The 56,232-nt window shown below is 60.3% G+C and carries 53 protein-coding genes, 3 tRNA genes and 1 pseudogene (2 of these 57 only partly in view); 34 read left to right on the top strand and 23 right to left on the bottom strand.

The genetic code is table 11. The features are described 5' to 3' along the window. Together ilvD and ABZS45_RS04985 are read right to left on the bottom strand one after the other, a co-directional pair. On the bottom strand, window positions 1-1,243 hold the 5' portion of the coding sequence (ilvD, locus tag ABZS45_RS04990) for a dihydroxy-acid dehydratase (RefSeq protein ID WP_412100895.1). Its footprint begins 611 nt before the window's first position; only the first 1,243 of its 1,854 coding nucleotides appear in the window; its start codon is at window positions 1,241-1,243; its stop codon lies off the left edge, out of view. Window positions 1,244-1,245: 2 nt separating this feature from the next. Further along, entirely contained in the window at window positions 1,246-1,779 is a 534-nt protein-coding gene (locus tag ABZS45_RS04985; protein ID WP_412100894.1) for a PH domain-containing protein, read from the bottom strand. Between the two features lie 315 nt (window positions 1,780-2,094). Here ABZS45_RS04985 and ABZS45_RS04980 point away from each other — a divergent pair, with 315 nt between their 5' ends. The 10 genes from ABZS45_RS04980 (at window position 2,095) to ABZS45_RS04935 (ending at window position 14,602) form a co-directional block, all read left to right on the top strand. Continuing rightward, window positions 2,095-3,915 carry an acetolactate synthase large subunit gene (locus ABZS45_RS04980; RefSeq protein ID WP_412100893.1) on the top strand — a complete coding sequence of 607 codons (1,821 nt, stop codon included), beginning with the start codon at window positions 2,095-2,097 and terminating at the stop codon, window positions 3,913-3,915. Window positions 3,916-3,920: 5 nt separating this feature from the next. After that, complete coding sequence (ilvN, locus tag ABZS45_RS04975) at window positions 3,921-4,436, top strand: acetolactate synthase small subunit (protein WP_010186907.1); 516 nt, start codon at window positions 3,921-3,923, stop codon at window positions 4,434-4,436. Window positions 4,437-4,556: 120 nt separating this feature from the next. Beyond that, window positions 4,557-5,570 carry a ketol-acid reductoisomerase gene (gene ilvC / locus ABZS45_RS04970; RefSeq protein WP_412100892.1) on the top strand — a complete coding sequence of 338 codons (1,014 nt, stop codon included), beginning with the start codon at window positions 4,557-4,559 and terminating at the stop codon, window positions 5,568-5,570. A 119-nt stretch (window positions 5,571-5,689) separates the two neighbouring features. Then, window positions 5,690-7,483 carry a DUF262 domain-containing protein gene (locus tag ABZS45_RS04965; protein WP_412100891.1) on the top strand — a complete coding sequence of 598 codons (1,794 nt, stop codon included), beginning with the start codon at window positions 5,690-5,692 and terminating at the stop codon, window positions 7,481-7,483. After that, window positions 7,473-8,384, top strand: coding sequence for a hypothetical protein (locus tag ABZS45_RS04960; RefSeq protein ID WP_412100890.1), 912 nt, complete (start codon window positions 7,473-7,475; stop codon window positions 8,382-8,384). The genes ABZS45_RS04965 and ABZS45_RS04960 overlap by 11 nt, the downstream gene beginning before the upstream one ends. Window positions 8,385-8,428: 44 nt before the next feature. Next, window positions 8,429-10,015: a phosphoglycerate dehydrogenase gene (gene serA, locus ABZS45_RS04955; RefSeq protein WP_412100889.1), complete on the top strand. Its 1,587-nt coding sequence runs from the start codon at window positions 8,429-8,431 to the stop codon at window positions 10,013-10,015. Between the two features lie 135 nt (window positions 10,016-10,150). Then, on the top strand, window positions 10,151-11,170 hold the full coding sequence (locus ABZS45_RS04950) for a 3-isopropylmalate dehydrogenase (RefSeq protein ID WP_412100888.1): 1,020 nt from the start codon (window positions 10,151-10,153) through the stop codon (window positions 11,168-11,170). A 17-nt stretch (window positions 11,171-11,187) separates the two neighbouring features. Further along, entirely contained in the window at window positions 11,188-13,056 is a 1,869-nt protein-coding gene (locus ABZS45_RS04945; RefSeq protein ID WP_412100887.1) for a DUF294 nucleotidyltransferase-like domain-containing protein, read from the top strand. Then, window positions 13,057-13,674 carry an exonuclease domain-containing protein gene (locus ABZS45_RS04940; RefSeq protein WP_412100886.1) on the top strand — a complete coding sequence of 206 codons (618 nt, stop codon included), beginning with the start codon at window positions 13,057-13,059 and terminating at the stop codon, window positions 13,672-13,674. Window positions 13,675-13,792: 118 nt separating this feature from the next. Then, a complete protein-coding gene (locus ABZS45_RS04935) occupies window positions 13,793-14,602 on the top strand; it encodes a fumarylacetoacetate hydrolase family protein (protein WP_412100885.1) in 810 nt (269 codons plus the stop codon). Here ABZS45_RS04935 and ABZS45_RS04930 read toward each other — a convergent pair. The 8 genes from ABZS45_RS04930 to ABZS45_RS04895 form a co-directional block, all read right to left on the bottom strand. Then, entirely contained in the window at window positions 14,599-15,714 is a 1,116-nt protein-coding gene (locus ABZS45_RS04930; protein WP_412100884.1) for an isochorismate synthase MenF, read from the bottom strand. The two genes, ABZS45_RS04935 and ABZS45_RS04930, sit on opposite strands and share 4 nt — an antisense overlap. Window positions 15,715-15,793: 79 nt before the next feature. Further along, on the bottom strand, window positions 15,794-17,143 hold the full coding sequence (locus ABZS45_RS04925) for a choice-of-anchor M domain-containing protein (RefSeq protein WP_412100883.1): 1,350 nt from the start codon (window positions 17,141-17,143) through the stop codon (window positions 15,794-15,796). Then, complete coding sequence (locus tag ABZS45_RS04920) at window positions 17,140-18,036, bottom strand: anchored repeat-type ABC transporter permease subunit (RefSeq protein ID WP_412100882.1); 897 nt, start codon at window positions 18,034-18,036, stop codon at window positions 17,140-17,142. The genes ABZS45_RS04925 and ABZS45_RS04920 overlap by 4 nt, the downstream gene beginning before the upstream one ends. Further along, complete coding sequence (locus tag ABZS45_RS04915; RefSeq protein ID WP_412100881.1) at window positions 18,033-18,761, bottom strand: anchored repeat-type ABC transporter ATP-binding subunit; 729 nt, start codon at window positions 18,759-18,761, stop codon at window positions 18,033-18,035. The genes ABZS45_RS04920 and ABZS45_RS04915 overlap by 4 nt, the downstream gene beginning before the upstream one ends. Next, entirely contained in the window at window positions 18,754-19,653 is a 900-nt protein-coding gene (locus ABZS45_RS04910) for a choice-of-anchor M domain-containing protein (RefSeq protein ID WP_412100880.1), read from the bottom strand. The genes ABZS45_RS04915 and ABZS45_RS04910 overlap by 8 nt, the downstream gene beginning before the upstream one ends. Beyond that, entirely contained in the window at window positions 19,646-21,145 is a 1,500-nt protein-coding gene (locus ABZS45_RS04905; RefSeq protein ID WP_412100879.1) for an anchored repeat ABC transporter, substrate-binding protein, read from the bottom strand. Before ABZS45_RS04905 ends, ABZS45_RS04910 begins: the two co-directional genes overlap by 8 nt. After that, window positions 21,145-22,263 carry a choice-of-anchor M domain-containing protein gene (locus ABZS45_RS04900; RefSeq protein ID WP_412100878.1) on the bottom strand — a complete coding sequence of 373 codons (1,119 nt, stop codon included), beginning with the start codon at window positions 22,261-22,263 and terminating at the stop codon, window positions 21,145-21,147. The genes ABZS45_RS04905 and ABZS45_RS04900 overlap by 1 nt, the downstream gene beginning before the upstream one ends. Window positions 22,264-22,278: 15 nt before the next feature. After that, window positions 22,279-24,621, bottom strand: a complete 2,343-nt coding sequence (locus ABZS45_RS04895) for a choice-of-anchor M domain-containing protein (RefSeq protein ID WP_412100877.1) — start codon at window positions 24,619-24,621, stop codon at window positions 22,279-22,281. 162 nt (window positions 24,622-24,783) lie between these two features. On the opposite strand from ABZS45_RS04895, the gene gltX reads away from it, so the two are divergent. From gltX to ABZS45_RS04875, 4 genes are all read left to right on the top strand, one after another. After that, a complete protein-coding gene (gene gltX / locus ABZS45_RS04890; protein ID WP_412100876.1) occupies window positions 24,784-26,283 on the top strand; it encodes a glutamate--tRNA ligase in 1,500 nt (499 codons plus the stop codon). Window positions 26,284-26,457: 174 nt separating this feature from the next. After that, window positions 26,458-26,529, top strand: a tRNA-Gln gene (locus ABZS45_RS04885). 56 nt (window positions 26,530-26,585) lie between these two features. Next, a tRNA-Glu gene (locus ABZS45_RS04880) sits at window positions 26,586-26,661 on the top strand. 54 nt (window positions 26,662-26,715) lie between these two features. Next, the gene (locus ABZS45_RS04875) at window positions 26,716-27,279 is read left to right on the top strand and encodes an RBBP9/YdeN family alpha/beta hydrolase (RefSeq protein WP_412100875.1); all 564 of its coding nucleotides are present in this window, start codon (window positions 26,716-26,718) and stop codon (window positions 27,277-27,279) included. On the opposite strand, the gene ABZS45_RS04870 is transcribed toward ABZS45_RS04875, so the two are convergent. Continuing rightward, entirely contained in the window at window positions 27,274-27,603 is a 330-nt protein-coding gene (locus ABZS45_RS04870) for a transcriptional regulator (protein ID WP_412100874.1), read from the bottom strand. The genes ABZS45_RS04875 and ABZS45_RS04870 overlap by 6 nt on opposite strands. Beyond that, a complete protein-coding gene (locus ABZS45_RS04865; protein ID WP_412100873.1) occupies window positions 27,596-28,000 on the bottom strand; it encodes a hypothetical protein in 405 nt (134 codons plus the stop codon). The genes ABZS45_RS04870 and ABZS45_RS04865 overlap by 8 nt, the downstream gene beginning before the upstream one ends. Window positions 28,001-28,636: 636 nt before the next feature. On the opposite strand from ABZS45_RS04865, the gene ABZS45_RS04860 reads away from it, so the two are divergent. Continuing rightward, window positions 28,637-28,709, top strand: a tRNA-Glu gene (locus ABZS45_RS04860). 94 nt (window positions 28,710-28,803) lie between these two features. Here the strand turns inward: ABZS45_RS04860 and ABZS45_RS04855 are convergent. Then, on the bottom strand, window positions 28,804-29,511 hold the full coding sequence (locus ABZS45_RS04855; protein ID WP_412100872.1) for a hypothetical protein: 708 nt from the start codon (window positions 29,509-29,511) through the stop codon (window positions 28,804-28,806). Window positions 29,512-29,627: 116 nt separating this feature from the next. Further along, complete coding sequence (locus ABZS45_RS04850) at window positions 29,628-29,918, bottom strand: hypothetical protein (protein WP_083299015.1); 291 nt, start codon at window positions 29,916-29,918, stop codon at window positions 29,628-29,630. 167 nt (window positions 29,919-30,085) lie between these two features. Between ABZS45_RS04850 and ABZS45_RS04845 the strand changes: the two genes are divergently transcribed. Further along, window positions 30,086-30,889, top strand: coding sequence for a hypothetical protein (locus tag ABZS45_RS04845; RefSeq protein WP_412100871.1), 804 nt, complete (start codon window positions 30,086-30,088; stop codon window positions 30,887-30,889). A 64-nt stretch (window positions 30,890-30,953) separates the two neighbouring features. Here ABZS45_RS04845 and ABZS45_RS04840 read toward each other — a convergent pair whose 3' ends face one another. Continuing rightward, on the bottom strand, window positions 30,954-31,667 hold the full coding sequence (locus tag ABZS45_RS04840) for an IclR family transcriptional regulator (RefSeq protein ID WP_412100870.1): 714 nt from the start codon (window positions 31,665-31,667) through the stop codon (window positions 30,954-30,956). Window positions 31,668-31,715: 48 nt separating this feature from the next. Between ABZS45_RS04840 and leuC the strand changes: the two genes are divergently transcribed. From leuC to ABZS45_RS04825, 3 genes are all read left to right on the top strand, one after another. Next, window positions 31,716-33,158: a 3-isopropylmalate dehydratase large subunit gene (gene leuC, locus ABZS45_RS04835; protein ID WP_412100869.1), complete on the top strand. Its 1,443-nt coding sequence runs from the start codon at window positions 31,716-31,718 to the stop codon at window positions 33,156-33,158. Window positions 33,159-33,174: 16 nt separating this feature from the next. Continuing rightward, a complete protein-coding gene (leuD, locus tag ABZS45_RS04830) occupies window positions 33,175-33,765 on the top strand; it encodes a 3-isopropylmalate dehydratase small subunit (RefSeq protein WP_412100868.1) in 591 nt (196 codons plus the stop codon). A gap of 75 nt (window positions 33,766-33,840) precedes the next feature. Further along, the gene (locus ABZS45_RS04825; RefSeq protein ID WP_412100867.1) at window positions 33,841-34,725 is read left to right on the top strand and encodes a hypothetical protein; all 885 of its coding nucleotides are present in this window, start codon (window positions 33,841-33,843) and stop codon (window positions 34,723-34,725) included. Window positions 34,726-34,774: 49 nt separating this feature from the next. Here the strand turns inward: ABZS45_RS04825 and ABZS45_RS04820 are convergent. Next, window positions 34,775-35,479, bottom strand: a pseudogene (locus tag ABZS45_RS04820) (histidine phosphatase family protein); the annotation flags it as partial. A 177-nt stretch (window positions 35,480-35,656) separates the two neighbouring features. Here ABZS45_RS04820 and ABZS45_RS04815 point away from each other — a divergent pair. Then, entirely contained in the window at window positions 35,657-37,138 is a 1,482-nt protein-coding gene (locus ABZS45_RS04815; protein ID WP_412101116.1) for an IS1634 family transposase, read from the top strand. Between the two features lie 111 nt (window positions 37,139-37,249). On the opposite strand, the gene ABZS45_RS04810 is transcribed toward ABZS45_RS04815, so the two are convergent. Further along, window positions 37,250-38,248, bottom strand: a complete 999-nt coding sequence (locus tag ABZS45_RS04810) for an NUDIX hydrolase (RefSeq protein WP_412100866.1) — start codon at window positions 38,246-38,248, stop codon at window positions 37,250-37,252. Window positions 38,249-38,396: 148 nt separating this feature from the next. Between ABZS45_RS04810 and ABZS45_RS04805 the strand changes: the two genes are divergently transcribed. Both ABZS45_RS04805 and ABZS45_RS04800 read left to right on the top strand, forming a co-directional pair. Next, on the top strand, window positions 38,397-39,395 hold the full coding sequence (locus ABZS45_RS04805; RefSeq protein WP_412100865.1) for an NAD(P)H-dependent glycerol-3-phosphate dehydrogenase: 999 nt from the start codon (window positions 38,397-38,399) through the stop codon (window positions 39,393-39,395). Window positions 39,396-39,416: 21 nt separating this feature from the next. Beyond that, window positions 39,417-40,487, top strand: coding sequence for a D-alanine--D-alanine ligase family protein (locus ABZS45_RS04800; RefSeq protein WP_070718575.1), 1,071 nt, complete (start codon window positions 39,417-39,419; stop codon window positions 40,485-40,487). Window positions 40,488-40,516: 29 nt separating this feature from the next. Here ABZS45_RS04800 and ABZS45_RS04795 read toward each other — a convergent pair whose 3' ends face one another. Then, a complete protein-coding gene (locus ABZS45_RS04795; protein ID WP_412100864.1) occupies window positions 40,517-41,431 on the bottom strand; it encodes a DUF3515 domain-containing protein in 915 nt (304 codons plus the stop codon). Window positions 41,432-41,488: 57 nt separating this feature from the next. Here ABZS45_RS04795 and ABZS45_RS04790 point away from each other — a divergent pair, with 57 nt between their 5' ends. From ABZS45_RS04790 to ABZS45_RS04755, 8 genes are read left to right on the top strand one after another with little or no spacing between them, the layout of a single operon-like run. Beyond that, window positions 41,489-42,487: a thiamine-phosphate kinase gene (locus ABZS45_RS04790; RefSeq protein WP_412100863.1), complete on the top strand. Its 999-nt coding sequence runs from the start codon at window positions 41,489-41,491 to the stop codon at window positions 42,485-42,487. 35 nt (window positions 42,488-42,522) lie between these two features. Further along, window positions 42,523-43,131, top strand: a complete 609-nt coding sequence (locus ABZS45_RS04785; protein ID WP_412101142.1) for a uracil-DNA glycosylase — start codon at window positions 42,523-42,525, stop codon at window positions 43,129-43,131. 10 nt (window positions 43,132-43,141) lie between these two features. After that, the gene (locus ABZS45_RS04780) at window positions 43,142-44,560 is read left to right on the top strand and encodes a DAK2 domain-containing protein (protein ID WP_412100862.1); all 1,419 of its coding nucleotides are present in this window, start codon (window positions 43,142-43,144) and stop codon (window positions 44,558-44,560) included. Window positions 44,561-44,563: 3 nt separating this feature from the next. Next, window positions 44,564-46,660 carry an ATP-dependent DNA helicase RecG gene (locus ABZS45_RS04775; protein WP_412100861.1) on the top strand — a complete coding sequence of 699 codons (2,097 nt, stop codon included), beginning with the start codon at window positions 44,564-44,566 and terminating at the stop codon, window positions 46,658-46,660. Between the two features lie 42 nt (window positions 46,661-46,702). After that, window positions 46,703-47,305 carry a 16S rRNA (guanine(966)-N(2))-methyltransferase RsmD gene (gene rsmD / locus ABZS45_RS04770; protein ID WP_412100860.1) on the top strand — a complete coding sequence of 201 codons (603 nt, stop codon included), beginning with the start codon at window positions 46,703-46,705 and terminating at the stop codon, window positions 47,303-47,305. Window positions 47,306-47,307: 2 nt separating this feature from the next. Beyond that, complete coding sequence (gene coaD / locus ABZS45_RS04765; protein ID WP_412100859.1) at window positions 47,308-47,784, top strand: pantetheine-phosphate adenylyltransferase; 477 nt, start codon at window positions 47,308-47,310, stop codon at window positions 47,782-47,784. A gap of 6 nt (window positions 47,785-47,790) precedes the next feature. Then, a complete protein-coding gene (locus ABZS45_RS04760; RefSeq protein WP_412100858.1) occupies window positions 47,791-48,546 on the top strand; it encodes a TSUP family transporter in 756 nt (251 codons plus the stop codon). Window positions 48,547-48,571: 25 nt separating this feature from the next. After that, window positions 48,572-49,426 (top strand): PPK2 family polyphosphate kinase, encoded by an 855-nt coding sequence (locus ABZS45_RS04755; RefSeq protein WP_412100857.1) that lies wholly within the window; start codon window positions 48,572-48,574, stop codon window positions 49,424-49,426. Window positions 49,427-49,451: 25 nt separating this feature from the next. Here the strand turns inward: ABZS45_RS04755 and ABZS45_RS04750 are convergent, their stop codons facing one another. The 5 genes from ABZS45_RS04750 to ABZS45_RS04730 are packed head-to-tail and all read right to left on the bottom strand — an operon-like array spanning window position 49,452 to window position 52,955. Beyond that, the gene (locus ABZS45_RS04750) at window positions 49,452-49,982 is read right to left on the bottom strand and encodes a hypothetical protein (protein ID WP_412100856.1); all 531 of its coding nucleotides are present in this window, start codon (window positions 49,980-49,982) and stop codon (window positions 49,452-49,454) included. Next, window positions 49,979-50,503 carry a hypothetical protein gene (locus tag ABZS45_RS04745; RefSeq protein WP_412100855.1) on the bottom strand — a complete coding sequence of 175 codons (525 nt, stop codon included), beginning with the start codon at window positions 50,501-50,503 and terminating at the stop codon, window positions 49,979-49,981. Before ABZS45_RS04745 ends, ABZS45_RS04750 begins: the two co-directional genes overlap by 4 nt. After that, window positions 50,500-51,021 (bottom strand): YbjN domain-containing protein, encoded by a 522-nt coding sequence (locus ABZS45_RS04740; RefSeq protein WP_412100854.1) that lies wholly within the window; start codon window positions 51,019-51,021, stop codon window positions 50,500-50,502. The genes ABZS45_RS04745 and ABZS45_RS04740 overlap by 4 nt, the downstream gene beginning before the upstream one ends. Further along, on the bottom strand, window positions 51,014-51,529 hold the full coding sequence (locus ABZS45_RS04735) for a YbjN domain-containing protein (RefSeq protein ID WP_412100853.1): 516 nt from the start codon (window positions 51,527-51,529) through the stop codon (window positions 51,014-51,016). The genes ABZS45_RS04740 and ABZS45_RS04735 overlap by 8 nt, the downstream gene beginning before the upstream one ends. A gap of 28 nt (window positions 51,530-51,557) precedes the next feature. Then, complete coding sequence (locus tag ABZS45_RS04730) at window positions 51,558-52,955, bottom strand: TIGR01777 family oxidoreductase (RefSeq protein ID WP_412100852.1); 1,398 nt, start codon at window positions 52,953-52,955, stop codon at window positions 51,558-51,560. A gap of 161 nt (window positions 52,956-53,116) precedes the next feature. On the opposite strand from ABZS45_RS04730, the gene pyrR reads away from it, so the two are divergent. From pyrR to carA, 4 genes are all read left to right on the top strand, one after another. Next, the gene (pyrR, locus tag ABZS45_RS04725; RefSeq protein WP_412100851.1) at window positions 53,117-53,707 is read left to right on the top strand and encodes a bifunctional pyr operon transcriptional regulator/uracil phosphoribosyltransferase PyrR; all 591 of its coding nucleotides are present in this window, start codon (window positions 53,117-53,119) and stop codon (window positions 53,705-53,707) included. After that, a complete protein-coding gene (locus ABZS45_RS04720; RefSeq protein WP_412100850.1) occupies window positions 53,708-54,679 on the top strand; it encodes an aspartate carbamoyltransferase catalytic subunit in 972 nt (323 codons plus the stop codon). It begins immediately after the preceding gene. A gap of 42 nt (window positions 54,680-54,721) precedes the next feature. Beyond that, the gene (locus ABZS45_RS04715) at window positions 54,722-56,083 is read left to right on the top strand and encodes a dihydroorotase (protein ID WP_412100849.1); all 1,362 of its coding nucleotides are present in this window, start codon (window positions 54,722-54,724) and stop codon (window positions 56,081-56,083) included. A 102-nt stretch (window positions 56,084-56,185) separates the two neighbouring features. Beyond that, window positions 56,186-56,232 carry the 5' portion of a glutamine-hydrolyzing carbamoyl-phosphate synthase small subunit gene (carA, locus tag ABZS45_RS04710; RefSeq protein ID WP_412100848.1) on the top strand. The gene runs 1,117 nt beyond the window's last position, so 47 of the gene's 1,164 nt are visible here — the first part of the coding sequence; it begins with the start codon at window positions 56,186-56,188; its stop codon lies off the right edge, out of view.

Genomic DNA, 56,232 nt, shown 5'->3' with positions numbered 1-56,232 from the left:
CGGCGTCGTGGATGCAGCCATTGGCAGCGTCGGTGTCGAGCTCATCCCATCGGTTGGATTGGCTGAATGGCTCGGTGGTGCGTACACCGCCGGGTGCGGCGTGAAAAAGTTCGAGAGCGGCCTCCGTGGCCTTGCCGCCGCGGATATCCCAATCATCAAGCCATTCCTCGGCGTTGTCGTAGAGCGCGGTGTGGACCTTGAGGTTCAAGTGGCCCGCGCGGCGCAACTCGCCCAAGATAGCGGGGATGCCCCCGGCGCGGTGCACGTCCTCGATGTGGTAAGTGCCGTTGGGGGCCACCTTGGACAGGCAAGGTACGCGGTAGGAGATCTCGTTGATGTCCTCCAGCGTAAAGTCCACCTCGCCCTCCTGCGCGGCGGCCAGCGTGTGGAGGATGGTGTTGGTGGAACCACCCATAGCCATGTCCAGAGCCATGGCATTGCTGAAGGCTTCCTTGGTTGCAATCGAGCGCGGGAGAACGGCGTCGTCTTCTTCGCCGTAGTAGCGTCGGCACAAGTCCACGATGGCGCGGCCGGCTTGTTTAAAGAGATCACGGCGGGCGCTGTGGGTAGCCAGCGTGGTGCCATTGCCCGGAAGGGCCAAGCCGAGTGCCTCGGTGAGGCAGTTCATGGAGTTGGCGGTAAACATGCCGGAGCAGGAGCCACAGGTGGGGCAGGCGCTTTCCTCCACGCGGGTCAAGCCCTCATCGGAGACGGCATCGCTGGCCGACGCCGTGATGGCTGTAATCAGATCCGTCGGTGCGTGTGCCACGCCGTCAACGACAACAGCCTTGCCGGCTTCCATCGGGCCACCGGAGACGAAGATGGTGGGGATGTTGAGGCGTAGCGCGGCATTCAACATGCCCGGGGTGATCTTGTCGCAGTTCGAGATGCAGACCAGGGCGTCGGCAGTGTGGGCATTGACCATGTACTCGATGGAATCGGAGATGATCTCCCGCGAAGGCAGGGAGTAGAGCATGCCGCTGTGGCCCATGGCGATGCCATCGTCAACAGCAATGGTGTTGAACTCCTTTGGCACACCGCCGGCTTCGCGGACGGCGTCGGCCACGATGTCACCGACGTTTTTGAGGTGGACGTGGCCGGGGACGAACTGGGTAAAGGAATTGGCAATGGCGACGATCGGCTTGCCAAAGTCACTCTCCTTGGAGCCGGTAGCGCGCCACAGTGCGCGGGCACCGGATGCCTGGCGGCCAACGGTGGTGACTTTAGAGCGGAGAGGGTACATGGTTAATCCTTCAGTTCGGGGTGTTTCTTGAGATACTCGGCGTATTCCTCCTTGGTGAGGAGGATCTGCTGGCCATCGCGGTGGACGATGACGACTTTGTCGTCAGCCGCGTCGCGGCCAGCGGTGAGCGCGTCGGGGATGCGCCCATTGGAAGCGGCAGCGAGGCGGGGGAGGGAGTTGAAAGTCACTCCCGGCAGGTTGAAGTTATCGCCCTTCGTGGTGCGGGCATAGGCTTTCGAACGCTGGAAGCCGATTCCTTGGAAGTCGTTCCACGCGATGTGCTTGGGTCCGCGGAAGCCATAGGTGATGTGGATGCCCTTGCTGTCCACGGTGGTGCGGGCCCGCAGGACCCACCAGATGGCCAGCACGGGGAAGATGAGAATCCAGAAGAGGTACTTCGGGGCCCAGCCAATGCTGAGGAAAGCGATGGCGGCGAGGATGCCGATGCCGAGGAGGTGTTCGCGAGTGGGCTTGAACGTTTCGGCCGCGGGGTGTTCGGTGCGAGAAGATGCGTTCTGCGGGTGTGAGGACGTCATAGTGGGTCATCGTAATTGACAATATGGCGCGGTGGCGAACCGCCCCACCTGTGGAATCTCGCTAAATGAGAAATGGATCCCAAAAATGGGGGTAAAGGCCTGCGGTGGCGTTTCTATCAGTGTACAGTTTATCCCATGATCATTATTCGACTTCACCTCGTAGTAGTACCCGGGCGGCGCGAGCCGTAGCGAGTCCGCTAGTGACGTCGACCAGCATGCGCCCCCGTTACCTTCACACCCAGGAAGGAAAGACGGGGGCGTTATTCGTTGGATGATCTCTCCGATATCCATCCCCACTAAAGGAGCACACCAACCGTGACAGCTTCCACACCGCCACAGCGGGCGCCCGAGCGCATCACGGGCGCACACGCCATTGTCCGTACCCTCGAAGATTTGGGCACCGAGCTGGTCTTCGGCATTCCGGGCGGCGCCGTGCTTCCGTTGTACGACGCCCTCTTTGAATCCACGAAGCTGCGCCACGTGCTCACCCGCCACGAGCAGGGAGCTGGCCATGCAGCAGAAGGCTATGCGCAGGCATCCGGAAAGGTCGGCGTCATGATTGCTACCTCCGGCCCGGGTGCCACCAACCTGGTGACCCCGCTGGCGGATGCAAACCTGGACTCCGTGCCCGTGGTGGCTATTACCGGACAGGTCGGCAGTTCGTTGTTGGGCACCGACGCCTTCCAAGAGGCTGATATCCGCGGCGTGACGATGCCGATTACGAAGCATAACTTCATCGTCACCAAGGCAGAGGATATCCCGGGAGCTATTGCTGCCGCCTTCCACTTGGCGTCCACTGGACGGCCGGGCCCGGTCCTCGTGGATATTCCGAAGGACGTGCAGAACGCGTTTATGGAGTACTCGGGTCCGGTCATGCCGGACCTGCCGGGGTATAAGCCCACCACGACCCCGCACCCGCGCCAGATCACCCAGGCTGTTCAGCGCATTGCTCGCGCCGAACGTCCGGTGCTCTACGTTGGCGGCGGTGTCATCAAAGCCGAAGCCTCCCGCGAGCTGCGCGAGTTTGCTGAGCTGACTGGTATCCCTGTGGTGACCACGCTTATGGCTCTCGGTGCTTTCCCGGATAATCACCCGCAGCACATGGGTATGCCCGGCATGCATGGCACAGTGCCGGCGGTGGCCGCGCTGCAGCGCGCAGACCTCATTATTGCGGTGGGCGCACGCTTCGATGATCGCGTGACCGGTGATACCGATACCTTTGCTCCGAACGCCGAGGTCATCCACGCTGACATCGACCCGGCCGAGATCGGCAAGATCCGTGAGGTTGCCGTTCCCATCGTGGGTGATGCGCGCGAGGTGCTCCTTCGCCTGACCAAGGCTTATGCCAATGACGCGGAGATGGATGCCCCGCGCATCGGGCCGTGGATGGAGTACTTGGGGGACCTGCAGAGCCGCTTCCCGCGCGGTTTCGAGCCGACGTCGGACGGGCTGCTTAACCCGCAGGAGGTCATCCAGCAGCTCAGCTCCATTGTTGGCCCGGAGGCTATCTACTGCGCGGGCGTGGGCCAGCACCAGATGTGGTCGGCGCAGTTCCTTGACTTCGAGCACCCGCGCAGCTGGATCAACTCCGGTGGCGCCGGCACAATGGGCTACGCCGTGCCCGCGGCGCTGGGGGCTAAGGCTGCCTGCCCGGAGCGTGAAGTCTGGGCGATTGACGGCGATGGCTGCTTCCAGATGACGAACCAGGAGCTGACCACCGCGGCCGTGGAAGGCTTTCCCATCAAGGTTGCCGTGATTAATAACGGCAACCTGGGCATGGTGCGCCAGTGGCAGACGCTGTTCTATGAGAACAAGTACTCCCATACCAAGCTGCGTGAGCATGATGAGTACGTCCCGGACTTCGTCAAGCTCAGCGAGGCCCTGGGATGCGAGTCCATTCGCGTGACCACGGCAGAGGAGATTGGCCCCGCGATTGAACGCGCACGGGCAATTAATGACCGCCCGGTGGTCATCGACTTCATCGTGGGCCAAGACGCCCAGGTGTGGCCGATGATTGGTGGCGGCGCCTCCAACGAGGAAATCCAGTACGCCCTGGGCCTGCGCCCGCTGTTTGATGAAAATGAGTCCGCGGCCGAGGAACCGGCCGACATCCACGAATCCCTCGAGGAGGCCTAAGAACAATGGCTAAAGACGACATCACCCGACACATCCTGTCCGTGCGCGTCCAGGACATTGAGGGCATCATCTCCCGCGTGACCGGTATGTTTACCCGTCGCGGTTATAACCTCATCTCGCTGGTCTCCGCGCGGACCGAAACCGAAGGGATTAACCGCCTGACCATCGTTGTGGACGCCTCCGAGGTTGTCATCGAACAGGTGACGAAGCAGCTCAACAAGATCGTCCCGGTGCTCAAGGTGGTGGAGCTGGAGGAAGAAAACACCATTGCCCGCGCCATCATGCTGGTCAAGGTGGCTGCGGATAACTCGAACCGCCCCCAGGTGGTCGACGCGGTGAACATCTTCCGCGCCCGCATCGTGGATGTATCGCCGGAGTCCGTGGTGGTGGAGGCCACCGGTACACCGGGCAAGCTGCAGGCGCTTCTCGACGTCCTCGAGCCCTTTGGCATCCGCGAACTGGTGCAGTCCGGAAACGTCGCGCTGGGGCGTGGCCCGAAGGCGATGGCACCGAGCAAATAAATAATCTCACATTGTGGACATTGCGTCCCAAAATGTGATACAAATTCAGTAGACCACGTCACTATTCGCTGAGTAGTGACGACGAACCACAGAGAGACCACAGAGAGAAGGAACAACAACATGGCTATTGAGACTCTGTACGATTCCGATGCCGACCTGTCCATCATCCAGGGCCGTAAGGTCGCCATCATTGGCTATGGCTCCCAGGGCCACGCCCACGCAATGAACCTGCGTGACTCTGGCGTTGAGGTGGCGATCGGCCTGCGCGAGGGTTCCAAGTCCCGAGAGAAGGCGGAAGAGGCCGGCTTTAAGGTCCTGAGCAACGCTGAGGCTTCCAAGTGGGCTGACGTCATCATGCTGCTGGCCCCGGATACTTCCCAGGCGGCCATCTTTACTGAGGATATTGAGCCGAACCTGGAGGACGGCAACGCTCTGTTCTTCGGCCACGGTCTCAACATTCACTTCGAACTGATCAAGCCGGCGGAGAACATCACCATCGGTATGGTCGCTCCGAAGGGGCCGGGCCACTTGGTTCGCCGCCAGTTCGTTGACGGAAAGGGCGTTCCTTGCCTGATTGCCACCGAACAGGATCCGAAGGGCGAGGGGCGCGAACTGACCCTGTCCTACGCCGCAGCCATCGGCGGTGCCCGCGCCGGCGTTATCCCGACCACCTTCAAGGATGAGACTGAGACCGACCTCTTTGGTGAGCAGGCCGTCTTGTGTGGTGGCGTAGAGTACCTGATCATGAACGGCTTCGAGGTCCTTACCGAGGCTGGCTACGAGCCGGAGATGGCCTACTTTGAGGTCTGCCACGAGCTGAAGCTCATTGTTGATCTCATCGTTGAGGGTGGCATCAAGAACATGAACTACTCCTGTTCCGACACCGCGGAGTTCGGCGGCTATCTTTCTGGACCGCGAGTCATCGATGCTTCCGTGAAGGAGCGTATGAAGGATGTCCTGACTGATATTCAGGACGGCACCTTTGTCAAGCGCCTCGTTGCCAACGTTGAGGGTGGCAACAAGGAGCTCGAGGATCTGCGCGCCAAGGTGAACTCTCACCCAATCGAGCAGACTGGTTCCCAGCTGCGCGATCTCATGAGCTGGGTAAAGAATCCGCTGGACGCAACTGCCTAAACCGCGTTTTATCTGAAGATTCCCATTGGCCTGTGTGCAGTGGTCAACGGGAATCTTTTGTTATGTGATGTTCGCGCACAAACGGGCACATTCCCACATCTGAGAGTAGGGTTGAGGCCATGGGTTTCTCTACGCCAAGCTATGACCTTAATGACCTCTTCGCCCGCATCGATCGCGGTGATATTCAGCTTCCCGATTTCCAGCGCTCCTATTCCTGGGACGAGGACCGCATCCGATCGTTGATCGTCACTGTCCTGCGCGGCTACCCGCTCGGCGCATTTATGGCCTTGGATACCCGCAACGAGGCTATGCGCTTTCGGCCGAGGCCGCTCGCAGGTGCGCCCAATACCGGGGTAAACCCCGGCCTGCTTCTGCTCGACGGTCAACAGAGGCTAACTACTCTGTACCACTGCTTCCGTGGCGAGGGTTTTGTCGATACCACCGATTTCCGTTCCAAGAAGGTTTCCCGCAAGTACTTTGTAGACCTGCATAAGGCGACCTCCGAGGACATCATGCCTGATGAGGCCGTCTTCGCTATCAACCAACAGGGCGAGCTGCGCTCCCACTTCGCGCCAGAGCTCGAGTCTTCTTTGAGCAGCCGTGAGGCCGCCGTGGAGGCGTGCTGCATCCCCGTCTCCGCGCTCCTGAGCGAGGAGGGCACTAGCATGCTCTTCGAGCTCGCGGCAGCTAATGACGGCGCCAATCGCGATGTTGTTGCTGCCTTCAACAATCGGATTCTGCGCCCCCTGTCCGGCTACACGGTGCCGATGATCCGTCTTTCTCGTGAGACTGCGAGCGCTGGCATTGGCTCCATCTTCGCGCAGGTGAACTCGGCTGGTTTGCAGATGGATGTCTTCGATCTCCTCACCGCAGTCTTTGCCTCTGAAGACCCGGACTTCCATTTGGCGGAGGATTGGGCGGACGTCGAGAAGCAGCTGCGCGCCTTCCCAGCGCTCGACGGCATTGGTCGTAATGAGTTCTTGTCGGCAGTGTCTTTGCTGGTGTCGGGGGAGAAGGGCAACGCTGGTGGTCAACGTGAAGACATCCTGCAGCTCTCGCTCTCGGAGTACCGCAAGGCTTCGCAAACCCTAGTGATTACTTTCCGCGAGGTGGCTGAATTCTTAGCTGAGCGCTGTATCCTATCTTTGGAGCAGGTGCCCTATTCCGAGCAGATCATTCCGCTAGCGGTCATTTTGGCGCGTCTGGCTGAGCAGAAGGGCGTGCTGTCGAGCCAGGAAGCCTGGGATCGCCTCAATCAGTGGTTCTGGAGCGGCGTCTTTGGTGAGCTCTACGGCTCCTCCGCCGTGAAGCTACGTGCTGCGCGCGATGTTGACGAGGTCACCGCATGGGTTGCTGGCGACACCGAGGTTGTTCCGAAGACCGTCCGTGATGCCTCCTTCCGCGAGTCCCGCCTGTTGTCGGTAGGAGAGCACGACGGAGTGTGGCATGGCCTGTATGCCCTGCTCATGGCTCGTGGCGCAAAAGACTGGCGTACAGGCCGTCCGTTTAGCCGCCATAGCTTTGAGGAGCTGCAGCCGGGCTTCTTCCCCGTCTTCCCGCTTCGCTGGTGTGAGCGCCACGGCGTCAGCGGCGTGCTGGCAAACTCTGTGCTGAACTGCACTCCGATGGGCAAGCGCACCGAGGTTGTCATCGATGGGCATTCGCCGGAGCGCTACCTGCCGCGCGTGCAGTCGAAATCGATCATGGAGGATGCTGAGTTCGATAGCGTGCTGGCCTCCCACGAACTGGAACCTGAGCTGCTGACCGCGAAGACTGTGCACCAGTTCTTTGCGGATCGCCGCGAGCGCTTCGTCGGCATCGTTGAATACGCGCTCAACAAAAAGGTAGTGCGTGACGTGGACGAGGCGAATCTATCTGGTGGCGAGGAGGGGCCGCAGGCCTTTGCACGTTAAGGTTCCATCTAAGCGTGAGCTCGCGGCCGTGTCCCTGGCGTTGCTCGTGGGGCTCACTGCGAGCTGCTCGTCGGTCGGGCGCGGTGAGCCCCTTCTCACGCAAGACATCACGGCCCTTCCGGAGTCTGCGATTGATCTGGAACGCGCGAGCGAGGAAAACCGCCTGCGGCTCATTGATCCGCAATTCGCTGATGAAGTCACCGTTGTTGGGGACCGTTGGGGAATCGATTCGGCACGTTTATTCTTCAAGGAGAGCAACTCGCTGATCCTCGCCGAGGAGACAGATGCTGCGGCCTTGCGCGCTGCGACGTTGAGCGTGTCGCAGCGCGTTCCCATGGTGACCTACGACGATTCGATTCGCTCGCAGATTTCACAACTGCTCAATGACCTTGATGTTGACCGAATCCTCGTTATCGGCAACGTCCCGTGGGCTAGCCAGAGCGGGCAACTCGAGGTTATCCACGACCCAGGAAACACCAAGGCGTTGGGGGAGTACACTGCTTTTCGTTTTGATTCCAAAGTAGTGATGAACCGTGAGCGCATGGTTGATAACATCGCGCGTTTGGACTCTTCTACAAAGACGGAGCTCAAGGCCGCCTGGGAGCCATTACCGCAGCATCTCACTAAGGAAAAGATGCCGGCGATTCCCGCGCAAGCGCGCCGTGATGCGCAAATGGCACCGGTTATTGTGGCGACGAAAGATAGCCCCTTAGCCAATGTGGTGAATGCCACCGCATATGGCGGTACGGTGTTTGTGATGGAGGACCCGGATCCGACAGAGACGAAGGCCGGCGCGGCGATTACAGCTGGGCTATCAGACGGGCCGATCGTGGCCCTTGGTCCGGAATTCGGTTCAGTGACAGAATTCACGCATAAAATCACTCAGGGCTGGAAAGAATAAACTACACTTCTCGGCATCTCCAATTCTGACTAGTAAAGGAAGTTATGTCGAAGCCGGTCGTTCTTATCGCCGATAAGCTTGCAGAATCCACCGTCGATGCTCTCGGGGACACCGTCGAGGTCCGCTGGGTAGATGGTCCAAATCGCGCGGAGCTGCTCGCCGCGGTGCCGGAGGCTGATGCTCTCCTCGTGCGCTCCGCCACGACCGTGGATGCGGAGGTGCTGGCCGCTGCGGAGAACCTCAAGATTGTGGGCCGCGCTGGTGTCGGTTTGGACAATGTTGATATCCCCGCTGCCACCGAGCGCGGCGTCATGGTTGTCAACGCGCCGACCTCCAATATTCACTCCGCGTGTGAGCAGGCCATCGCGCTGCTTCTAGCCACCGCCCGCCAGGTGCCGGCAGCAGATCAATCTCTGCGTCAGGGGGAGTGGAAGCGCTCCGCCTTCAAGGGCGTCGAGATCTATGGCAAGACCATCGGCATCGTGGGTTTCGGTCACATCGGCCAGCTCTTTGCGCAGCGTTTGCTGGCTTTTGAGACCACCGTCATCGCCTACGATCCTTATGCCAATCCGGCTCGCGCGGCGGCGTTAGGTGTAGATTTGGTGAGCCTTGAAGAGCTCATGTCCCGCTCTGACTTTGTAACCATTCACCTGCCCAAGACACCGGAGACTGCCGGCATGTTTGATGCTGAACTCCTGGCTAAGGCCAAGAAGGGGCAGATCATCATCAACGCCGCCCGCGGCGGCCTCGTGGATGAGGCAGCGCTGGCTGAGTCCATCAAGTCGGGCCACCACCGCGGCGCCGGTTTCGATGTTTATGCTTCCGAGCCCTGCACCGACTCCCCACTCTTCGAGCTGCCACAGGTTACCGTGTCTCCGCACCTTGGTGCTTCCACGGTGGAGGCGCAGGACCGTGCGGGTACCGACGTAGCCGCATCCGTGTTGAAGGCGTTGGCCGGTGAGTTCGTGGCCGACGCCGTCAACGTTGAAGGCGGCAAGGTCGGCGAGGAAGTATCTGGCTGGCTGGAGTTGACGCGCAAGCTTGGTCTCGTTGCCGGCAACCTGTTGGGTGCAGCACCCGTCGCCATCGAGGTGGAAGCGTGCGGCGAGCTGGCTAATGAGGAAGTCTCTGCGCTTGGTTTGTCTGCCGTTCGCGGCGTGTTCTCCGGCGTGGTTTCGGAGACCGTTACTTTTGTCAACGCCATGAAGATCGCCGAAAGCCGCGGGGTGACGGTGGACGTTAAGACCAACGTGGAGTCAAAGGGCCACCGCTCCTCGGTGCGCGTGAAGGTCATCGGTCCTAATGGTCTGGTTTCCCAGCTCACAGGCGCCCTGACGGGTATCGATGGTGTGGAGAAGATTGTCCGCATCAACGGCCGTGGCGTCGACATGCGCGCTACCGGCCGCAACCTCTTCTTCTCCTACAAGGATGCCCCGGGCGCACTGGGAACCGTGGGCACCAAGCTGGGCGCTGCTGGAATCAACATCGTGGCTGCCGCCCTGACCCAGGGCAAGGAAGCCTCCGATGCTGTGCTCATCCTGCGCGTCGAACGTGAGGTGCCGGAGGAGCTGGTCGAGGAAATCAACGCGGCGCTGGGTGCTACCTGCCGCCAGCTCGACTTGGACGCATAGCCCACGGCGCTAAGCTTTTCGCAACAGCCCCCGTGAAGAATCCACCGCGGTTCTTCACGGGGGTTTTGCCGTCGCCGGAGTCAAGAGAGTGGTACCCTCACAAGTATCCAATATGTGAGAAAGGAATCCCACAAAATGAAACTGGCAGTGATTGGCGGCGACGGCATCGGACCCGAGGTAACCGCGGAGGCGCTCAAGGTTCTGCGCGCGGTGCGCCAGGACATCGAGGTGACGGACTATAACCTCGGCGCCCGACGCTACCTGCGCAACGGGGAGCTGCTTACCGACGCCGACCTGGCATCTCTGCGCGAGCACGACGCCATCCTGCTCGGTGCGATTGGCGCACCCGGTGAGGTTCCGCCTGGTGTCTTGGAGCGCGGCCTGCTGCTGAAGATGCGTTTCGCCCTCGACCATCACGTTAACCTGCGCCCCTCCAAGCTGTACCCAACGTCCACCTCACCGCTGGCGAACCCGGGTGATATTGATTTCGTCGTCGTGCGCGAAGGCACCGAAGGTCTGTACTGCGGTAACGGAGGTACGCTGCGCGAGGGAACCGAACATGAGGTGGCCTCGGAGGTCTCCCAGAACACCCGCTTTGGCGTCGAGCGCGTGGTGCGCGATGCCTTCCAGCGCGCAATGGGCCGCCGCAAACACGTGACTTTAGTGCACAAGACCAATGTCTTGGTCAACGCTGGTGGGCTCTGGCAGCGCACTGTGAACGAGGTAGCGCAGGAATTCCCTGAGGTTAGCGTGGACTACAACCACATCGATGCCGCAACCATCTACATGGTCACCGACCCTGCGCGCTATGACGTCATCGTTACTGACAACCTCTTTGGTGACATCCTGACTGACTTGGCGGGAGCAGTGACCGGCGGTATTGGCTTGGCCGCCTCCGGAAATATTGATGCCTCCGGCGCTAATCCCTCCATGTTTGAACCAGTTCACGGTTCTGCTCCGGATATTGCGGGCAAAGGGATTGCGGATCCCACCGCGGCGATCCTGTCGGCTGCGATGCTGCTGCGCCACCTCGGAGACGGGGAGAACGCCGTGCGGATCGAAGAGGCTGTTGCGGCCGATGTCTCCTCCCGCGGAGATGCACAAGCGCGCACTACTGAAATTGGTGATCGAATCGCCGCCGCGCTCAGTGCTTAGCGCTGTATGGTTGGCGCATGAGCGTCGAAATAGACGAGGTCACTAGCTTCCTCGCCCAGCATGAGCCTTTCTCCCACCTGCCGGAGGAAGAGCTCACCGCGCTGTCCTCTCGGTTAAGCATGATCTACCTGCGCCGCGGGGATATTCCCGTAAAGCTCGGGGAAGAGAATACTTACCTTTACATCATCCGCACCGGCGCGATCGATGTTGTGGGGGAGGAAGGTGTGCTGCTCGATCGGCGCGAATCTGGCCTCACCTTTGGCTACTCCACTCTGCAGGGAGAACCGGTTTCCGCCTATGAGATGATTGCGGTGGAAGACAGCCTAGTCCTCACTCTCCCGCAGGAGGCCTTTAGCCAACTCGCCGAGCGCAACCCCGATATAGCGCGTTTCTTTTCAGCGCAGTCCCGTCAGATCCGAGCAGCCGCGCGGGAGCTTTCCGATTCCGCACCGACCGACGTGCTCCGCACGCCGCTAAGGGAGCTCATTCGGACCGACGTGTTGACCGCCCCAGCCTCGACCACCATCCGCGACGCTGCAATGCAGATGACGCAGCGCGGTGTTTCTTCATTACTCGTCGTGGAACCAGGCTCGAGGTCTGACAAGCGTCTCACCGGGATCGTCACCGACCGCGATCTGCGAACCCGGGTGCTCGCCTCTCAGCGCGACCCGTCTGAGCCAGTGAGGGAGATCATGACGCCTCAGCCCCTCACGGTGCCGGCAGACGCCCCGGCCATGGAAGCCCTGCTGCACATGGCCGAGCGCGGCATCCACCATTTGCCGGTGGTCAAAGAAGGCACCCTGCAGGGGATAGTCACGCAGTCGGACGTTACCCGGCTGCTGCATAATGATCCGGTCTACCTCGCTGCGGATCTTTCACGGCGCTCCAGTGTTGCAGAGCTGAATGGTGCCTTCAATGAAGCCGCGCGCCTAGCCGGGCGCTTCGTGGAGCGCGGCTCCACACCGGCGGAGGCCTCGAGCCTGGTCACGCTTGCCGCCGATGCTGTGGCACGGCGATTGTGCACGCTGGCTGAGGAAGAACTTGGTCCTCCGCCTGTGGAGTATGCCTTCGTGGCCGTGGGCTCGCAAGGGCGGCGTGAAATGGCGCTGGCCTCGGATCAGGATAATGCGCTTGTCCTCGCGGATGATTATGATGCCAGCACACACGGCGAGTACTTCGCGCGGCTTAGTTCCTTTGTGTGCCAGGGTCTAGCCGATGCTGGACAAGTTCTCTGCCCTGGGGACATGATGGCCATGACCAATCAGTGGCGGATGACGCGCTCCCAATGGATCGATACCTTCCGTCGGTGGATTCGCGACCCTCAACCGGAGGCGCTGCTCAATGCGCAAATCTTCTTCGATTTCCGGGTTCTCTATGGAAGCGAGGCGCTGGGCCGGGAAGTTCACACTGCTGCCGTGGAAATGGGTCAAGGGGCGACGCGCTTGCACGCCCACCTAGCCAGCTTGGCCGCGCGCCGTGAGCCACCGCTGACCTTCTTCCGGGGGCTTGTGGTCGAGCGCGATGGCGATTACGCGAACACCCTTGATATAAAAAAGGGCGGTACTGCGGGCATCGTACAAATGGCCCGTCTCTTCGCGCTGGCCTCCGGATCCACGGTGGTGGATACACGCCAACGGCTCAGGGAAGCAGCGGGTAGTGCGGTGAGCCGACAGGGCGCACAGGAGCTTCTCGACGCCTTCGACTACCTGCGTTCCCTGTCCTTCCAGCATCAAGCCCACCAGCTGCGGGAGGGCCAGCAGCCGGATTATCACATCGACCCCAAGAGCCTCGGCCGCATGGAGCGAGAGCACCTGCGCGATGCTTTCCGCGCCATCAAGTCGATGCAGAATGCGTTGGCAACGAAGTATCCGGTGAGGAATATCTAGATGTGGAGCCCCTGGAGTCGGCGCGCGGATTGGGGCGCGCCAGGACGAGGCACCACGCTCGATGAGCTGGATTTGCTTGCCGTAGACATGGAGACCACGAGCCTAGACCCGCGAAAAGGAAAGATTGTCTCCATTGGCTGGGTGCCGGTCAACGGGGGAGTCATCGACTTATCTGGTGCCGGCTATACCGTGGTGCGCGGCGCGCAGGTGGCCGAGGATGCACATGTCCACCTGCTGACGCAGGAGGTCATTGATGCCGGCGAGGAGCTAAGTATCGCGGTGACGCGATTGCGCGAGGCTCTGCAGGGCCGCGTACTACTCGCGCACTTCGCGGCCTTGGAGGTGGGCTTCATCGAGGCTGCCTCCCGCGAGGTTTTTGGGGAGCGCCCTCGCCTGAGCGTGGTCGATACCTTCGCTCTCGAGCGCCGCCACATGGAGCGAATGGGAACCTACCCGCGCGGCGAGGATCTACGCCTGCCTTGCGTGCGCGCGCGTTATGGCCTACCGCGTTATGGAAGCCACAATGCGCTCAGTGATGCCTTGGCCTGTGCTGAGTTATACCTTGCGCAGCGGGGACACACGCGGGCGGTGACCTTAGGGGACGTCGCCCAGCGCTAGGCCTGTGCGAAAGTGCTCGCCGCGGAGCCTGATACCAGTAGAAGCATTGCAATCTTTGCAACCTTTACTCAAGACCCCTGATCGCGAGTTAAAAATCCTTGCGAGTAGTATGGCCGTTATGCGTTTAGGACGAATTGCTCACACCGAAGGTATCTGTTTCGCCATCATTGATGGCCCCGCCGACGCCCCGCTTGACCAGCTGGTGGCGAAGGAAATTTCCGGCACACCGTTTACCCCACCGGAGCCCACTGGCCGCGAGTGGCCGCTAAGTGAAGTGCGCCTGCTGGCGCCGACCCTGCCCACCAAGGTCGTGGCTCTGGGCCGCAACTACGCTGACCACGTGGCGGAGGTCTTCAAGGAATCCGCGGAGCACCTGCCGCCGACGATCTTTATCAAGCCCTCCACCGCGGTCATTGGCCCCGGTGCACCCATCAAGATTCCGGAGTTCGCTACCAACGTTGAGTTCGAGGGTGAGCTCGCCGTGGTGATCTCCAAGGTGTCAAAGAATATTGATCCAGAGAAGTGGCGCGATCACGTCGTCGGCTACACGATCTGTAACGATGTTTCTTCGCGTGACCTGCAGTTCCAGGATGGCCAGTGGGCACGTGCGAAGGGCATCGACACCTTCTGCCCGCTGGGCCCGTGGATTGAGACGGACTTGGACTGCATCAATCTCGATAATCAGAAGATTAACGCCTACCTCACTCACGAGGGCAAGCGAGAGCAGAAGCAGGATTCCAATACGGATCAGATGATTGTGAAGATGGGTGACATCATCGCTGAGATCTCGCAGTCCTACACGCTGCTGCCGGGTGATGTCATCACGACGGGTTCCCCGGCTGGCACGGCGCCGATGGTGCCGGGCGATACCATCGAAATTGAGATCCCCGGCGTGGGTAGCCTGAAGAACCCGATCGAGCGCGCTTAGAAGCTGCGCGAAAGGTTGAGCGCACGCAGGATAGTGCGCAGCTTCGCCGTGGTTTCCTGAAGCTCGGCCGTCGGGTCGGAATCCACGACGATTCCTCCGCCTGCCCACGCGCGGGCGGAGAGGCCATCGCCGGCTACCTCGGCGCAGCGGATGGCTACCATGTATTCGCCATCGCCTGAATCATCGCACCAGCCCACTGCGCCGGCGTAGAAGCCTCGGTCAGTTTCGGCGGTTTCGATCAGCGCTTGTGCGGCCTCAGTGGGGGTGCCACAAATAGCAGGGGTGGGGTAGACCAGCTCGGCCAACTCGAGGGCAGTAATGCTCGAATCCTTAAGGGTTCCTGCGATCGGAGTTCCCAGATGCCACATCTCATTGGTGGAGGTCAGCTGCGGAGACGTGGGGGCGTCGAGGGTTTCGCACAGCGGCTGCAGGATGCGGCGGATATGGTCCACAACGAAAGCATGTTCCCGCAGGTCCTTTGCCGAGTTGTGGAGGTCTTGGCCGGCCTTGATATCGCGTGCCTTATCAGCCTGGCGGGGTGCGGATCCGGCTAGGGGGAAAGCTGTGACCGTTGATCCCTGCTTCTTGACCAGCACTTCTGGGGAGGAGCCGACGAACATTGCGCCAGGGCGTCCAGCCGGAGTGAGGTCGGCGATAAAGCCATCGCGGTGGGAAGATAAATCAATGAGCCGCGCGGCAACGAGGAGCGGATCCACAGGGGCATTAAACTCGATGTCGACGGCGCGTGCAAGCACTACCTTATCCAGCTTCGAGGCTTCGATTGTGGCGATGGCGGCTTCGATGCGGCGCAGGTGCTCCTCGGGCTCTGGGTCGAACCCAGTCACGCGCGCGTTAAGCGAGCCGCTGCGGTAATAGGCGTGTGGTTCGAGTGGCCCGTCCTCGCGGATGATGCTGCGCGGCACGGTCAGTGCCGCGGGGTCACCCTTGTGGAAGGGAAGTGCGCCGACAACCATGGGTGCGGTGCCGGAACGCAGAGCAGATACGGCAGCATCGACGTCGGTGAAGGTGGCTACTGCGCCTTGGGTACGCACAGACCCCGTCGCACGGGACAGGAGGAAGTCGGGGGCGGTGGAGGGTCTGTTTTCACACATAAGGAATAATTCTAGTTGCTGCCTCCGCTAGCGCCGAAACCAGCTCCCTTCCTCCTGCGCTGCTCCCATCGCCGCAGTATTAGTCGCGGTTGCGCGGGCGGAAGAATTGCACGGCGATAAAAAGCCCAATTCCTAGCAGCAGGGCCAGGGCGCCCATACCAGCCAGAAAGCCCGCCCAGAAGCCCACCATTGGGGCTCCATAGCTCATAGCCTGGATGTTTTCGCTGTCAGCATATTGTTCCTGAGCCTCGGATTGCGGTCGCTGTGCCGTGGCTTCCTTCTTAGCGCCTCGTTCGCGACTGGCTCCGCTGTTACGCGTAGAGTCCTTGGCGCCTGAGGCAGATGAGCTTTGCGACGTCCCACGGTGTGCGGAATCTCTCTGTCCTTGTGCAGTGTGCGCTGCGCCGTTCTGTGCTGAACCGCGGTCCTGTGCAGCGGAACGCTGGGAATGAGCAGGATTGGCAGCGTTGCGCTCCTTCGCGTCTTCTTCCTTTCGCGGTTTCGGCTCTTTGCTGGCGCTGGCCCGCGTGGAGCGTCGTTCTTCCTTTGCATTCTTCGCATCGGAGGGCTTTCCACCGTTGAAGAAAGTATCGGCCTCCTTGAACGTTTTGTCCATCGTCTTATCCAACTGCGCGATGGACTTGGAGGTATCGTTGATGTCCTTGGCCAACTGCTGGGGGCGGTTTTTCGGGCTTCCCGAGCCACCGCTGCCACTTGCGCCCGAGCCCCACTCCAGCTGGCAGAGCTCAGTGGTATCTGTGCCACCGACTAAGAAAGGCACATCAATAGAGTGTTCGGAGCCATCGTTGAGGGTGAAGGTGAAAGTGGCAGCATACGCACCCGGCTCCGTAAAGATGATCCCGGTGTGACTGTGGAAATGATCAGGATAGTCCCACGTGATATCCGGGTTCTCGGAGTCAAAGAGCACGGTGGGAGCAGCGCCCAAAGAATTTTGGAAGCCCACCATGCGCCCACCGTCCGGGCCGCTATGCAGCGTCAAGGATAGGGTGGCATCGGCCGCTGTGTCCTCGTCGATGTAGCTGGTGTTGAACCCCACCCAGGGGATATCCGGATCCTGGGTTTGGGGAATTTGCCAACCGCTCGATGGAATATCGCCACCGGCTGATTCATCGAAGGAAGCGTTGCTACCCACTTCTACGTAGAAATCCCCAGAAGTGTAGTCCTTACCGGATTCATCATCGCGGGCTATAAAGGACAGGTCCCCAGAGTTCCCAACCAGGGCGAGGTCCTGGTGGCCGCGGCTAAAGGCGTGTAGGGAATCAGCATCACAGGAAGAGTCGCTCGCCGGCTCGGCTGCAGTGGCGGTCGGTGCGCCGAGTATGATCGTCGGGGAGCTGAGCGCCAGTGCAGCGGCTGCAGCCAAGGTTAGGGGACGGTAGCTCATGCGAGTCATTGGGAGAATGTTCATGCGGACAAGGTCTCCTTCGGGTTGTGTGGTGTCGAGGGGGATGCTGAAGCACGGCGGGAGTGCACGAGAGGGGAGAGCACCCACGCCACGAGGAAACAGGCGGTCAGGAGTAGAACGATGGTGGCGCCGGCGGGAAGGTCAATGGCCCATGCCAGGTAGATTCCGAAGAAGCTACCCAAGGAGCCGATCGCCGCGGCCGCGAGCATCATCGTTCCCAGCGAGTCACAGAGCAGCCGGGCAGTTGCAGCCGGGGTGATGAGCAGCGCGAGGACAAGGACGTTGCCGATGGTTCCCACCGAGATAACTACCGCGCCCGTAACACAGAGATAAAGCACAATGTCCAGAGCAAAGACGGGAAGCCCCATCGCGCGGGCGGTTTCTTTGTCCAAACACGTAGCGGTGAGCTGGGGACCAAGGAGAAGAACCGTGGCCACGATGAGCACCGTGACGGTGAACGCGGCGTAGAGGTCCGCGCGGGAGACACCCGTGAGTGATCCGAAGAGAAAACTCGTGAGTGAGGCTGTATAGCCCTCTGCCCGGGAGATGATCACCATGCCGAGGGCGAAGGCGGCGGCGAAGAAGATGCCTATAACGGAATCCTCGCGCACCGTGCGCCGCTGGGAGAAGCATGCGATGAGCACCGCCACGGTGCAGCCCGCCACGGCGCCGCCCAGCAGCACTGAGCCTTGGAGTACGAAGGCAATGGCCAGTCCGGGGAAGACCGCGTGGGAGACGGCGTCACCAATGAATGCCATACCGCGTAGTACGACGTAGCATCCCACCACGCCGCACACGATGGCGGCGAGGATAGAAATTCCTACCGCACGGGCCAGGAAGTCCAGGTGCGGGTTGGTGAGGTCCTGGAAGAACTCGAAAAGCGAAATGTCGATCATGCGGCCACCCCAATCGCTGAGAGCAGCGGAGAAGAAGCTGAGACACCGAATGTGTCGCTCCAGGGCTGCGGGGTCAAGCGCAGAGCTTCTGCTGGACCATCCGCGATGATTCCCTGGTTAAACAGCACGAGTCGCGAGCAGGAATGCGCGGCCTCCGAGAGGTTGTGCGTGGACATGACAACACTGGTGCCGTCGGCGGTGAGTTTGTCAAACAGAAGCAAGAGCTCTTCGGTGTTGGGAGCGTCCAGGCCGGTAAACGGCTCGTCGAGAAGCAGCACCTCAGGTTCGCATGCTAAAGCGCGGGCGATGAGGACACGTTGCCGTTGGCCACCGGAAAGCTGCGCTATGGGGCGTCGTGCATATTCTTCCAAGTTGGTGAGCTCGATGGCGCGGCGGGCGGCCTGTTTATCGGCCTGTCCTGGGCGGCGGAACCAGCCCACCAGCCCGGTGCGTCCGCTGAGCACAGCTTTGCCCACGCTGATGGGAAAGTCCCATTCCACGTCGTGGCGCTGTGGGACATAACCCAACGAGGTGCTCACGTCGACGGTCCCGGTAAAGGGGACGAGCCCCAAGATGGCGCGCATCAGCGTGGTTTTGCCCGCGCCGTTGGGGCCGAGAAGCCCGATGAACTCGCCGGGGTGAACGGATAGGTTCGCGGAGTCGATGACTCTGCGGCCGGAAAGCGAAACGGAAAGATCGTTGACGGAAATGAGGGGACTAGTCACGCTGGCCACCCTTCGCACGGACGACGGCGATAATGGCACCGATAAGAACGAGGACGCCCACGCCGGCCAGCGCCCAGATCCATACCGGCACGGATGCCGATGCAGAGCTGGAAGCGGAGGAGGATTCAGCGTTTGTATCCCATTCGGCCGCCTGAGCCTGCTCGACATCCGTTTCATCACCCACCGCGAAGGTCAACGTGGCCTCGGCGGCCACCTCGCTTCCGGCGCTTTCCCCTGCGCCCTCGCCACTCATGCGGACTCGAACCTGATGGATGCCGGGCTCGGTAAACACCCAGTTGGCGTGGGTATGCGTGCCTAAGTCGACCCAGAAATCCTCCGAGTCCCCGGTGGCGGTGGACCACAGCAGCTGTGGTTCTTCGAAGCCGCCGTTCTGTAGGAAGAGGGAGAATTCACCTGGGCCTTGGTGCCCAAGGAATTCCATGTTCACGCCTCGCTCGACGTTTTCTTCCAAGGAGGGGGCCTGGGTATTCCAACCCAGCCACGGCACCTCAGCTTGTTCGGTTTGTGGAACGACCCAGACCTGCGAACCCGGCTCGGCGCCGACGAAGGAGAAAGCCTTGTCTTCCGGCAGGGTCAACAAGGCGTTATCACCCACCTGAAAGACCACATCGTCGGGTTGACGCCATACAGGCGTCTCAGCCGAATCATCACGGGCGAGGAACTGGGCTTGCCCGTCGGTAAGCAGCAGTCCCAGGTCGACGTGGCCGTGATCGATAGTGGCCGCCGTCCCAGGTGCGGCTACATCTTCGTCGGAGCTGACAACCTGAGCCAAATCCCCGGCCCAGGCGGTGACCGGAGCGAAGGCCAATGCAACAGAGGTGAGCGCTGCTGCGAGGGGCATAGTGAGGGTACGAATGGTGCGATTAGACATGAGATTCCTTTGTTGTACTGCTAAGACAGCGGTTGAGTGAGTGTGCGTTGAAACGCATCAGATCGAGATACGTGGGCACAGCGTCATCGAGGGTGTCGCCGTAAATCGGGCATACCGCCACCCCAAGGGAATCGGCGGCTTCCTTAATGACGTCTGCGCTGGCTTGTTGGGTTGGTTCCACGAACACGGCGGGAAGCCGGAGGTTTTCCAAGGTACGACGCAGCGCGATGACATCGCGCGGCGAAGGCTCGATGGCCGGGTTGGGGCTAACGAACCCCGCGATATCAATGCCGTAGCCTTGCTCTAGGTAGGCGTATCCGTGGTGGGGTGTGACGAGGTGGCGGTTGCGTTCAGGGATGGCGGAGATGAGCCGCCCCACCTCTTCATCGACGTCTCGCAGTTGTGTGATGTAGTCCTGTGCGCGGGCACGGTAGTCCGCGCCGTGCGAGGGATCAGTTTGGGCAAGTTGCTCCGCGATGACCTCGGTAAAGCTGATGACATTGGCGGCGTTATGCCACAGGTGCGGGTCCACCTCACCGTGAATGTGCTTGCCCAAGACAGCTTGGGGCAGGAGATAGGTTTCATCCCCGGGCCGGCCCAAGAAACGGTAGGAGGGATCCGGCGGTATCTGTTGGAGAGCGGAATTCGGGATGCTAAGCACCGTGGTGTTTGGATCGAATCGCTCACCTTGATCCTCCAAGTCGAGTTTTCCTGTGGCCATGTCCGCGGTGATATCCACGTGACCGGCATCGAGCGCGCGCATTCCCGCAGGGGCGCTAACGCCTACCGCCACCGTGAACTCCTGCGGTGTGCTGTTGGTAGCGCCAAAGCTCAGCCGGTAAATTCCGGGCTTGTTGAAAGCCCAGGAGACATGCGTGTGGGCATTAGCCGGCAGCGTCGTGGAATCGTTGTGCTGGTCAATCCCGTCGGCGCTGTTAAAGAGCGGCTCAGGTGTACCGAACGTGGAGACCACGTAGGCCGCGACATCGCCGGGTCCTTCCACATCGAGCAGACGCATGTCGACGCTCGTGGTACCTGGGGCTGCGTTGCGCACACGCAGTCCCAGCCACACCGCATCGAGGGCAACGTTTTCTACCAAGGGGACGAGCTTCGCGCCGCGTGTGGATGCTTGGTCCGCCACTTCAGTCACGGGCACATCAGACGACTCCCGCAAGGACTTCAGCAGGCTTTGCGGCTCGAGGAGAAAACCATTGGACAGCAATACGTCGGCGTTAGCGATATCGCGCACCGAGCGCAGGCTCGGCTCAAAAGTATGTGGATCCTTTCCCGCAGGAATCAGCGTGGTCACTGTGGCATCCTCACCGGCTACGTGCTTGGCGACGTCCCCCAGTATCGGCGTTGTCGCCACCACCTGCACCTTCCCATCGTCTCCGGTAGCGGAGCTCGCGCAGCCACTCACCATGGATGCGCCGAGAAAGATGGCGGAAAAAAGCGTGGTGTACTGCGTCCGAGTGCGAACCTTCCGTGGCATTAGTCGCGGCCCTTCATGAGCGCGAGGCGCGCTAGCGCCAACCCCAGCACAAGCATGCCCAGGCCGAGGATTCCGATGCCCCACGGCAGCAGGTTTTGCCCGCTGTCGTAGTAGCCGGCCGCAGCGACGGTGTCCACATTCTCCCCGTCGGTGGCCTCGGTGGAGCGGTGAGAAGGCTTGCGTTCTTTCCTATCTCCGCGCTCTTTACGCTCCTTGCTGCTTGCCTGTTGCTTCGCGTTCCTGGTTCCGGCTGCGGATGCTGCACCGCGGGAACCGCCTCCAGCGTTTCCACCTCCCGGGCGTGTTCCGGAGGAAGAGGATGCCGGTTGCTCAGTGGAGGCGTCATCTAGCTCGGCCTCGTGGTTGCCTTCGGTACCGTCATCACCATGATCGGTGGTGGCTTCCCCGTCCCCGGACTCCTGCGGCGCGGCGTCACCATCACCGACATCCCAGGTATAGGTGACCTGATTACTCGTATCGCCGTTGGATTCCGCTTGGACAGTCATGGTGTAGATACCCGGTTCACTAAACGCCCAGTTGACGTGGCGGTGTGCTGGGTAAGCCTGGTTGATGACGTCACCGGAGACCAAGTCGAGCTCGCCGGCATTGGTGACTGGTTGGATGTCCCCGAAGCCTGCCGTTTCGAAGATGAAGATATCGCCAGGACCGGTCACCTCAACGAATTCGAAGTTAACGTCTTTGTAGCCAGCCGATTGTGCCGCCTGGGTATCCCAACCTGGCCAGAGCAACGAGCTGTCCTGGGTCTGGGGAAGGTAGTACGTGGGTAGACCAATGCCGTCGATGCCCTCGGTCGCCTCGCTCCATGCTTCTTCTGCGACTTTGAGGATGACATCGTTGCCGGGCCGGATGACGCCGCTGCCGGTGACGTCCTCCTTCATCTCTAGGGTCAGTTGACCGCCCGGTGCGGAGACATAGAAGGCATCGACGTGCCCGGAATCGATGAGCTCGCTGTCGGCGCGGGCTGGCGCAGGATAGCCAAGGACGGCCACAAGCATCGCCACGGCAACGGTGAACGTGAACACGGCGGCGCTGGTTTTCTGCAGTGCACTGCTCTGGCGAAAGTTCAAGCGCTGAGCAGCGGGTGGTGTGGAGTGCAATCCAGTGTGTCCTTTCTAGCGGGGAAGAAGGCCATTGAACCGCGCCGCAATCTGGTCACGGTGATCGTTGTAGAAGTTGAGGAAGCCTTGGAAGACGATGGCCAAGACAACTGGGAGTACCAGGCCCCACAGACCCTCGAGCTTGGGCATGGATGAGGTCTTGTCCTTACCGCCTTCAGGTTTCTTCTCGCCGGGCTTCTGGTCGCCAGGCTTCTGGCTTCCTCCTCCAGGGTTGTCTTCCTCCGCGCTCGTGCAGTCAGTAATAGCGGTGTCACCTGCGGCTACGGTGAGCGTTTGGGGCCTAGAGGAAATCTCTTTGTCATCTGTTGTAGTCGCGGAATACGTGACCTCGAGCTTGTAGATGCCCGGCTTGGTAAACGCCCAGTTGGTGTGGGTATGGGATGCGAAGGTGGTTTCGATGGAATAGTCCTCCTGCGTGGAGTTCACCAGCGGGGTAAATTTATTGCCCATGCCTTCCGTGGTGAACAACCCTACGGCGGCGCCCTCCGGCATCTCCACGGGCTTGATGTTGAGCGTGACTGTGCCGTTTTTGTAGTCCTTGTAGTTGAGAGCCTGGGTGTTGTAGCCCGGCCAGATGATGCTCTGCTCCTGTGTTTGCGGGAGGAGGAAGAATTTATCCTGGCCTAGGTAATCGAACTCCTTGCCCTTCAGCGCGGCAGGGCGGGAGCGCAGGGCGTTGTCGTGCACAGCGAGGACGACGTCATCGAGCGGGCGCTCGACGGTCTTCTTGTCCACGAGGGCTGTCTCATCCTTCAAGCGGGTGAGGAACTCATCACCCTCACGGGTGACCGCAATGTCGACGTGGCCGCGGTCAAGCACCACCTTGTCAGCACAGGTACCAGTGTGTTCTCCCGTGTCCGGTTTCGGGCCGTTATCCGGGGCTGGCGCAGGAGCCTGAGCCCCAGCGCCGAGTTTGCCCGCTCCCTCGTATTTTTGGCCGAAGGCGAAATTGTCGGTCAGCGTGATGCTGCCGGAGTCTTGCGTGATGTTCGGGTGCGGAAGAATATCGAGGCGCACGGTAGTGCCGTTGAAGTTTGCATCGGCACCGACAACAAATTCCGCGCGGCCGCGGGTGATCGTGCCGTCGAAATCGATGTCGGGAAGCGAACTTCCCTTGCTAAAGAAGCCGCCGTGCACGTAGCCTTCCAGGTTCTTATCGGCTGCCTCCAGGATGATGCGGGTGGCGTCTTCGCCCTCCGGAACAGCGCGCGCGGACAGTCCCGTGTCAGATAGCGACACCTCATTCCCGGAGAAGAGCTGGCGCGGGTTAGTGGTTTCGGTCCAAGACTCCTCAGACGACTTCGAGGTGGTGGAAAGCTCTGCGTTTGCAGAGTAGGCGAGCTCCTCGCTCACCCAGCGCGGGCTGCCGTCCTTCGGGGTGTACACAGCTTGGATTGTTGAAGCCTCGGGCCCTAAGAATTCATCGAAGTGTGCCTTGCCATCTTTCACAGCTAGATCGGTGAGGAAGTAGCCGTCGATCAGCAGTGTCAGAGTGCCGTCGCTGCCGCCAGAGAAATCGATGGAGGAAAGGCGCTCATCCCCATCCTTGTCCCCGGATTTCTTGGGCGTGATGCTCAGGCGGTAGTCCTTCTGGCTGGCATCGCCAGAGGAAGCCTGGTCAAAGCGCTCTTTGAGGGAAGGCGTCTTTTCATCAGCGGGCCGCTGCCCGCCGACTTGGATCGACGTGGTCGTGGGCTGGGAGGTAATCAACGAACCATCCTTGCCCCGCGCGCTCGTTTGATAGGTGAGCTCATAGCGTCCAGGTTTAGAAAATACGGTGTAGTTGTGGGTATGCGTGCCGCTGGTCAGCCATGCGGAATGCGGAGCGCTCTCGGTGGTTCCAAAGAAACGCTGTAGGCCGCCGGGTCCAGGGTAGTAGCCAAACATCTCGACATCGCCGGGTCCGTCAACACTTAAGAGGTCCAGGGAAGCAATGTTGTCGCGGAAGTCGTCAACAGGCAGCTCTGTGTCGGCGCCAAAGCCCATCCATACCGGGTCCAGGCTGCCTTGGACACTGGCGGGTGCCATGTAATACGTTTCACCCGGCTTTCCCACAAAGGCGAGCGCAGGGTCCTGAGGCACGGTGAACTGGTATTGGTTGGTGCCGTTCTGGTTCCAGCCTTTGCCTACCCAGGTGACGGTATCGGCTAGGTTGTGGTTGGACTGTGCAGAATGGCTCTTGAGGTTGAGAGCATTGCCCTCCCAGAAAGCCTTGGGGGAATCAATATGTGTCTGAGTGGCTACGTGTTTGCCGTCGTCGGGACCAGCGACGGCGGTAGCGGGGGAGAAGAGAAGCGTGGCGCAGGTTAAAAGCGCCACATAGCGAGTTCGAGCCACAGTCTGGGACCTTTCTTCAGTTCTTTGGCGAGAGTTTCACTATAGGTAATGGAATTCAGTCCCGTTAGGCTTGCACAGAAAGCCCAGTTCACGCTTAGTGGAAACAGGGTTCAATTACCCCCAAGTGGGGCGGCCAGTGCAGTGGGGAGGCCCTGAACTACGATGGGGGACATGACTAAACCGACATCCGACGTCCGCGTCCGTTTCTGCCCTTCGCCTACCGGCACGCCCCACGTGGGCATGGTCCGCACGGCTCTGTTCAACTGGGCCTATGCCCGTCACACTGGCGGTACGCTCATCTTCCGCATCGAGGACACCGATGCTGCCCGTGACTCTGAGGAGTCCTACCAGGCCATCATTGACTCCCTGAACTGGCTCGGGTTGGGCTGGGATGAAGGTGTTAACGTCGGTGGCCCGGATGAGCCTTACCGTCAGTCGCAGCGCACGGACATCTACGCAGATGTCCTGCAGAAGCTCAAGGATGGCGGCTATGTCTATCCGGCCTACTCCACCAACGAAGAGGTTCAGGAGCGCCACAAGGCGGCCGGCCGCGACCCGCAGCTGGGCTACGACAATTTCGACCGCGACCTCACTCAAGAGCAGATCGACGCCTTCGAGGCAGAAGGCCGCAAGCCGGTTTGGCGCCTGCGCATGCCGGACAAGGATTGGTCCTGGAATGACCTGGTGCGCGGCGAGATGACTTTCAAGTCGGAGACCCAGCCGGACTATGTCGTGGCGCGCTCGAACGGTGCGCCGCTCTACACCCTGGTTAACCCGGTCGACGATGCCCTCATGGGAGTTACTCACGTCCTGCGCGGAGAGGACCTCCTGTCTTCCACGCCGCGCCAGCTCGCCCTCTACGAGGCGCTCATGGAGCTCGGCATTGCCAAACAGACGCCTGAGTTTGGTCACCTGCCCTTCGTGATGGGTGAGGGGAACAAGAAGCTGTCCAAGCGTGACCCGCAGTCCAATCTGTTCAATCACCGCGACAACGGCATCATCCCGGAGGGCATGCTTAATTACCTGTCGCTCTTGGGTTGGTCCCTGTCCGCGGACCAGGACATCTTCTCCGTCGACGAGCTCATCGCCAACTTCGACGTCCACGACGTGTTGGGTAACCCAGCTCGCTTCGACCAGAAGAAGCTCGAGGCCATTAATGCCGACCACATCCGTCTGCTTGAGCCAGCGGACTTTGCGCAGCGCCTACGTGACTACCTGACTGAGTACACCGACTTCCCAGCCGACTATCCGGAAGAGAAGTTCGCTTTCGCAGCAGATCTGGTGCAGACCCGCATCAAGACGCTGTCTGACGCCTATGGCCTCATGTCCTTCCTTACCACGCCGGACGCTGAGTTGGAATTGGATGAGAAGGCGGCCCGGAAGAACCTCAAGGAGGATGCAGTCCAGCCGCTGGAGGTTTCCATCGCCAAGCTGGAGGAGCTCGGGGAGTGGAAGACGGAGGAGATTGAAAAGGTTCTCTCCGCCGCGCTTATCGACGACCTCGGCCTCAAGCCACGCAAGGCCTACGGCGCCCTGCGTGTAGCTATCTCGGGTCAGCAGGTCTCCCCGCCGTTGTTTGAGTCCATGGAGCTGCTGGGCAAGGAGTCCACGGTGGCTCGCCTTAAGGCTGCGCGTGCTCTCACACCGTGGAGCGCTGAGTAGATCCATTAAGTAGTCTCACATGGCTGTCATTTTGGGGCGTTAGGGATGAACCCTAACGCCCCGAAAAAATATCTTGACCTGGCGATTTGTGTGTATCGGTAGTGCTGGATATAGTAATAAACCGTTGCAGCGAGCAGCGAGGGGTTAAAGCCCCGAGCTAGTTCACAGCAATAATGGCCTATGGTGTAATTGGCAACACAACGGTTTCTGGTACCGTCATTCTAGGTTCGAGTCCTGGTAGGCCAGCAGTGATAACGATGTAACGTGGCACTGCACGTTACAGTACGTCGTCACAGTTCTAAGCCCCGTTCGTCTAGCGGCCTAGGACGCCGGCCTCTCACGCCGGTAACACGGGTTCAAATCCCGTACGGGGTACCACCACGGAGTGGCAAGCACGATGAGCTTGCCACTCTTTTTTTATAATTGGCGACCATGCACTTCTACATTGTTCATGGATACCAAGCCAGCCCTGACAGTCACTGGTTCCCGTGGCTAGAGCGCCTGTTGGCCGCCGATGGACACACCGTTCACACCATCGCGCTGCCGGAACCGAACGCTCCGAAGCTCGATGAGTGGGTAGAGGCGATACGCAACGATATTGGGCATCCAAACGCTAATACCTGCATCATCACGCATAGCCTGGGCGGCACCGCGCTGCTGCACTATCTCACGGCACTGGAGGGCGAGTGGGAGCTTCCTGGGCTCTTCATTGTCTCTGGGTTTGTGGAGAAGCTTCGCGTCATCCCAGAGCTTGACGAATTTATTGGCCAGGCCCACGTCGACGTGCCTGCTGTCAAACCCCACATCGCTCACACAGAGGTCTTCGTGTCCACTAATGATGTCCTGGTGGACCCTTCCCTCACGCAGCAGCTTGCCGACGCCCTCTCGGCCGCGCCCATCACCATCCACGGCGCTGGACATTTCCTTGAGAGTGACGGCTATACCGAGTTTCCACAGCTGGGGGATCGCATAGCGCAATGGCTGCGCAGCCTATAGGCCCTCAGTCATGGCTTTGAGCGCCTTCACGTGCTGCACGTAAGCTTGTGAGCCTGCCTCAGTAAGCGTGACCCACACAGTGTCCTTGGCGCGGGTAGAACCGTACTCTCGGGCGCGGCTAATATAGCCGCAGCCTTCGAGGTGCTTTAGCTGCTTGGAAAGCGTATCGGCGGGGAGCTCGGTCAACTCGGCGAGCGTACTGTACTTCATCTGCCGGCCGTCGGTGGCACCGGCGGAGTAGAGCGTGGCACAGATTCTGAGGCGGTTAATCGGGTGGATAACTGGATCCAGCTCAGGGGATTGTTTGGGTGCGTCCTTAGGCATTGGCGCCCTTTATTGCCGCGTTGCGGTTCTCGTAGAGCATCCAAGCCATCGCTGCGGAAACGACGACCCCGCTGGTGATCATCCATGGCCATGTATCAGGTGTCGGCGTGGTGGAGAAAATCATTGCGGCGGGAAGCAGTACGCGTGACCACGTGGCGCGATCGTTCCTTGGCCCTTTGTTGGGATTGGGGCGAACAAAAGGGTTCGCGATTTTATCCTTGAGGAGGTAGCCGAGAATGAAGGTCGGTATGAGGATTGCGAGGGTGTACCACCACGACAGCTTAGAGACTGCGAGGCTACTGCCGATGCCGAGCGCTACAAGCGCTACTGCCCACCCGCTCTGCTTCCAAGCTGTGCGTTGTTGAACCTCTTTAATGACTTTAAGGTCGCTGTCCATGATGTGGCTCCTTTGTTTGCATCTAGTGCAAGTGTAACGCTTGCACTAGTGGCAAGTAAAGGGGTGTAGCTCTCCGTGTTATCTGAGTGGTCTGGTTTTACCCCATACCGGTTTGAATCCTCGGCGAGGTAGACAGGAGGGAGGCTGGAGTACCAGGGGGTGGACCAGTGGCCAATTGGTCTAAGTCCTACCGGTATGCCTTTTCTGGCCATACACTGCAGGTATAACGCATTCCCGACAGAAAGGAGAGCGGATGGCGGAAGTTGAAAATCATCACTATCGCCGACGCAACCCTAGCAGATAATACAAGGCGGCATCGCCATAATCCACAACTTCTTAAAGCCAACACTCGAGCGAAGTAGGAGCCTTGCACCGCATGCTGTTAGCGCACGTGTCCTCCCGAACCTCCAGCGATGACTAACTAGTGCTCCGGCCCCAGCAGCCAACGGCAAGCCGGCGGAATAACCATTGATTCGATCCGCACCTAGGCCTTGAGAGTCGAAGTTTATATCGCAGCCATAAGTGGCAACGAGGTTCGGGATTTTGTCTGTCTAAAAAGGGCTTTTACCTGCCGATTTGTGCAATCTTTCGGGGATCCTATAGTGTTTAGCAAGTCCGAAACGGAAAGCTAAGCGAGCCCCGTTCGTCTAGCGGCCTAGGACGCCGGCCTCTCACGCCGGTAACACGGGTTCAAATCCCGTACGGGGTACAAATAAAGAGGGCGACAAGCAATATAGCTTGTCGCCCTCTTTCGTGATTGGGTTGTGGGTTAGCGGCTTAAGGGACATTTAGCGGTCTGGAGTCTAGACAATGAGGACTTCAGCGTTATTACCGCCCGTGCAGCGAATCACCTCGTGCTCATCAATGTTGCACGTCAATGAGTAGTTCTGCTGTGTGACCGAGCTGTTGACGGTTACCTGTGCGGGGATATAGGCGCGGAGGTCATCCTGGGAGCTTGGGGCTAAGGTCATCAAGCGGCCGGCTGTGGAGCGCGCAAAATCGCAACTAGTGTTTGCGCCGGCCATGACGAAGGCGATGTTATAGCCATCGCCCATCTGGCACACCGTGGCGGGTGTGCCGTGAACGTTGACTGCTGCACCGTTGGCCTCGCCTTGGGGGAGCTGTCCGGAAAGGCTGTTGTAGGTGGCCATCTTTGCAGCCTGAGTGGTCTGGTGCTGGCCTGCGCTTGGTTTGGCTCCTTGCACACCCTGCGCTTGAGTATCCGGCTGCTGAGGCTGGCTCGCAGGCTGATTGGCTGCGGTGCCGGGCATTGTCGGTTCGGGGCCGGATGGGGCTCCTTCGTCGGCGGAGTCAGGAACGTGAAGTTCAGCGTCATCATTGAGCGGCTGAAAGGCCGGGTATGTGTTCTCGAAAGTTGGCTCACCCGATACTTCGCCCGGGCCTGACGATTCCGCCATGTCGGATGACGTGGAACATCCAACCGTTAGAACGCCAGCGGTGGCTATGGCTGCAAAAACTGCGACGGGACGGAGGGAGCGCGTGGAAGTCATAAGACCCACCCTAACGGGATGTACCGAGGTGTGCTGGAGAAAACGGGGAGAGCTGCCCAAGCCCGGCATCGTGGGTGCGGGCTAGACAGCTCAGAAAAATGGAATCCGGAGTGCTCTTAGTGGCAATCCCAGTGGCCATCGTGCGCTGCGTGGCGGTGGCCATCGTGCAGATAGTCCACGTGATCGCCGTGCGGGATCGCTACGTGACCGCAGCCTTCGCCGTGCTCGTGGTCGTGGCCCTCATGAACGGTGTGCTCGGATGCCTCACACTCGTCCCAGTGGCCTTCATGCTCGCGGTGGATGTGGCCATCGTGGGCGTAGTCAGTGTGATCGCCGTGCGGGAATGCGACGTGGCCGCAGCCTTCGCCGTGGGTGTGCGTGTGCTCGTCGTGAATGGTGTGGGTCATGACTCCTCCTTGAAAGGTTGGGGATTTTCAATCAGTTTTCAGTAGCTGTCACTGTCAGTAAAGCGTGTTTTCAACCCAGTTTCAATAGCGGGGGTGTTAGGGGGTGTTAGTAGAGTGACGTGCGGGGCGTGAGGTGTATGTGGGGCGAAACAGGCTAGAGTGAAAGCATGATGAATAAGTCTCCTCGGCGTCGCCTTTCGCTTTTTGCTTCCAGCCTTGGTTCCGTGGTTGGTGCATGCTCGTTAGTCATTGCTCTTTCTGCCCCCGCAACGGCTGCCGAGGGTGTGCCGGTGAGGCAGGGGCAAAAGGTTGCTGCTGCTGATGGCACCTTGTGCAGTGTCGGTTATGTTGAGGCTGGCCGGGCGTGGACCTCGGCCCACTGCGGTCTCAACGGGGAGCAGATGTATAACGAAGCGGGTCAGCACGTAGGAACCTTGCGTTGGTTCAAACCTTCCGGGGCGGCAGGGCATGACTTGGCCTATATTCAGTTCGCCGGCGGAACGTACTCGGCCGGAAACCCCCTCACTGGGGATGGCATGGCGCCGGTTCCGGGCGAAGGTGCAACTGTGTGTTTCGACGGGCAGGCTGCGCCCCGGCAGTGTGGTACTGCCGTCCGTGGGCCGGGTCTCTTCCCCGGAATGAACTATGCGGTCGACGTGTCGCTGGCGCCAGGGGATAGTGGCGGGGCGGTCTCTGTTCCAGGGCAGCCAGGTGTGGTGGGTATTTACCAGGGAATTACACAGGCCAACCGTGAAGGTCGGACACTAACTTTCTCCAACTATGCGCGGATGCCGCGCGCAGACGAGCTGGCGCATTTGCCGCACCAAGGCTGGGTACCGCGCCGCCCCAACCGGGAACCAGGAAATCCAATCCGGGTGGCGCAGGAAAAGGGTGAGGCGTTGTCCTCGACGAGTAGCACAGGGCCCGAGGGGCTACGCGGGCTCGCGATGTATTTTGGCTTGAGTATTTAGAGGCATCTTTAGAGGCATCTGGGGTGTCTGGGGCCGGAGGTTGCAGGCCTAGCCGTCGGCGTTCTTAGCGGGTGCCGTTTTGCGGTGTGCCATGGGAAAGGGCGGAGCTCAGCCGGCTGGAAGCGCTGACCAGTACGTCTGCAAATTTCTCCGCTGGGGAGGGACGGAAGCGCTCGGCCGAACCGGAAATGGAGATCGCGGCGATGAAGTTTCCGGCGCCGTCGAAAACTGGTGCGGAGATGGAGGCGAGGTTGGACTCGCGTTCTTCGATGGATTCGGAATAACCGTTGGTGCGTGCGAGTTCGACATCGTGCTCGCTGAAAATGGCGTCCTCAACGTGTACATCGGCAAAAGCAGCGAAGATTCTAGCGGCGGAGCCGGAGGTGAGCGGGAGCTGGCGGCCTACAGGGACCACGTTGTGTAGCCCAATTTCTGGCTCGCGCGTGGCAATGCAGGTGCGGGTGGTTCCCGAGAGTTCGTATAGCTGGACGGATTCGCCAGTGGCGTCGAGAAGCTCTTCCATGATGGGGCCGGCGGTCTCGATGATTCGATCTCGGTTGCCGGGAAGGGCGGGGCCCGCGCCCCACTTACCGTCGGGCGTGCGGGTAAGTATTCGGTGTGCCTCGAGCGCTGTGGCGAGACGGTGTGCGGTTGCCCGGGGTAGGCCGGTGGTCTCACACAGCTCATTGAGCGTGGAGGGGCGGTTGGTTGCGGCCATCATGATGGCTACTGCGCGATCCAATACCTTAATTCCTGATACTGCGGTATACTCTCCCATATAATGAAACCTACGTCCCATTAATTGAGATTTCAAGTGGAGAGATACATGACTGAGAAACTGACACTCGCAGAGAAGGTATGGCGTGACCACGTTGTGCGCAAGGGCGAGGGCGGCGAGCCCGATCTTATCTACATTGACTTCCAGCTCCTGCACGAAGTTACCAGCCCCCAGGCTTTCGACGGCCTTCGCTTGGCCGGTCGCGCTATGCGTCACCCTGAGCTACACCTGGCTACTGAAGATCATAACGTGCCCACCGTCGGAATTAAGACCGGCAACCTTTTAGAAATTAAAGATGAGGTCTCCCGCACGCAGGTATCTACCCTGCGCAAGAACTGTGAAGAGTTCGGGGTGCGCCTGCATTCGATGGGTGATGCTCAGCAAGGCATCGTTCACACCGTAGGCCCGCAGTTGGGAATCACCCAGCCCGGCATGACCATTGTGTGTGGTGACTCGCACACCTCGACACATGGCGCCTTCGGCTCCATCGCCATGGGCATCGGTACCTCCGAGGTTGAGCACGTCATGGCCACCCAGACGCTTTCTCTCAAGCCTTTCAAGACGATGGCTATCGAGGTTAGCGGAGAGCTGGCGGAAGGTGTTTCGGCCAAGGACTTGATTCTGGCCATCATCGCCAAGATTGGCACCGGCGGCGGCCAGGGCCACATTATCGAGTACCGCGGCGAGGCCATTCGCAAAATGTCGATGGAAGCGCGCATGACGATCTGCAATATGTCCATCGAGGCTGGTGCCCGCGCTGGCATGGTGGCTCCGGATGAAACCACTTTCGAGTACGTCAAGGGCCGCGAGTTCGCCCCGCAGGGCGAAGACTGGGACGCAGCGGTCGACTACTGGAAAACGCTGCCGACCGATGAGGGCGCCGAGTTCGATACCGTCGTGGAGATCGACGGCTCCGCCCTCACCCCGTTTGTCACTTGGGGTACCAACCCGGGACAGGGCCTGCCACTGAGCGCTGTGGTGCCCGACCCGGAGGAGTGTGGTGACGACGGCGAGAAGGCTGCAGTCGAGAAGGCCCTGGCGTACATGGACCTCACACCGGGCACGCCACTGCGCGATATCCAGATCGACACTGTCTTCCTGGGCTCCTGCACGAATGCCCGCATCGAAGATCTGCGCGCAGCTGCTGAGGTAGTCAAAGGGCGCAGTATCGCGGCCGATACCCGCATGATGGTCGTTCCCTCTTCCGCCGTGGTGAAGGCGCAGGCCGAAGAAGAAGGCCTGGATAAGATTTTCACTGATTTTGGCGCTGTATGGCGCACCGCTGGTTGCTCGATGTGCCTGGGTATGAACCCAGACCAGCTGAAGCCAGGGGAGCGCTCGGCGTCGACAAGCAACCGCAACTTTGAGGGCCGCCAGGGCCCCGGTGGCCGTACCCACTTGGTATCCCCGGCCGTTGCCGCGGCGACGGCTGTCCTGGGCCACCTCGCCGCACCAGCAGATATCGACGATGCCGCCATGGCGCGCGCTTAAGGAAAAGGAAAAGACAATGGAGAAGTTCGTAACTCATACTGGCGTCGGCGTTCCGCTGCGAGTATCCAATGTGGATACTGACCAGATCATTCCGGCGCGCTACCTGAAGTCAGTAAAGCGCACGGGATTCGCCGACGGCCTGTTTTCCAACTGGCGCAGCGACGAGAACTTTATTCTCAACCAAGAGCCGTTTAAGGAGGGTTCTGTGCTTTTCGCGGGTCCGGATTTTGGTACCGGCTCCTCCCGTGAGCACGCGGTATGGGCGCTGGCTGAATACGGATTCAAGGCTGTGTTTTCTTCGCGCTTCGCCGATATCTTCCGTGGCAACTCCGGCAAGGCCGGCCTGCTGACGGGGCTCATGGAACAAGAAGACATCGAGCTCATCTGGAAACAGTTGGAGGCCGGCGAGACCGAGACCACCGTGGATCTGGAAGCGCGCACGGTTAGCGTCGGCGGCAACAGCTACACCTTTGAGATCGATGATTACACTCGCTGGCGCCTTATGGAGGGGCTCGATGATATCGGCCTGACCCTGCGCAATGAGGCCGATATCGAGGCTTTCGAATCCGCGCGCCCCGCGTTCAAGCCCCGCGTCGTAGCATCTTAACGTGAGCAATGGAGGCGTGGGAGCATTCCCCGCCTCCTGTGGCACCGGACACATATCGGCGTTAACATCCTCGGCATGAGCAATCCTTATCAAAGCTTTAGCGGGGACAACGGCAATCAGTTCGGCGGCGCAGGCGGGTATGGCGGCTATGACTATCACGACACCGCGGGGTATGGCTATCAACAGCCAGGGAACTACGGTTACCAGCAGTCCGGCAGCTACGGTGAGCGCCAGCCCGGTGCCTGGGCTGGAAATCCACCAGGCGGGGCTCTCGCCCAACCCATCGACGCCATGGATATTGTGGGCCAATCATTCAAGGGCTACCTGAAGCAGCCTGTGCCAGGGATGTTGGCCATGCTGGTGCATTTGATCGTCACTTTTGCTCTTTTTCTTGTTCCGAGTACCGCTGTAGGCGGCATCTTCGCAGCAATGGAAGAAAGCGGCACGGACATTGAGCCTTTGGTGCCTACCGTGGGGATCCCTCTCATGGTTGTCATGGGGCTAGTGGCCTTCGCTTATCTTTTCTGGCTGATGGCGAACCTCTTTAATGGTTCCCGGAAGATCGCTGATGGGGAGAAGGTCACCTTCCGCGACTACTTCAGGTTTGCCCAGCTGAGTGGTTGCGCCGGCGTCTATGCCTGCTTCTTTATTTTGGTAATGCTCGGATCTATTGCGGGAGGCTTCCCTGGTCTGATTCTCTTTGCGCTCCTGTGGCCAGCGCCCGTGATTAAGGCGGATAACCCTGATAAGCCTCTCATGGACTGCTTCCGAGAGGCCCTCAACCTGGTTATGGAGAATCTAGGGGAGTCGCTGCTCTTTATCTTGGTCTGCTCCCTCATCGCGAGCTTGCTTGTCTTTATTCCCATAGTCGGCTTCCTTGCCGCCTATCCGATCTGGGCGCTCGGGATGGTCCTTTTCACTCGCGCTATGCAGCGCCGCCCTGCAGCGCGGTGGGAATAAGGCAGCAGGGCAGCACTGAAGTTCCTGAGAGACGGCGGTGATGCCGTACTTAGCGCACAGGAAGCGGGCTAGCCAGGTAGTCCGCCCCGGTAAGCTCACCGTCGTTGAAGGAAAGAACCCATACCGAAGCCTTCTTGAACTTGAGCTCGTCGATCGACTTTTTAAGGAACTTCGGCGCGTAGGACTCGATGATGCCGGGGATGGTCAGCCCTTGGCTGACGATAACCGGAACACCGCCGCCGTCGACCACGCGCTGGAAGGCGGCGCGTGCGTCGTCGGGCGATTCAGCAAAGACATCATCGCCGAATGCTTTATTCACGGCGATGTCCATGCCGAGTTCATCGGCCAGCGGGGCAGCGGTGTGCTGGCAGCGCTGCGGCGGAGCGCTATAAATGGCGGTCGGATGGAATGGCGTGAGCATCGGCACGAGCATCTCCGCCTGGCGGCGCCCCTTCTTATCCAGCGGGCGCAGGTCATCATCGCCTTCCCACGAGCGGCGCTGGTGTGCGCGTGCATGACGCACATAAAGAACGCGGGTCGTAGGCGCAAGGCGCAGACGCTTTTGTGCCTTGCCTAGCACCTGGGCATCAACGTCGTAGGAGAGTAATGAGCTGGCCTCGTCGATCTTCATCCACCGCAGCTCGTCGGTCTCATCATTCGGGGTGTACTCACCGTCGAGTACACAGGCTAGCCAGTAGTAGACCACCTTCGTGCGGCCTTGCACCGGGTAGGACACCTTGCCGATGAGCTTGCCTCCTGACTTAGGTCATGGGTGGGTGAGTAACGTCACTCTTGACACTGTTACCTGTTGGTTTTCGTCGGTGGGGAGGAATTTTTCCGCACTAAGTGGGTAGTGCCGGGGGTATTCAGTAGTCTGATTTTTGTGAGTCCTTATATTCGCACCGTTAAGACCGCTTCTGGGGCGATGGCGGTGCAGGTAGTGTTCTCTGAACGCAAAGGTGCGAAAAGGATGAAGCATATCGGCTCAGCGCATTCAGAGTCTGAGCTTGCGCTTTTAAGAGCTGAAGCTCAACGCATCGTTGATGGTGACCAACTCGCATTGGACTTCGGCGAGGTAGAACACATCCCACCGGCAACAGGCAGCGTTTGCCACCCGCTGCCGGTAGTCGGTCAGCGGGCCGGATACTTGCTGGACTGTATTGATGCGTGTTTCAACGAGCTAGGTCTTGCTGTAGCAAGCGGTGATGATCCGGTGTTTCGGGATCTGGTGCGTGCCCGGATCATTAATCCCGGCTCAAAGCTGGATTCCATCGAGACTCTTGGAGAGGTTGGCATCACCAGCGCAAGCTACCGCACCATCCAGAGGCGTCTTCCCACCTTCGCAACCGAATCATTCGGGGAGATACTAACCCAAGCGTTGGCCCATCATGCAGGTATCGGGCCAGGTACTTTTATTTTGTACGACGTGACCACCTTGTACTTTGAAACCGATACCGCTGATGAGCTTCGCAAACCCGGGTTTTCCAAAGAGCGCCGCCTAGAGCCGCAAATCCTTGTCGGGCTGCTTACTGATGCCACTGGGTTTCCACTGCATGCGGGGGCGTTTGCTGGCAACTCGGCAGAAACCCACACGATGCTGCCGATGATCACACGGTTCCAAGAGGCCTTTCAACTCGATGAAGTTACCGTCGTTGCTGATGCAGGCATGTTCTCCGCGGCGAACAAACAAGCACTCATCGATGCAGGTCTGCACTACATCTTGTCGGTGAAAACCCCCACCGTGCCTGAGGTGATCGAAACCTGGCGGCGGGAAAACCCCGGTGAAGACTACACCCACGGCCAGATCTGGACACAAGCCTCGGCAAGCGATGGGCGCAAACACACAACCCCGAATACGGTGACGCATTACCAGTACTCCCACGATCGGGCCAGACGCAGCCTGCGCGGAATCAAAGAGCAAGTAGCGAAAGCCAAACGCGCTGTTGACGGCGATATCGCTATCAAGCGCAACCGTTATATCGATCTTTCCGCCCCGAACAAGAAGGTCAACTATGCTCTTGCTGCCAAACACCGAGCCCTTGCCGGAATTAAAGGTTATGAAACCGACCTGACCGCGCTTGCCGCCCAGGAGGTTATCGGGCATTACCGCAGGCTATTTAACATTGAGAAATCATTTCGGATGTCGAAATCAGACCTGAAAGCACGCCCAATCTACGCCAGGAAACAAGACTCCATCACCGCACATCTCAACATTGTCATCGCAGCACTAGCCGTGGCCCACCTAATGGAGACCCGCAGTGGTCAATCCATCAAACGCCTGGTGAGAACACTCAAAAAATACCGCAGCTTCCAACTCGTCGTTGGCGGCGAAACCATCCACGCCGCCGTACCGCTTCCACCCGATATCACCGCCACCATCCAAGCAATCACCGGCCGCGAACTTCCGCACTAAATTGGCCTAAGTCAGGTTTCACTCGCGCTATGCAGCGCCGCCCTGCAGCGCGGTGGGAATAAGGCAGCAGGGCAGCACTGAAGTTCCTGAGAGACGGCGGTGATGCCGTACTTAGCGCACAGGAAGCGGGCTAGCCAGGTAGTCCGCCCCGGTAAGCTCACCGTCGTTGAAGGAAAGAACCCATACCGAAGCCTTCTTGAACTTGAGCTCGTCGATCGACTTTTTAAGGAACTTCGGCGCGTAGGACTCGATGATGCCGGGGATGGTCAGCCCTTGGCTGACGATAACCGGAACACCGCCGCCGTCGACCACGCGCTGGAAGGCGGCGCGTGCGTCGTCGGGCGATTCAGCAAAGACATCATCGCCGAATGCTTTATTCACGGCGATGTCCATGCCGAGTTCATCGGCCAGCGGGGCAGCGGTGTGCTGGCAGCGCTGCGGCGGAGCGCTATAAATGGCGGTCGGATGGAATGGCGTGAGCATCGGCACGAGCATCTCCGCCTGGCGGCGCCCCTTCTTATCCAGCGGGCGCAGGTCATCATCGCCTTCCCACGAGCGGCGCTGGTGTGCGCGTGCATGACGCACATAAAGAACGCGGGTCGTAGGCGCAAGGCGCAGACGCTTTTGTGCCTTGCCTAGCACCTGGGCATCAACGTCGTAGGAGAGTAATGAGCTGGCCTCGTCGATCTTCATCCACCGCAGCTCGTCGGTCTCATCATTCGGGGTGTACTCACCGTCGAGTACACAGGCTAGCCAGTAGTAGACCACCTTCGTGCGGCCTTGCACCGGGTAGGACACCTTGCCGATGAGCTTGCCTAGGCGCACGGAGTAACCGGTTTCCTCGAAGATCTCGCGCGCGGCGGTCGTGGGGAGCGATTCGCCCGGATCGACCTTGCCCTTGGGCAGCGACCAATCGTCATAGTGGGGGCGGTGGATAAGTGCGACCTCCGGATCGTGGGGGTCACCACGCCAGAGAACCGCGCCGGCGGCAAGCGTCTTGCGCTTGAATTCATCTGCCGGATCGACGGGGATCTCCTGGTGGCGTCCGGAAATAAAGACTTCCGAGCGAATGTCTTTGTCCGTCTCGTGCATGTTCTTTGCCTTGGGCATGCTGCTCCTTTTGCGCCGGTAGCTTTCAACCTTTTCTATCTTCCTCCACTCGCCGTCGCGATGCAGCCTTACGCGCCGAGCGTGCAGGAATGCCAGGCGTGCTTTAATGGGAAAAGCCGATGCAGAGGAATCTAGAGTGAGGTGGCACATGGCAAACGTGGCAGTAATGGGGGCGGGCTCGTGGGGAACCACGCTGGCGAAAGTCTTTGCTGACGCCGGCAACGACGTCCGCTTGTGGGCGCGCCGCGAGGAATTGGCGAATGCCATCAACACGCGCCACGAGAATCCGGATTACCTCCCAGAACTCCCGCTTCCTGAGTCGATTAAGGCCTCCACAGATCCGGCAATAGCGCTGCAGGCCGCGGACATTGTGATCTTCGGCGTTCCCTCCCAGACGCTGCGCGGAAACCTGGAAAAGTGGGCCCCGCTCTTGCCTGAGGACGCGACCTTGGTGTCGATCTCTAAAGGCGTGGAGAAGGCCACACTCAACCTAATGAGCGAAGTGATCGCAGACGCCGCCGGCGTCTCCTCCGACCGTATCGCGGTCCTCTCTGGGCCCAACCTAGCCAAAGAGGTGGCTCAGGAGCAACCAGCAGCCACGGTGATTGCCTGCAGCGATGCTGCCCGTGCCGAAGCCGTGCAACATGCCGCCGCAGCACCGTATTTTCGGCCCTATACCAACACCGATGTCATCGGCGCGGAGATCGGCGGCGCCTGCAAAAACGTGATTGCACTTGCCTGCGGCATGGCGGCGGGTAAGGGGTTAGGCAATAACACCATGGCCACCATCATCACGCGCGGGCTTGCGGAGATTACCCGCCTAGGGGTGAAGCTGGGGGCGGATCCGTTCACCTTTTCTGGTCTTGCTGGCATGGGAGACCTTGTGGCGACGTGCAGTTCGACGTTGTCGCGTAACCGCACCTTTGGGTATCGCCTCGGCCAAGGCGGCACGCTGGAGGAAGCAACTGCCGCCACCAACGGGCAGGTCGCGGAAGGCGTTATCTCTTCTGATTCCATCTTTAGGTTGGCGCAGCGCGCAGACGTAGAGATGCCGATTACCCAAGCAGTCTACGGTGTGTGCCACCGCGGGGTGACTGTCGACGACATGATTGTTGCTCTGATGGGTCGTACCAAGAAGGCTGAGTAAAGCCGAGTAAAGTTGCTCGGTATGACTGAAGCGAAACCTGTGCGCGTTGCCGTTGTGTACGGCGGTCGCAGCTCCGAGCATTCGGTGTCGTGCATTTCCGCCGGCGCAATCATGGAGCACCTTGATCCGGAAAAATATGAAGTCGTGCCCATCGGTATCACGCGGGAAGGCACCTGGACGCAGGGCAACCGCGCGGGACTCGACATTGTCGACGGGCGGCTGCCCGAAGTAGAACTGCACGATGAACTGGCGTTATCCCTCAACCCTGCCACGCGTGGGCGCATCCACAATGTCACCCGCCACGAGCACTACACAGAGGTCGATGTCATTGTCCCGGTTCTGCACGGCCCCTATGGGGAAGACGGCACAGTGCAGGGCCTCTTTGAACTTTCCGGGATTCCCTATGTCGGCGCAGGCGTATTGGCTTCGGCTGTGGGAATGGACAAGGAATTCACCAAGAAGCTTCTGGTCGCGGAAGGCCTTCCGGTAGCGCCGCAAGAAGTACTCACAGGGGAAGCCACGCTTAATGATGCCCAGAAGGAACGCCTTGGCCTGCCCGTCTTCGTGAAGCCGGCGCGGGGCGGATCCTCCATCGGTGTGTCCAAAGTCTCCGCGTGGGAAGACCTTGAAGCAGCACTAACCCTGGCCTATGAATCCGATGACAAGGTCCTCATCGAACCAGAAATCAGCGGCGCCGAGGTGGAGGTGGGAGTTCTTGAACGCCCCGACGGCAGCCTCCAGGCCTCTGTCCCCGCCAAGCTCTTGGGCACCACGGAGTCTGAGGAAGGCTTTTATGATTTCGATGCCAAGTACATCGACGAGGGAGTCTCGGCAGCAATTCCCGCTCCGTTGAGTGAGGAGCTGACCGCCGAACTTCGACAGCGCGCTATTGAGGCTTTCCGGGCGCTGGGTGCCTCGGGCCTATCGCGCGTGGATTTCTTCGTCAGTGATGATTCCTACTGCATCAACGAAGTGAATACCTTCCCCGGCTTCACCCCGATTTCTATGTACCCGCAGGTCTTTGCTGCGGAAGGGGTAGGTTATGCCGAGCTGCTCGACACCCTTATTCAGACGGCCCTCGCGCGTTCCTAGGGTGACGATGTAGGCCGCGCTTTTCACACTTACTGGGAGGGAGTGGCTGCCACGAGGGCGTCGCTAAGCCGCACCAGCGCGGAATTCGCAGCATCCTGTGGGGCAGACAACGCGAGGTCCTCCGCCCGGCCGAGCGCGAACCATGTGCCGGCCGTGGTGCCCTCCGCCAGCGTGGTGTCTTCGAACCACGGGACGTCGTTGACCTGCTGGAGCTGAACACCTGCTCGGTAGTTCTCCGGAGAGGCCACGCCGCAGCGCACGACAATCTCTTCCTGACCCGGCGCGCTATAAACCCAGGTGTTCTTATCGCCCACATCCGCGCGGCGCGTATAGCCTTCTGCAAGTGTTTCCGGCAGGGCCTCTTCTAGAGCGGGACACATGGAATCTGGTCCTGCCTTTAGCTGCGATAGTGGCGCTGGGTTGGCCTTCTGTGCCTTCTTTTCTAGTTGCTTGAAGGCTGCTTCTAGACCCTCTGGAGCGTCATCTTGGGCCTCTTCCGAAGCGGTTGTCACCGCGATGGCGGGGGTGTGCTTGGTGCTGTACCACGTCGTGAGGTTGGAGCCGGGGGTGGCGTCGAGGACTTGTAGCCACGATTCGCCGTCGGACTCGACGGTGTGGGAGTAGTCGGTAAACTGCTGCGGCAAGTCAACACCACAGCGCAGCGTTATCTTGTCCTCCGAGCTCTTAGCCCACGCGCCAGCACCCGCCGGGGCGGGCTCGACCAGGTCGACGCGCGGGTAACCCATGAGCTTGTCCGGCAGCGCATCGACGACAGCGGCGCACTCGGGGGATTCCGCCGCCTCAGAGGGAGTGGGAGGCAGCGCCACTGGCTGTTGCGCGGCGCTGGTAAATACGTATTTGGCCCCAAAAATCACCGCGAAGACCATCGCGATGGAGATCCCGAGTGAGATGTAAATAGCGGTGCGGTTAAATTGGGTATCCATAGGGGCTTATCCTATCGCTGATAGCCCGAGAAGAACGAACGTGGACGGCGCGCACGAGTGGCGCGTAGCCCGCGCAAGGAAAAGGAGTCCGTGACGGTGGGTTTGTCCCATACCCTCGATCAAGCCGGTGAACGGCACGTTATCCATGAGATTGTCACTGCAGCCCCGAGCGCGCTCAACGGCGACGATGCGGCCGTGCTGTACCCGGCGACACCTAATTCGCGCACGGTGGCCGCGACAGACATGATGGTGGAAGGTCGGCACTTCCGGCGGGACTGGTCCACCGCGGCGGAGATCGGGCAGAAAGCCATCGTGCGCAACTTCGCAGATATTGAGGCAATGGGCGCGCGCCCCACAGCGGCATTGCTGGCGATTGCCGCCCCGGGAGATACCCCGGTGGACTTCGTGCGGGGGATTGCGCAGGGTATCGCTGAGCGCTGCGCGGTATATAACGCGGAGCTCGTAGGCGGTGATCTGACCCGCAGTGAGAGCTTGGTCATCAATGTCACGGCGTTAGGCTCCCTGGGTGGAAGTGGTGCAGCGCTGACTCTGGATGGTGCCCGGGCGGGCCAGAAGCTGGTAGCACACGGCAAGATTGGGTATTCCGGGGCGGGCCTGGCGCTGTTGCAACGCTATGGCCGCGCATTGCCGCCGGAGCTAGAGGAATTCTGGCCTTTGGTCGACGCCCACTGCGCTCCCTCCCTTACCCCGGGGCGTGGTGTCATCGCGCGGGCTACCGGTTCGACCTCGATGACGGATAATTCGGATGGCCTCGTGCGCGATATAGGACACTTAGCTGGGCGTTCCGGGGTGCACATCGACCTTGACCGCGGAGCGATTGCCCCTGACCCGCTGCTGGCTGCCGCCGGCGCGTTGCTTGATATCGATCCTTGGGAATGGGTCTTAACCGGCGGCGAGGACCATACGCTGTTGGCTACCACGTACAAGGCCCCTCCCTCTGGTTTCCGGGAAATTGGTCGGGTGATGCGCGGTACCGGCGTGACCATTGACGGAGAGGAGCCGCGCTATAGCGAGGGCTGGGAGGGATTCGCGTGAGCCACATTGATACCTCTCACATTCACTACTCGTGGATGCCTTACATCCGGCAGGCACTGGAGGACAACCTTCCCCGCATTGAGCGCGAGATTGGCGCAGAGTTCCTGCCGCCCGCCGAGGATGTATTCGCCGCCCTATCAATGCCGCTCGAGGACGTGCGGGTGCTCATCGTGGGCCAAGATCCCTATCCCACGCCGGGGCATGCCATGGGTTTGTCCTTCTCCACGCGATCGGGCGTGCCGGCCCCGCGTTCGTTGAAGAATATCTACGCCGAGCTTGGCGACGACCTCGGCATCCCCGGCCGCGCTGATGGTGATCTACGGGCCTGGTTTGAGCAAGGAGTGCTGCTGCTCAACCGAGTGCTCACCGTGGCCCCGGGCCAGGCCGGTTCGCACCGCAGGCTCGGGTGGGAAGCGATTACCGAGGCCGCTATCAGAGCACTGGCGGGGCGCGATATCGTGGCCATTCTATGGGGCCGCGATGCCCAAGCCTGCCAAGCTTTCCTGCCCGGTACGGAGTGCATTACCTCCCCGCATCCTTCGCCGCTGTCAGCGCGGCGTGGATTCTTTGGATCGCGTCCTTTTTCCCGGGCCAACGCTGCTTTAGAGGCCCGTGGCGTCCCCGCGGTGGACTGGCGCTTGTAGACTAGCCAGCATGTCATATCCCGCTGAGTTGGATGCTCGTGGCCTCCACGAGTGGGCCGCCCGAACCGTGGAGGAGCTGCAGCGCCGCCGCGTTGAAATCAATGCTCTCAACGTTTTCCCAGTGCCCGATTCCGACACGGGATCCAACATGGCGCACACCATGGAGTCCGCGTTAGCGGAGGCCAATAAGGGCGAGGTGGACGTGGCCGAAGCCTTGGCCATCGGCTCAGTGCGCGGTGCCCGCGGCAATTCGGGGATGGTGCTCTCCCAAGTGCTGCGCGGGGTTGCCGATGCCACGACGGATTCGCGCGTGGACGGTGCGGTACTCGCCGATGCTTTGACCTTGGCTGTCATTTTGGTGGACCGCGCGCTTGCCGCACCGGTGGAAGGAACGATTATTACCGTGCTGCGAGCCGCGGCCACCGCCGCTAATCAGGCTGCCGAGCAGCCTGGGGCCGAGCTTTACGGCATCTTGCTCGCAGCGGTCGAGGCCGCACGGAAGGCCCTTGCTGAGACCCCCTCGCAGCTATCGGCGCTGCGCGACGCCGGCGTTGTGGATGCCGGTGGAACCGGCTTCGTAATTTTGCTCGAGTGCTTGCTCACTCAGGTCACAGGGCACGACCCCGCCAGCCAACCCCTGACGGAGTCGAGGCCACTTCACTCCGAGGAGCCTGCCGTGCGGGAGCCACAGGCAGGAGAAGAGCTCGCAGAGATCGAAGCGATCTTCTTCTTTGAGGGCAACCTGGGCGACATCGAAGAGACCTTGGCTCCGCTGGGCAATAGTCTCGTCATTGCACGGGCGACGGAAACCTCCGCCAGCGTGCACATCCATAGCGCTGAGGCGGGGGCCGTGATCGAAAAGGCCTATGCCCTGGGAAAGGTCAGCAACCTGCGGCTCGAAGCGCTACCGCAGGCTGGTCAGGCGGCCAGCTGCGAAGATTCTGCTGGTGGCGGGGGAGCACAGCGGCGTATCTTTGCCGCGGTGCCTGAAGAGGCAGCGCGGGAGCTTTTTGAGAAGGCGGGGGCGGACGTCGTCAAGCCCGGCGAAGAACTGCAGAGCGCCGGGGAGGGAGATCTTTTCTTGCCCAATGGCTGCGGTGGTGACCCGGGCAAGGCTACTGTCATTCCGACCGATTCCCTGGTAGCCGGGCTGGCGGCGCTCTCGGTTTATGCGCCGAGTTCTGCGCACACCGACGACGTGCTCGCCGCGATGAAGGACGCTGCCGGCTCCATGCGGGTAGCCTACCCAGATAGAGAAAGCGTGGCTGGGATTCTAGAGGCATGCCGTACTCAGCTGGGCTATGGTGGCGAGCAGATCACGGTGCTGACTGCCCTTGAGGCGGATGAAGATGAGTTAGCCCGTGAACTGGGGGTAGACGTCGTGGTGTTGCGCGTACCCGGATTGCGTACCGAGATTGGGGTGGAGTAGGCCATGCTGGGCTGGCAGGATGACCGCGCATTGACGGATATCTTGGCAAAGAAGGATGCCGCGGCTTTCAAGCGCGCCTTCGGATACACCACGTGCGGGGAGCTGCTCAGCCACTATCCGCGCGACTACATCCGCCACAATAAGGACGTGGGCCTCGGCGGTGCTGAGGATGGTGATCACGTCACCATCACTGGCGTTATCGAAGAACTCCGCGTTAAACACACATCTAAAGCCGTGGTGTTTATCCTCTACATGGATAGCGGAGTCCAGGCCTCCTTTTTCAATGCGCACTACGTGCAGCGCGTGCTGGGGCGCGGCATGCGCGTCATGCTCTCCGGCAAGCTGAAATACTTCCGGGGATACCCCAGCTTGCAGCACCCCGATTTTCTCATCCTCGATCCCGGCCGCTATCAGGAGTCCATGCTGGATAGCACTACTGGGCAGGGGACAGGTTCGCTGAAGAAGCTCTCCCAGTTCGGCTCGTTGGAGACCTTCCTGCAGCGCGAATGGATTCCCGTGTACCCGGCTAGTGGAAAGGTGACGTCGTGGTACATCATGGGCGCTATCCACAAAGTGCTCGAGCACACCCCACCGATCCCGGAGCCGCTGGACTACCGGATGATGGTGACGCTGGATCAAGCCGTGCGCGAGATCCACGAACCGGGTGACACTGGTCCGGAGCGCGCCATCCAGCGGCTTAAGTACAACGAGGCCTTATCGGTTGGCTTGGTTATGGCCTTGCGGCAGCGCGATGTTAAGGCGCGCACGGCAACCCCGATGCCGGCAATTCTGGAAGGCTACCGCGATGAGCTGCTCAGTGGGCTACCCTTCGCGCTGACTGACGGTCAGCGACGTGTCATCGGCGAGATCGACGCAGATCTGTGTGGCACCGCGCCCATGATGCGGCTGTTGCAAGGTGAGGTCGGTTCAGGCAAAACGCTCGTTGCCACCTGTGCCATGCTGCAGGCGGTTGATGCTGGAAAACAAGCTGCACTGCTTGCCCCGACGGAGGTACTGGCGGCGCAGCATGGGGCGTCGATTAGCGCCAGCGTTCCCGAAGGTGTCACCGTCACGGTCCTAACGCGTTCGATGAAGACGGCGGAGAAACGCAAAGCTTTGTTGGAGATTGTCTCTGGCGAGGCCGATATCGTGATTGGCACCCACGCCATCATCCAGGACAGCGTTGAATTCTTCGATTTGGGCCTAGTCATCGTGGATGAGCAGCATCGCTTCGGCGTTGAACAGCGCGATAGCCTGCGCACCAAAACTCGGGAGGGGACCAGCCCGCACCTGTTGGTGATGACTGCGACACCTATCCCGCGCACGATTGCCATGACGGTGTTCGGTGATTTAGCGGTATCGACGCTCAAGGAGCTGCCCGGTGGGCGCAAACCTATCTTGTCCGCGGTGGTTCCCGAATGGAAGCCGGAGTGGGTACGCCGCGCCATCGAGCGCATCCGTGAAGAGGTAGACAAGGGTCACCAGGCTTATATCGTCTGCCCACGGATTGAAGGAGAGGGTGGTGTGGAAACCATGTCGGTCCAGCTGCGCAACCTTCCCTTGCGGGGACTGCGGGTGGAGATGCTCCACGGCAAAATGCCCGATAAGGACCAAGTAATGGAGAGCTTCGCGCGCGGGGAGATTGATGTCCTCGTGGCCACCACGGTCATTGAAGTCGGCGTCGATGTTCCCAATGCCACCGTCATGCTGATCCGGGAATCGGAGAACTTTGGAGTCTCGCAGCTGCACCAACTGCGCGGGCGCGTGGGCCGCGGGGGCAATGAATCGGTGTGTCTGCTACACACGACGGCTGAGCCTGATAGCAAGTCTTTCCGGCGTATCAAAGCTATCGCGGATACGCCATCTGGTTTTGACCTAGCTGAGCTCGACCTACAGCAACGCCACGAGGGCGATATCTTAGGAACACTGCAATCCGGTACGAAGCGCACGCTGAAGTTGCTGGACCTTATCAATGACCGGGACATCGTCGAGCGCACGCATGCTGATGCCGCCGCGTTGGTCGAGCGCAACCCTGAATTAGCGGAGGAACTGACGCACAACCTAAGCGCAGATGAACAGGGATTTTTGGAGAAAAACTAGGCTTGTCACCGCGGGAAACTGAGGGGAGATAGGGTAGAAGCCATGACCAGAATCATCGCCGGAGAAGCCCGCGGGCGCACCATCAAGGTGCCCGAAGCTGGGACGAGGCCCACGTCCGACCGTGCCCGCGAGGGCCTTTTCTCATCGTTGAATGTGCGCTGGGGGTTCATTGATTCCCGCGTGTTGGATCTCTTTGCTGGTTCCGGCGCCTTAGGCCTTGAGGCAGCTAGCCGTGGCGCTGAGGACGTCGTCCTCGTGGAGAATAATGCCGCGGCCGTGAAGGTCATTCGCCACAATATTGGGGTGGTGAAGCACCCACGCGTGGAGGTACGAGAAATGAAAGCCTCGTCATACCTGGCCACCGCACCGCGCGGCTACTTCGATATGGTGCTCGCGGATCCGCCCTATGAGTTCGATGATGTTGATGGTCTTCTCGCCGCCATCGAGCCGGTGCTGGATGATGACGCGATAGTTGTCATCGAGCGCCACGTGGACTCGCCTCACACACAGTGGCCAGATGGCTTTGAGCCCACCGGCCAGAAGCTTAAGAAGCGGACCTTTGGCATCGCGCGTTTTGATATGGCGATCTATCACCGCAGTGCGGATAGCTCGAAGACCGATACCACCGGAACCCAGGAGGACTAGCTATGCCGACTCACGCCGTATGCCCCGGCTCTTTCGATCCCATCACGCTGGGACACGTCGACGTTTTTAATCGTGCCAGCGAACTCTTTGACAAGGTCACGGTGCTGGTGACGGGAAACCCCGACAAGCCTTCCGGGCTGTTTAGCGTGGAGGAGCGCGTGGACCTTATTCGCAGTACCGTTTCCCCGGAGATCGAGGTGGACTGGTGGGGCGGATTGTTGGTGGATTACACCAGCGCGCATGGTGTGGACACGATTGTGAAGGGCTTGCGCTCTTCCTTGGACTATGAGTATGAGCTGCCGATGGCGCAGATGAACCGGCGCCTTTCCGGAATCGATACGGTCTTCTTGCTGACGGATGAGAAGTACGGCTATATCTCCTCCTCGCTTTGCAAGCAGGTGGCGCAGTACGGCGGTGACGTTACGGGTATGTTCCCGGATCATGTGGCTGCCGCGGTGATGGAACGCTACCGAGGCTAAGGGGATATGTCTGTACTGGCAATACCCCTCGTTGTCCTCCTTACCGTCATCGCTGGCTCCTGCCTGCAGCGAGTCTCCGGCATGGGCCTGGGCCTCATTGGTGGGCCCATCCTGACGCTTTTCCTCGGACCCGTCGAAGGCATCATGGTCATCAACGTCTTGGCCTGCCTCAATGCCATTCTCACGACCTATTCGATGCGGGAGAACGTGGATTGGGGAAAGTGGATGCGCATCGGGCCTTTCATGGTCCTCGGCTCAATTCCGGCGGCGCTGCTCATTGCCCGGATTGATACCTCGGCATTGTTAGTGCTTGTTGGTGCCGCTTTATTGATTGCACTGGGCGTGGTGGTCTTTGGGCGAAAATTCGTCCCAGAGATGAGTGGCTCGGGCCCGGCCATTTCAGCAGGTATTTTGGGTGGATTCACCAATACCCTGGCCGGCGTGGCGGGCCCGGTCATCACGGTCTATGCCCAGGCCGCGCGGTGGCCCAAAGAGGTACTCGCGCCAACCCTGCAGCCCTGCTTTGTCATCGGTGGATTGTCTTCGGTTCTCACGAAGTACTTCCTGGGCTCCGGCGGCTTTGACGGTTTGCACTGGCTGGTGTGGCCCTGCGGGGTGATTGGAATGTGCGTTGGCATTTTCTTAGGAAAGAAGATTGCTGGGCGCGTCTCTCGGGACAAGGCCCATAAGCTATCGCTATCGCTGGCCAGCCTAGGAGCGCTCAGCGCATTGCTGCGAGGCCTTTTTACCCTGGGTGCTTAAACAGCATCTCGGTATGGTGGGGTCCATGGCGAAATTCAAGATTGAGGACGCGCTCTCCCTGCGCGCTGGCAAGAAATTTCAGATTGACTCGGTTGATGCCTCGGCAACGCCTGGTTTTGACGGTGACAAAGACGAGCTTGATGCGCGCTTTTCCAAGTATGACGATGAGCTCTATGAACTGCAGGAGCGGCTTTTTGCCAACGGCCGCAGCTACGGTGAGGACGCCCCCGCGGTCCTCATCGTCTTGCAGGGCATGGATACTTCGGGCAAGGGCGGTGCTATCCGCCACGTGTTGAGCACCTTCGACCCGCAAGGAACCACGACCGTCGGCTTCGGTAAACCCACCGAAGAGGAGCTAGAGCATGACTTCCTGTGGCGCATCCGCAAACACGACCCGCAGCCGGGACAAATCGTGGCCTTCGACCGCTCCCACTACGAGGATGTCCTCATTCAGCGCGTGCACGAGTGGGTGGATGAAGAAGAGGTGGATCGGCGCATCGAGGCCATCCATGACTATGAGCTGGAATTAACGGCCAGGGGAGTCAAGGTCATCAAAATCTTCCTTCACCTGTCCAAGGAAGCCCAGAAGGAGAATCTGCTGGAGCGCACGGAGCGGGAAGACAAGTTCTGGAAATACGACCCGGCTGATGTTGAGGAGCGCGCCTATTGGGATGAGTACATGGCGGCCTACGAGGATGCTATTCAGCGCACGGATGAAAACTACGCGCCCTGGTACGTCATTCCTACCGATAACAAGAAGTACGCCCGGATGGCGCTGAAGTTTCTCATCGTGGATCTCCTGCGCCACCTAGACCTGGAGTGGCCGGCGCCCGACTTTGATCCGGAAGTCGAGCGCCAGCGTATTAAGGACGCTGACTAGACGCTGACTAGACGCTGACTAAAGGCTAGTCGCTCTCTGTGCCATCGACGTCGCTGGCCAGCTCGCGGGCGGCGGCGTTAAACGCATCCAGAACAGACAGCAGCGCTTCTTGCGCATTGATGATGCCGAGGTTGAGCGCGTGAAAGAGCTGGTCCTCGTTCAGGCCAGCGGTGGTGACGAAGCACGCATCACCGCGCAGCTCAACCTCATCCTCAGCTAAACCAACGAGCGCGCGCCCATCGAAAGCACCGGAATTGAACTCGTTGCAGAGCACATGGAAGATGGGGAGCATCTCCGCATTGAGCTGTGTGGACAGCACGCTCTCGATGCGCACGAGGCCCTCTTCCACGGTGATGACCCAGTCAAGGTCGTTGAGGCGAGCAACCGCGGCTGTCGCATCCTCCGAGTGCGCGGTGGCCGCCATATCTAGGTCGGCGCTGTTGAGCGCGCTGAGAACGCGGTTACGGTCGACTGCGGGGAGAGGTGATCCGGACAGGATGTCGAAAGGATCGGATACTACGGATGCATTCTGGTTTTCGTTCGAGTCCTGGCTCATGCTTGCTCCTCCTTATCCCAAGTGACAGCCTGCGGGAAGCGCTGTGCCACGACGTCAAAGATCTCAGCGAAGCTGGCCAGTGAACTCAGCAGGAAATGGCCGAGCTGAGCCAAGGAGAGGCCTTCGCCCACGCCCATGGCGCGGTTGGCGCCTAGGTGGATCTCCGCGTTACCCTTCGCATCCTCTTCTACGAGGAAGTTCAGGGTGGGCGCATCGCTGGCCCAGTTCAGCTCCGCCACCACGGCGGCTACCTCCGGTTCGAGGCGTGCTGGAAGAGTGCCCTCCCACGAGGCGAAGGCACTGAGTACCTCGCCTTCAGCGTCGAGCTCACAGTGCACCGCGATATGGGGGACACCGGTCTGCAGCACGCGGCGCGCGGAATCGGCACTGTCGGCGCCAGTGTCAGCGTCGTCTTCTGGCTCTGGGGTTGCCTCGATGAGTGCATAGTCGGCGTCGATAAGCTCGCACAACTGCGCCAACCGGTCAATGGTGACCGGCTCAACCACGTGGAGATCGGTCACTGCTGCTCACCTTGAGCGCCCTCGGTCCCCTCGCCCGCCTGCGCGGCTGACTCGGAACCGAGCTTGGCCATTTCTTCGGCAGCGGCGACCATGGCGTTCTGGGCGTTGATGACGCCGTCCACAGAGGCGCGCAGTGCGGCCGCGAGTTGTTCATCGGTCATTCCGGCCGCGCACGGAATGTCAGCCTCGGTGCGTACGAGCAGCATGCCATCGAAATCAGCGATGACGGCGCGAGCGCCCATGGCTACGGAGTTGATCTGGTTGGCTGCAAGGAAGAGTCCCGCATCAGCCTTGGCATAGTTAACGTCCGTCGGTACATCGCAACGTACGATAGCAACGCTCTCCAGTACGGCGAACATGCACGGCAGACCGTTGAGATTAGCGGTCGCGGCGTCGTCGCGACCGGTGACCGGCTCGAGTTCGATGTCGAAGGTCTTCATCGCCTCGATGATGCGGTCGAGGGTGACCTCCGGCAGTGCGTGCGGATCCTCGGCGGTAGGCGTTGTCGGATTAGTCATGGTTGTGCTCCTTCCAGGTGACGAGCTGCGGGTACTGCTGTTCAATCCACTCGAAGGATTGCAACACAGCATCCAGGGTGGACATGACAAACGCGCCGAGCTGGTTGCGGGATGCACCATGGGTCACGTCCAGATCGCGTGCACCGGAGACCGCCAAAGCATTATCCGGCGCCTCGAAGAAGCGGAACGTCGGCGTGAAGTGGTCCTGGTTCCATGCGTTAATGTGCATGAGCAGCGCAGGGCCTTCGGAGGCGGGGACAGAGCCGCGCCATACGGAATCGACGATGAGGGAGGAACCCACGAGCTGGAAGGCGATGGCGGCGTTGGAGAAGCCGGTGCGCAAGAGGTTGACCGTTTGGCCGTCTTGGGTCTTCTGCTCTTCGATGCGGTATTCCAAGCCCTCTGACTCAAAGATTTCCGCTATGCGCTCGAGGTTGACTTCTTCGATGGGTGTGTCGGGCTGCAGCTGGCGCTGCTGCGCGTGGTCATGGTTAGTGGTGTCCGTCAATTCTTCTACTCACTTCGCTACATTTTTCTTAATCTTTTCCGGCCCCGACACTACCGGAGCCGTCTTCCTCGGGTGCGCAGGTGGGGGCCTTGACTAGTTTTTCGCCGCCGAGCTCGTGGGCGAGCGCTGGAGCGAGAGCAGGGTAGCGGAAGGTGTGAGCCAGCGCCTCTGCGCGCGTGGGACGGACCTTTTGGTTCGCCAGTGCAAGTTCACGCGCACCTTCCTTACCCAGCAGTAGCGCCGGACCGACGTTAGGAATGGGGATGACGGTCGGCCGGTGAAGGAGTGATCCGAGGGCATCAACGTAATCGCGGTTAAGCACCGGGGTCGGAGAGACTGCATTGATGGCGCCATCCCAGGCGGGATCGAGGGCGGCGCGAACGAACATGTCCGAAAGGTCGTCTTGCGCAATCCAGCTATTCCACATGGTGCCCTTGCCAAAAGCTCCACCCAGCCCGGTAGAAAACAGCGCCCGCAGCAGCGGCAGGATGCCCGCGTTGGCTGATTGCACGATGCCGGTGCGCACGTTCACCACTCGCTTGCCGGCTTCCCGTGCCGGCGTGCAGGCATCCTCCCACGCCTCCACGACATCGGCTAAAAAGCCCTCACCGCGTTCCGATTCTTCGGTGAGTTCTTCATCGCCCCGGTCCGGACCGTAGATGCCGATAGCGGAGGCACAGACCATCGCGGTCACGGAGGGAGTCTCGGCCGCCAGCTGTGCCAGCAGATGAGTAGGGCCTACACGTGAATCCCGAATAGCTTCCTTGTGTGCGGTATTAAAGCGCCCGAAAATCGGCTCGCCGGCCAGGTGGATGAGGACATCGACGCCGTCCAGCAAGTCTTTGGCGGGCACAGTAGGCCGCCACAGGCGCTCGCCGGAACCTGGGTTAGAGCGCACGAGCGGAATGACGGTGTGGCCCAAGGTGCCGAGTTGTGCAGCCACAGCAGTGCCTATCGTGCCGTGCGTTCCTGTTATGGCCACCGTGCGGGGCTCGGCGTTGAGAGCACCCAGCCGTTGAGCAAAGCGAAAATCCTCAATGAGCTGTTGCTGCCGGTAGGCAAAAATCGATTCCACTGCCCCCGTGGGAATGCGGGTTTCTACCTTGTCGGTAATGAGCGTACCTTCCACATGATCCTCAAAAAAGTGTTCGTGACGCCAATTGGCCAGCGAACGGAAGGGGGCGTTGATGCAGGCATCAGCGAAAGAACGCCGTGGCTGGTACTTACTCAAATCATGCCGGGCGACCCATTTCAGACCACCAGGAAACCCCAAGATAGAAGTCCCATCAGCTAATGACTCGGCTTGCTGCAGGGGAGTCATGAAACCGAAAGGCGCGGTGAGGCGCGCGAGCGCTCCCGGGCGGGTGTGCCATTGCCATACCTCTTCACGCGGGGCTGGGACGACGTGCTGGGTAGTAAAACTCACTGTCTAGGGACCTGCCTCAAAAAATTCGGGGGTGCGAGGGCATACACAGCACACTGGAACGGTGCTATGGTTAGTGCTGGCTTTCAAGCATAGACAAGTCCCTTTAACCATTGTCCGACATCCTTTAAAGACCGCACCGTGAGGCGGGGAAGGAGGTCACGATGAGTGAAACCGGCACCCACGCGGAGTCCAACGAGCTGCTGAGCTCGAAAGACGTCGCGCGTACTGTCGCACGCATCGCGCACCAGATCATTGAGAAAACGGCGCTTGATTCGAGTGATTCCCCTCGAGTCCTGCTCTTAGGCATTCCCTCTGGTGGCGTGCCTTTGGCGCAGCGCCTTGCCGAGAAAATTGAGGAATTCTCCGGGGTAGAGGTTCCCTGGGGCTCCCTAGACATCACGCTCTACCGCGACGATCTCTACGCCCGTCCGCACCGAGCATTGCAACCCACGACGGTTCCGGACGGCGGAATTAACGGCGCCACCGTCATCCTTGTCGACGACGTCCTCTATTCCGGCCGCACCATCCGCGCCGCGCTCGACGCCCTCGCGGATATTGGCCGTCCTGACATCATTCAACTCGCAGTCCTCGTCGATCGTGGGCACCGCCAAGTACCCATCCGCGCCGATTACGTGGGCAAAAACATCCCTACTGCACGCGACGAGGACGTCACCGTGTACAACGCCGACATCGACGGCCGAGATGCCGTCGTTCTCACCCGCTTTAATGCACAGCCCGGCAAGGAGGCATAAATGAAGCACCTCATCAACATCGCCGACCACAGCGCCGAAGAGATCCTCGGGCTCATGGATGAGGCTGACCGTTTCCGGGAAGCCTTGGAAGGCCGCGAAGTCAAAAAGTTGCCCACGTTACGCGGGCGCACCGTCTTCACCTTGTTCTATGAGAACTCGACCCGCACCCGTTCTTCTTTTGAGACGGCGGGTAAGTGGATGTCGGCAGATGTCATCAACCTCTCTGCCTCGACGTCCTCGGTCAAGAAAGGCGAGTCCCTCAAGGATACCGGTTTGACTCTCGCGTCGATCGGCGCAGATGCCATCATTATGCGCCATCCTTCCTCGGGGGCCGCGCAGCAGCTTGCTGGTTGGGTGGCATCCGAAGGGCAGGGGCCGAGCGTCATCAATGCTGGCGATGGCTCTCACCAACATCCGACGCAGGCGCTTCTCGACGCCGTCACGATGCGCCAGCGCCTGCACCTGGGCGCGGATCGTTCCGCCGCAGGCACCGGCTTCGAGGGACTGAAAGTCACCATCGTCGGTGACTGCCTGCACTCGCGCGTTGTGCGCTCCAACGTGGATCTGCTGTCCACTCTCGGAGCTGAGGTCACGCTTGTCGCTCCGCCGACGCTGTTGCCCTTCGGCGTCGACACGTGGCCGGTGCGGGTCTCCCATGATTTCGACGCCGAGGTGCCGGAGGCGGACGTCGTCATGATGCTGCGCGTTCAGGCAGAGCGCATGAACGGCGGCTTTTTCCCCTCGCACCGTGAATACGCCTCCCTCTACGGGCTGTCCAAAGACCGTGCTGCCGCCATGAAGAAGGACGCCATCATCATGCACCCGGGCCCCATGGTTCGCGGCATGGAGATTAACTACGCTGTGGCCGACTATGACAGCACCGCGGTGCTCCAGCAGGTCAACAACGGTGTCCATGTTCGCATGGCCACCCTATTTACCCTGCTCACGAACGGCGAGAACGCCGGTATCTAAAACCAGTTATCTCACACACCTACGAGGAGAGCTTCAGTAACCATGACTAACTATCCAGAAACCGGCGTGCTCTCTGCTCCCGCTGCAGGCACCTTACTTATCACCAACGTCCGACTCTATGGCGAGGGTGAGCCCACCAGCCTCTTAGTCGAGGATGGCGTTATCGAGGCCATCGGCGCCGCTGCAGAGATCGCTCCTGAGGGTACCGCCGACCGCACCATCGAGGGCGGCGGCAACGTACTGCTCCCGGGGTTGGTGGACATGCACGTTCACCTGCGTGAGCCGGGCCGCGAAGACACTGAGACCATCGAAACCGGTTCAAGGGCAGCCGCCAAGGGCGGCTTTACCGCCGTGTTCACCATGGCCAACACCTCCCCGGTTACGGATCAACCAATCATCGCCGAGTCCGTCTGGGCCAAGGGCCAGGCACGTGGCCTGTGCGACGTCCATCCGGTCGGCTCCATCACGAAGGGCCTCGAGGGCAAGACGCTGACCGAGTTCGGCATGATGGCCCGCTCGGACGCCAAGGTGCGTATGTTCTCCGATGACGGCAAGTGTGTCCAGGACCCACAGCTGATGCGCCGTGCCCTGGAGTACGCCAAGGGGCTCGACGTCCTGTTAGCGCAGCATGCAGAGGACCATCGCATGACCGAGGGCGCTAGCGCTCACGAGGGCGAGACCGCGGCTCGCCTGGGACTGCGCGGCTGGCCGCGTGTGGCCGAGGAATCCATCGTCGCCCGCGATGCCTTGCTCGCGCGTGACTATGGCAACCGCATGCACATCTGCCACGCCTCGACTAAGGGCACCGTGGAATTGCTCAAGTGGGCCAAGGAGCAGGGCATTCCGTTGACCGCCGAGGTGACCCCGCACCACCTGTTGCTGACCGATGACAAGTTGGTGACCTACGACGGCGTCTTCCGCGTCAACCCACCGTTGCGTGAGGAGTCCGACACCTTGGCTCTGCGCCAGGCGTTGCTTGACGGGCTAATCGACGTCGTGGCAACAGACCATGCTCCGCACGGCAGCGAAGATAAGTGCGTAGAGTTCGAGCACGCTAAGCCGGGCATGCTGGGCCTGGAATCCTCCCTGGCGGTCATTGCCAAGCTCTTCGTCGCCACGGGTCTGGCGGACTGGCGCTTTGTCGCCCGCGTCATGTCGGAGCGCCCGGCCGAAATCACCCGGCTGCCAGGTCACGGCCGGCCTATCGCAGTGGGAGAGCCTGCCAACCTCACCATTGTCGACCCGGAGCATAAGTGGGTGTCGGATTCCACGCGGTTGGCCTCGAAGTCGGAGAATAACCCGTATGAGGGGGAGGAATTCGGCGCGCGCGTGGCCTACACGATCCTGCGTGGTGAGGTGACCTACGACCTCGCGGCTGAAAGCGGCAGCGAGGCGGCTAAGTAATCGGGATAATTGACAATCAGAGTTGCTCAACTTCTCAGTAGCCACCGCACGCCCCAACACATTCACCCTTCACCGAAAATTCACTGAAAGGTTCAACGCACAGTGACTTCCACTACCACCACCCCCGCCATCCTGGTCCTCGCTGATGG

This window comes from Corynebacterium aurimucosum (assembly GCF_046895345.1).
Taxonomy (GTDB): Bacteria; Actinomycetota; Actinomycetes; order Mycobacteriales; family Mycobacteriaceae; genus Corynebacterium; species Corynebacterium aurimucosum_G.
This window is presented reverse-complemented; position numbering and strand designations above follow the sequence as displayed.

Excerpts from the sequence above, each read along its gene's own strand:
- ABZS45_RS04985 (WP_412100894.1), bottom strand. The coding sequence starts at position 1,779 with ATGACGTCCTCACACCCGCAGAACGCATCTTCTCGCACCGAACACCCC.
- ilvN (WP_010186907.1), top strand. The coding sequence starts at position 3,921 with ATGGCTAAAGACGACATCACCCGACACATCCTGTCCGTGCGCGTCCAG.
- ilvC (WP_412100892.1), top strand. The coding sequence starts at position 4,557 with ATGGCTATTGAGACTCTGTACGATTCCGATGCCGACCTGTCCATCATC.
- ABZS45_RS04965 (WP_412100891.1), top strand. The coding sequence starts at position 5,690 with ATGGGTTTCTCTACGCCAAGCTATGACCTTAATGACCTCTTCGCCCGC.
- serA (WP_412100889.1), top strand. The coding sequence starts at position 8,429 with ATGTCGAAGCCGGTCGTTCTTATCGCCGATAAGCTTGCAGAATCCACC.
- ABZS45_RS04950 (WP_412100888.1), top strand. The coding sequence starts at position 10,151 with ATGAAACTGGCAGTGATTGGCGGCGACGGCATCGGACCCGAGGTAACC.
- ABZS45_RS04945 (WP_412100887.1), top strand. The coding sequence starts at position 11,188 with ATGAGCGTCGAAATAGACGAGGTCACTAGCTTCCTCGCCCAGCATGAG.
- ABZS45_RS04940 (WP_412100886.1), top strand. The coding sequence starts at position 13,057 with ATGTGGAGCCCCTGGAGTCGGCGCGCGGATTGGGGCGCGCCAGGACGA.
- ABZS45_RS04935 (WP_412100885.1), top strand. The coding sequence starts at position 13,793 with ATGCGTTTAGGACGAATTGCTCACACCGAAGGTATCTGTTTCGCCATC.
- ABZS45_RS04930 (WP_412100884.1), bottom strand. The coding sequence starts at position 15,714 with ATGTGTGAAAACAGACCCTCCACCGCCCCCGACTTCCTCCTGTCCCGT.
- ABZS45_RS04925 (WP_412100883.1), bottom strand. The coding sequence starts at position 17,143 with ATGAACATTCTCCCAATGACTCGCATGAGCTACCGTCCCCTAACCTTG.
- ABZS45_RS04920 (WP_412100882.1), bottom strand. The coding sequence starts at position 18,036 with ATGATCGACATTTCGCTTTTCGAGTTCTTCCAGGACCTCACCAACCCG.
- ABZS45_RS04910 (WP_412100880.1), bottom strand. The coding sequence starts at position 19,653 with ATGTCTAATCGCACCATTCGTACCCTCACTATGCCCCTCGCAGCAGCG.
- ABZS45_RS04905 (WP_412100879.1), bottom strand. The coding sequence starts at position 21,145 with ATGCCACGGAAGGTTCGCACTCGGACGCAGTACACCACGCTTTTTTCC.
- gltX (WP_412100876.1), top strand. The coding sequence starts at position 24,784 with ATGGGGGACATGACTAAACCGACATCCGACGTCCGCGTCCGTTTCTGC.
- ABZS45_RS04875 (WP_412100875.1), top strand. The coding sequence starts at position 26,716 with ATGCACTTCTACATTGTTCATGGATACCAAGCCAGCCCTGACAGTCAC.
- ABZS45_RS04870 (WP_412100874.1), bottom strand. The coding sequence starts at position 27,603 with ATGCCTAAGGACGCACCCAAACAATCCCCTGAGCTGGATCCAGTTATC.
- ABZS45_RS04865 (WP_412100873.1), bottom strand. The coding sequence starts at position 28,000 with ATGGACAGCGACCTTAAAGTCATTAAAGAGGTTCAACAACGCACAGCT.
- ABZS45_RS04855 (WP_412100872.1), bottom strand. The coding sequence starts at position 29,511 with ATGACTTCCACGCGCTCCCTCCGTCCCGTCGCAGTTTTTGCAGCCATA.
- ABZS45_RS04850 (WP_083299015.1), bottom strand. The coding sequence starts at position 29,918 with ATGACCCACACCATTCACGACGAGCACACGCACACCCACGGCGAAGGC.
- ABZS45_RS04845 (WP_412100871.1), top strand. The coding sequence starts at position 30,086 with ATGATGAATAAGTCTCCTCGGCGTCGCCTTTCGCTTTTTGCTTCCAGC.
- ABZS45_RS04840 (WP_412100870.1), bottom strand. The coding sequence starts at position 31,667 with ATGGGAGAGTATACCGCAGTATCAGGAATTAAGGTATTGGATCGCGCA.
- leuC (WP_412100869.1), top strand. The coding sequence starts at position 31,716 with ATGACTGAGAAACTGACACTCGCAGAGAAGGTATGGCGTGACCACGTT.
- leuD (WP_412100868.1), top strand. The coding sequence starts at position 33,175 with ATGGAGAAGTTCGTAACTCATACTGGCGTCGGCGTTCCGCTGCGAGTA.
- ABZS45_RS04825 (WP_412100867.1), top strand. The coding sequence starts at position 33,841 with ATGAGCAATCCTTATCAAAGCTTTAGCGGGGACAACGGCAATCAGTTC.
- ABZS45_RS04810 (WP_412100866.1), bottom strand. The coding sequence starts at position 38,248 with ATGCCCAAGGCAAAGAACATGCACGAGACGGACAAAGACATTCGCTCG.
- ABZS45_RS04805 (WP_412100865.1), top strand. The coding sequence starts at position 38,397 with ATGGCAAACGTGGCAGTAATGGGGGCGGGCTCGTGGGGAACCACGCTG.
- ABZS45_RS04800 (WP_070718575.1), top strand. The coding sequence starts at position 39,417 with ATGACTGAAGCGAAACCTGTGCGCGTTGCCGTTGTGTACGGCGGTCGC.
- ABZS45_RS04795 (WP_412100864.1), bottom strand. The coding sequence starts at position 41,431 with ATGGATACCCAATTTAACCGCACCGCTATTTACATCTCACTCGGGATC.
- ABZS45_RS04785 (WP_412101142.1), top strand. The coding sequence starts at position 42,523 with ATGCCTTACATCCGGCAGGCACTGGAGGACAACCTTCCCCGCATTGAG.
- ABZS45_RS04780 (WP_412100862.1), top strand. The coding sequence starts at position 43,142 with ATGTCATATCCCGCTGAGTTGGATGCTCGTGGCCTCCACGAGTGGGCC.
- ABZS45_RS04775 (WP_412100861.1), top strand. The coding sequence starts at position 44,564 with ATGCTGGGCTGGCAGGATGACCGCGCATTGACGGATATCTTGGCAAAG.
- rsmD (WP_412100860.1), top strand. The coding sequence starts at position 46,703 with ATGACCAGAATCATCGCCGGAGAAGCCCGCGGGCGCACCATCAAGGTG.
- coaD (WP_412100859.1), top strand. The coding sequence starts at position 47,308 with ATGCCGACTCACGCCGTATGCCCCGGCTCTTTCGATCCCATCACGCTG.
- ABZS45_RS04760 (WP_412100858.1), top strand. The coding sequence starts at position 47,791 with ATGTCTGTACTGGCAATACCCCTCGTTGTCCTCCTTACCGTCATCGCT.
- ABZS45_RS04755 (WP_412100857.1), top strand. The coding sequence starts at position 48,572 with ATGGCGAAATTCAAGATTGAGGACGCGCTCTCCCTGCGCGCTGGCAAG.
- ABZS45_RS04750 (WP_412100856.1), bottom strand. The coding sequence starts at position 49,982 with ATGAGCCAGGACTCGAACGAAAACCAGAATGCATCCGTAGTATCCGAT.
- ABZS45_RS04740 (WP_412100854.1), bottom strand. The coding sequence starts at position 51,021 with ATGACTAATCCGACAACGCCTACCGCCGAGGATCCGCACGCACTGCCG.
- pyrR (WP_412100851.1), top strand. The coding sequence starts at position 53,117 with ATGAGTGAAACCGGCACCCACGCGGAGTCCAACGAGCTGCTGAGCTCG.
- ABZS45_RS04720 (WP_412100850.1), top strand. The coding sequence starts at position 53,708 with ATGAAGCACCTCATCAACATCGCCGACCACAGCGCCGAAGAGATCCTC.
- ABZS45_RS04715 (WP_412100849.1), top strand. The coding sequence starts at position 54,722 with ATGACTAACTATCCAGAAACCGGCGTGCTCTCTGCTCCCGCTGCAGGC.